49 protein-coding genes, 2 tRNA genes, 1 other RNA gene and 10 pseudogenes (2 of these 62 running past the window's edge) are annotated in these 56,415 nt (G+C 73.0%); 34 read left to right on the top strand and 28 right to left on the bottom strand.

The genetic code is table 11. From position 1 onward, the window contains the following. Nucleotides 1-584, bottom strand: the 5' portion of a protein-coding gene (locus DA06_RS08465; RefSeq protein ID WP_418607406.1) for a Glu/Leu/Phe/Val family dehydrogenase. 559 nt of this gene lie to the left of the window's left edge; 584 of the gene's 1,143 nt are visible here — the first part of the coding sequence; the start codon lies at nt 582-584; its stop codon lies beyond the left edge, outside the window. Between the two features lie 219 nt (nt 585-803). Here DA06_RS08465 and DA06_RS08460 point away from each other — a divergent pair, with 219 nt between their 5' ends. The 4 genes from DA06_RS08460 (at nt 804) to DA06_RS08445 (ending at nt 2,372) form a co-directional block, all read left to right on the top strand. Continuing rightward, a complete protein-coding gene (locus tag DA06_RS08460) occupies nt 804-1,022 on the top strand; it encodes a nitroreductase family protein (RefSeq protein ID WP_418607404.1) in 219 nt (72 codons plus the stop codon). Between the two features lie 281 nt (nt 1,023-1,303). After that, nucleotides 1,304-1,507: a hypothetical protein gene (locus tag DA06_RS08455; protein WP_418607402.1), complete on the top strand. Its 204-nt coding sequence runs from the start codon at nt 1,304-1,306 to the stop codon at nt 1,505-1,507. Between the two features lie 76 nt (nt 1,508-1,583). Next, entirely contained in the window at nt 1,584-1,796 is a 213-nt protein-coding gene (locus DA06_RS08450) for a PspC domain-containing protein (protein WP_248256079.1), read from the top strand. Nucleotides 1,797-1,937: 141 nt separating this feature from the next. After that, the gene (locus DA06_RS08445) at nt 1,938-2,372 is read left to right on the top strand and encodes a hypothetical protein (protein WP_418607401.1); all 435 of its coding nucleotides are present in this window, start codon (nt 1,938-1,940) and stop codon (nt 2,370-2,372) included. Nucleotides 2,373-2,549: 177 nt separating this feature from the next. Here the strand turns inward: DA06_RS08445 and rnpB are convergent. Further along, nucleotides 2,550-2,934, bottom strand: an RNA gene (gene rnpB / locus DA06_RS08440) — RNase P RNA component class A. 101 nt (nt 2,935-3,035) lie between these two features. Here rnpB and DA06_RS08435 point away from each other — a divergent pair. Next, nucleotides 3,036-3,818, top strand: a complete 783-nt coding sequence (locus DA06_RS08435) for a YaaA family protein (protein WP_043499066.1) — start codon at nt 3,036-3,038, stop codon at nt 3,816-3,818. Between the two features lie 12 nt (nt 3,819-3,830). Here the strand turns inward: DA06_RS08435 and DA06_RS08430 are convergent, their stop codons facing one another. The 8 genes and pseudogenes from DA06_RS08430 to DA06_RS08395 all read right to left on the bottom strand — a co-directional run bounded on the left by DA06_RS08430 (nt 3,831) and on the right by DA06_RS08395 (nt 10,125). After that, nucleotides 3,831-4,460: a GNAT family N-acetyltransferase gene (locus DA06_RS08430; RefSeq protein WP_418607399.1), complete on the bottom strand. Its 630-nt coding sequence runs from the start codon at nt 4,458-4,460 to the stop codon at nt 3,831-3,833. Next, nucleotides 4,457-5,212 carry a zinc ribbon domain-containing protein gene (locus DA06_RS08425; protein ID WP_043499058.1) on the bottom strand — a complete coding sequence of 252 codons (756 nt, stop codon included), beginning with the start codon at nt 5,210-5,212 and terminating at the stop codon, nt 4,457-4,459. Before DA06_RS08425 ends, DA06_RS08430 begins: the two co-directional genes overlap by 4 nt. After that, nucleotides 5,209-5,564, bottom strand: a pseudogene (locus DA06_RS08420) (Nif3-like dinuclear metal center hexameric protein); the annotation flags it as partial. The pseudogene DA06_RS08420 and the gene DA06_RS08425, both read right to left, overlap by 4 nt. A gap of 142 nt (nt 5,565-5,706) precedes the next feature. Beyond that, nucleotides 5,707-6,153, bottom strand: a complete 447-nt coding sequence (locus tag DA06_RS08415) for a VOC family protein (RefSeq protein ID WP_043499048.1) — start codon at nt 6,151-6,153, stop codon at nt 5,707-5,709. A 101-nt stretch (nt 6,154-6,254) separates the two neighbouring features. Further along, on the bottom strand, nt 6,255-7,715 hold the full coding sequence (gene gtfA / locus DA06_RS08410; RefSeq protein ID WP_052436527.1) for a sucrose phosphorylase: 1,461 nt from the start codon (nt 7,713-7,715) through the stop codon (nt 6,255-6,257). After that, nucleotides 7,712-8,089, bottom strand: a complete 378-nt coding sequence (locus DA06_RS08405; protein ID WP_043499046.1) for a VOC family protein — start codon at nt 8,087-8,089, stop codon at nt 7,712-7,714. The genes gtfA and DA06_RS08405 overlap by 4 nt, the downstream gene beginning before the upstream one ends. 66 nt (nt 8,090-8,155) lie before the next feature. Continuing rightward, a complete protein-coding gene (locus DA06_RS08400) occupies nt 8,156-8,695 on the bottom strand; it encodes a hypothetical protein (RefSeq protein ID WP_418607397.1) in 540 nt (179 codons plus the stop codon). Nucleotides 8,696-8,808: 113 nt separating this feature from the next. Next, nucleotides 8,809-10,125, bottom strand: coding sequence for an MFS transporter (locus tag DA06_RS08395; protein WP_418607396.1), 1,317 nt, complete (start codon nt 10,123-10,125; stop codon nt 8,809-8,811). 146 nt (nt 10,126-10,271) lie between these two features. Between DA06_RS08395 and DA06_RS08390 the strand changes: the two genes are divergently transcribed. The 5 genes and pseudogenes from DA06_RS08390 to cimA all read left to right on the top strand — a co-directional run bounded on the left by DA06_RS08390 (nt 10,272) and on the right by cimA (nt 15,729). Then, the gene (locus DA06_RS08390; protein WP_418607395.1) at nt 10,272-10,391 is read left to right on the top strand and encodes an NAD-dependent epimerase/dehydratase family protein; all 120 of its coding nucleotides are present in this window, start codon (nt 10,272-10,274) and stop codon (nt 10,389-10,391) included. 293 nt (nt 10,392-10,684) lie between these two features. Then, nucleotides 10,685-11,425, top strand: a complete 741-nt coding sequence (locus DA06_RS08385) for a TSUP family transporter (RefSeq protein ID WP_043499041.1) — start codon at nt 10,685-10,687, stop codon at nt 11,423-11,425. Nucleotides 11,426-11,519: 94 nt separating this feature from the next. Further along, on the top strand, nt 11,520-11,822 hold the full coding sequence (locus DA06_RS08380) for a hypothetical protein (RefSeq protein ID WP_418607394.1): 303 nt from the start codon (nt 11,520-11,522) through the stop codon (nt 11,820-11,822). Nucleotides 11,823-12,527: 705 nt separating this feature from the next. Continuing rightward, nucleotides 12,528-13,683, top strand: a pseudogene (locus DA06_RS08375) (branched-chain amino acid aminotransferase). A gap of 399 nt (nt 13,684-14,082) precedes the next feature. Then, nucleotides 14,083-15,729 (top strand): citramalate synthase, encoded by a 1,647-nt coding sequence (gene cimA / locus DA06_RS08370; protein WP_418607392.1) that lies wholly within the window; start codon nt 14,083-14,085, stop codon nt 15,727-15,729. Nucleotides 15,730-15,917: 188 nt separating this feature from the next. Here the strand turns inward: cimA and DA06_RS08365 are convergent, their stop codons facing one another. From DA06_RS08365 to DA06_RS08345, 5 genes are all read right to left on the bottom strand, one after another. Next, nucleotides 15,918-17,999: an elongation factor G gene (locus DA06_RS08365; protein ID WP_043499030.1), complete on the bottom strand. Its 2,082-nt coding sequence runs from the start codon at nt 17,997-17,999 to the stop codon at nt 15,918-15,920. 148 nt (nt 18,000-18,147) lie between these two features. Next, a complete protein-coding gene (locus tag DA06_RS08360; protein WP_043499028.1) occupies nt 18,148-19,032 on the bottom strand; it encodes a fructose bisphosphate aldolase in 885 nt (294 codons plus the stop codon). 81 nt (nt 19,033-19,113) lie between these two features. After that, a complete protein-coding gene (locus DA06_RS08355) occupies nt 19,114-20,613 on the bottom strand; it encodes a M1 family metallopeptidase (RefSeq protein WP_418607390.1) in 1,500 nt (499 codons plus the stop codon). A 16-nt stretch (nt 20,614-20,629) separates the two neighbouring features. Beyond that, nucleotides 20,630-21,679, bottom strand: coding sequence for an isochorismate synthase (locus tag DA06_RS08350; RefSeq protein WP_418607937.1), 1,050 nt, complete (start codon nt 21,677-21,679; stop codon nt 20,630-20,632). After that, entirely contained in the window at nt 21,676-22,092 is a 417-nt protein-coding gene (locus tag DA06_RS08345) for a hypothetical protein (protein WP_418607389.1), read from the bottom strand. Before DA06_RS08345 ends, DA06_RS08350 begins: the two co-directional genes overlap by 4 nt. A 115-nt stretch (nt 22,093-22,207) precedes the next feature. Here DA06_RS08345 and DA06_RS08340 point away from each other — a divergent pair, with 115 nt between their 5' ends. The 7 genes from DA06_RS08340 to nuoE all read left to right on the top strand — a co-directional run bounded on the left by DA06_RS08340 (nt 22,208) and on the right by nuoE (nt 28,363). After that, a complete protein-coding gene (locus tag DA06_RS08340; RefSeq protein ID WP_043499021.1) occupies nt 22,208-22,903 on the top strand; it encodes a demethylmenaquinone methyltransferase in 696 nt (231 codons plus the stop codon). 173 nt (nt 22,904-23,076) lie between these two features. After that, nucleotides 23,077-24,384 (top strand): geranylgeranyl reductase family protein, encoded by a 1,308-nt coding sequence (locus DA06_RS08335; RefSeq protein ID WP_043499020.1) that lies wholly within the window; start codon nt 23,077-23,079, stop codon nt 24,382-24,384. 109 nt (nt 24,385-24,493) lie between these two features. Further along, nucleotides 24,494-24,856: an NADH-quinone oxidoreductase subunit A gene (locus DA06_RS08330; protein ID WP_043499018.1), complete on the top strand. Its 363-nt coding sequence runs from the start codon at nt 24,494-24,496 to the stop codon at nt 24,854-24,856. A 10-nt stretch (nt 24,857-24,866) separates the two neighbouring features. Then, a complete protein-coding gene (locus DA06_RS08325) occupies nt 24,867-25,421 on the top strand; it encodes a NuoB/complex I 20 kDa subunit family protein (RefSeq protein ID WP_043499015.1) in 555 nt (184 codons plus the stop codon). Then, nucleotides 25,418-26,230 carry an NADH-quinone oxidoreductase subunit C gene (locus tag DA06_RS08320; protein WP_043499012.1) on the top strand — a complete coding sequence of 271 codons (813 nt, stop codon included), beginning with the start codon at nt 25,418-25,420 and terminating at the stop codon, nt 26,228-26,230. Before DA06_RS08325 ends, DA06_RS08320 begins: the two co-directional genes overlap by 4 nt. Before the next feature lie 97 nt (nt 26,231-26,327). Continuing rightward, on the top strand, nt 26,328-27,578 hold the full coding sequence (locus tag DA06_RS08315) for an NADH-quinone oxidoreductase subunit D (protein ID WP_418607936.1): 1,251 nt from the start codon (nt 26,328-26,330) through the stop codon (nt 27,576-27,578). Then, complete coding sequence (gene nuoE / locus DA06_RS08310) at nt 27,578-28,363, top strand: NADH-quinone oxidoreductase subunit NuoE (protein ID WP_418607385.1); 786 nt, start codon at nt 27,578-27,580, stop codon at nt 28,361-28,363. Before DA06_RS08315 ends, nuoE begins: the two co-directional genes overlap by 1 nt. On the opposite strand, the gene DA06_RS08305 is transcribed toward nuoE, so the two are convergent. After that, entirely contained in the window at nt 28,331-29,809 is a 1,479-nt protein-coding gene (locus DA06_RS08305; protein ID WP_052436525.1) for a zinc-dependent metalloprotease, read from the bottom strand. The two genes, nuoE and DA06_RS08305, sit on opposite strands and share 33 nt — an antisense overlap. A gap of 264 nt (nt 29,810-30,073) precedes the next feature. On the opposite strand from DA06_RS08305, the gene DA06_RS08300 reads away from it, so the two are divergent. Continuing rightward, a complete protein-coding gene (locus tag DA06_RS08300) occupies nt 30,074-31,285 on the top strand; it encodes a PDZ domain-containing protein (protein WP_418607383.1) in 1,212 nt (403 codons plus the stop codon). Nucleotides 31,286-31,374: 89 nt separating this feature from the next. Here DA06_RS08300 and DA06_RS08295 read toward each other — a convergent pair whose 3' ends face one another. Beyond that, nucleotides 31,375-31,959: a PPA1309 family protein gene (locus DA06_RS08295; protein ID WP_043499002.1), complete on the bottom strand. Its 585-nt coding sequence runs from the start codon at nt 31,957-31,959 to the stop codon at nt 31,375-31,377. On the opposite strand from DA06_RS08295, the pseudogene DA06_RS08290 reads away from it, so the two are divergent. From DA06_RS08290 to DA06_RS08275, 4 genes and pseudogenes are all read left to right on the top strand, one after another. After that, nucleotides 31,918-33,960, top strand: a pseudogene (locus DA06_RS08290) (UPF0182 family protein); the annotation flags it as partial. The gene DA06_RS08295 and the pseudogene DA06_RS08290 sit on opposite strands and share 42 nt — an antisense overlap. A 121-nt stretch (nt 33,961-34,081) precedes the next feature. After that, nucleotides 34,082-35,533 (top strand): annotated as a pseudogene (locus DA06_RS08285) (UPF0182 family protein); the annotation flags it as partial. Next, nucleotides 35,511-35,587: transfer RNA gene (locus DA06_RS08280), tRNA-Met, on the top strand. The pseudogene DA06_RS08285 and the gene DA06_RS08280, both read left to right, overlap by 23 nt. A gap of 401 nt (nt 35,588-35,988) precedes the next feature. After that, nucleotides 35,989-36,853 (top strand): annotated as a pseudogene (locus DA06_RS08275) (VOC family protein). 61 nt (nt 36,854-36,914) lie between these two features. Here the strand turns inward: DA06_RS08275 and DA06_RS08270 are convergent. After that, nucleotides 36,915-37,550: an OmpA family protein gene (locus tag DA06_RS08270; protein WP_052436524.1), complete on the bottom strand. Its 636-nt coding sequence runs from the start codon at nt 37,548-37,550 to the stop codon at nt 36,915-36,917. Between the two features lie 170 nt (nt 37,551-37,720). On the opposite strand from DA06_RS08270, the pseudogene DA06_RS08265 reads away from it, so the two are divergent. The 5 genes and pseudogenes from DA06_RS08265 to DA06_RS08245 all read left to right on the top strand — a co-directional run bounded on the left by DA06_RS08265 (nt 37,721) and on the right by DA06_RS08245 (nt 41,753). Further along, nucleotides 37,721-38,837 (top strand): annotated as a pseudogene (locus tag DA06_RS08265) (BMP family lipoprotein). 130 nt (nt 38,838-38,967) lie between these two features. Beyond that, nucleotides 38,968-40,179: pseudogene (locus DA06_RS08260) on the top strand (ABC transporter ATP-binding protein); the annotation flags it as partial. Nucleotides 40,180-40,259: 80 nt separating this feature from the next. Continuing rightward, nucleotides 40,260-40,577 carry a C40 family peptidase gene (locus DA06_RS08255; protein WP_052436522.1) on the top strand — a complete coding sequence of 106 codons (318 nt, stop codon included), beginning with the start codon at nt 40,260-40,262 and terminating at the stop codon, nt 40,575-40,577. Nucleotides 40,578-40,780: 203 nt separating this feature from the next. Next, on the top strand, nt 40,781-41,104 hold the full coding sequence (locus DA06_RS08250) for a type II toxin-antitoxin system VapB family antitoxin (RefSeq protein WP_043498993.1): 324 nt from the start codon (nt 40,781-40,783) through the stop codon (nt 41,102-41,104). 19 nt (nt 41,105-41,123) lie between these two features. Continuing rightward, nucleotides 41,124-41,753 (top strand): LytR C-terminal domain-containing protein, encoded by a 630-nt coding sequence (locus DA06_RS08245; RefSeq protein WP_418607381.1) that lies wholly within the window; start codon nt 41,124-41,126, stop codon nt 41,751-41,753. A 57-nt stretch (nt 41,754-41,810) separates the two neighbouring features. Here DA06_RS08245 and DA06_RS08240 read toward each other — a convergent pair. Further along, nucleotides 41,811-43,017, bottom strand: a pseudogene (locus tag DA06_RS08240) (uracil-xanthine permease family protein). Here DA06_RS08240 and DA06_RS08235 point away from each other — a divergent pair. Together DA06_RS08235 and DA06_RS08230 are read left to right on the top strand one after the other, a co-directional pair. After that, the gene (locus tag DA06_RS08235; RefSeq protein ID WP_418608495.1) at nt 42,917-43,225 is read left to right on the top strand and encodes a hypothetical protein; all 309 of its coding nucleotides are present in this window, start codon (nt 42,917-42,919) and stop codon (nt 43,223-43,225) included. The pseudogene DA06_RS08240 and the gene DA06_RS08235 sit on opposite strands and share 101 nt — an antisense overlap. A 75-nt stretch (nt 43,226-43,300) precedes the next feature. Continuing rightward, nucleotides 43,301-43,834 (top strand): DUF4190 domain-containing protein, encoded by a 534-nt coding sequence (locus DA06_RS08230; protein ID WP_418607379.1) that lies wholly within the window; start codon nt 43,301-43,303, stop codon nt 43,832-43,834. On the opposite strand, the gene DA06_RS08225 is transcribed toward DA06_RS08230, so the two are convergent. Genes DA06_RS08225 through selD form a run of 4 tightly spaced genes read right to left on the bottom strand, consistent with a single transcriptional unit; the run spans nt 43,768 to nt 49,112 of the window. Beyond that, the gene (locus DA06_RS08225) at nt 43,768-44,376 is read right to left on the bottom strand and encodes a nucleoside transporter C-terminal domain-containing protein (protein WP_418607935.1); all 609 of its coding nucleotides are present in this window, start codon (nt 44,374-44,376) and stop codon (nt 43,768-43,770) included. The two genes, DA06_RS08230 and DA06_RS08225, sit on opposite strands and share 67 nt — an antisense overlap. Next, nucleotides 44,340-44,771: a hypothetical protein gene (locus DA06_RS08220; RefSeq protein WP_418608494.1), complete on the bottom strand. Its 432-nt coding sequence runs from the start codon at nt 44,769-44,771 to the stop codon at nt 44,340-44,342. The genes DA06_RS08225 and DA06_RS08220 overlap by 37 nt, the downstream gene beginning before the upstream one ends. Then, entirely contained in the window at nt 44,761-48,060 is a 3,300-nt protein-coding gene (gene fdh / locus DA06_RS08215) for a formate dehydrogenase (RefSeq protein ID WP_418607377.1), read from the bottom strand. Before fdh ends, DA06_RS08220 begins: the two co-directional genes overlap by 11 nt. 59 nt (nt 48,061-48,119) lie before the next feature. After that, the gene (gene selD, locus DA06_RS08210; RefSeq protein WP_043498980.1) at nt 48,120-49,112 is read right to left on the bottom strand and encodes a selenide, water dikinase SelD; all 993 of its coding nucleotides are present in this window, start codon (nt 49,110-49,112) and stop codon (nt 48,120-48,122) included. An 80-nt stretch (nt 49,113-49,192) separates the two neighbouring features. Between selD and DA06_RS08205 the strand changes: the two genes are divergently transcribed. The 5 genes from DA06_RS08205 to DA06_RS08185 all read left to right on the top strand — a co-directional run bounded on the left by DA06_RS08205 (nt 49,193) and on the right by DA06_RS08185 (nt 51,576). After that, nucleotides 49,193-49,287 (top strand) — tRNA-Sec (locus DA06_RS08205). A 160-nt stretch (nt 49,288-49,447) separates the two neighbouring features. After that, nucleotides 49,448-49,933, top strand: coding sequence for a hypothetical protein (locus tag DA06_RS08200; RefSeq protein WP_418607375.1), 486 nt, complete (start codon nt 49,448-49,450; stop codon nt 49,931-49,933). Beyond that, nucleotides 49,930-50,244: a hypothetical protein gene (locus DA06_RS08195; protein WP_043498965.1), complete on the top strand. Its 315-nt coding sequence runs from the start codon at nt 49,930-49,932 to the stop codon at nt 50,242-50,244. The genes DA06_RS08200 and DA06_RS08195 overlap by 4 nt, the downstream gene beginning before the upstream one ends. A gap of 391 nt (nt 50,245-50,635) precedes the next feature. After that, nucleotides 50,636-51,172, top strand: a complete 537-nt coding sequence (locus tag DA06_RS08190) for an NUDIX hydrolase family protein (RefSeq protein WP_043498963.1) — start codon at nt 50,636-50,638, stop codon at nt 51,170-51,172. Further along, entirely contained in the window at nt 51,172-51,576 is a 405-nt protein-coding gene (locus tag DA06_RS08185) for a DUF3054 domain-containing protein (protein WP_052436520.1), read from the top strand. The genes DA06_RS08190 and DA06_RS08185 overlap by 1 nt, the downstream gene beginning before the upstream one ends. A gap of 69 nt (nt 51,577-51,645) precedes the next feature. Here DA06_RS08185 and DA06_RS08180 read toward each other — a convergent pair whose 3' ends face one another. The 5 genes and pseudogenes from DA06_RS08180 to DA06_RS08160 all read right to left on the bottom strand — a co-directional run. After that, nucleotides 51,646-52,107, bottom strand: a complete 462-nt coding sequence (locus DA06_RS08180) for a zinc-binding dehydrogenase (RefSeq protein ID WP_418607934.1) — start codon at nt 52,105-52,107, stop codon at nt 51,646-51,648. A gap of 210 nt (nt 52,108-52,317) precedes the next feature. Beyond that, nucleotides 52,318-52,666, bottom strand: a pseudogene (locus DA06_RS08175) (alcohol dehydrogenase catalytic domain-containing protein); the annotation flags it as partial. 279 nt (nt 52,667-52,945) lie between these two features. Beyond that, a pseudogene (gene rdgB, locus DA06_RS08170) lies at nt 52,946-53,585 on the bottom strand (RdgB/HAM1 family non-canonical purine NTP pyrophosphatase). Then, complete coding sequence (rph, locus tag DA06_RS08165; protein ID WP_043498974.1) at nt 53,582-54,361, bottom strand: ribonuclease PH; 780 nt, start codon at nt 54,359-54,361, stop codon at nt 53,582-53,584. The pseudogene rdgB and the gene rph overlap by 4 nt, the downstream one beginning before the upstream one ends. Before the next feature lie 60 nt (nt 54,362-54,421). Further along, nucleotides 54,422-56,415, bottom strand: partial view of a phosphoenolpyruvate carboxylase gene (locus DA06_RS08160; protein WP_043498962.1) — the 3' portion only. It continues 706 nt past the right edge of the window; only the last 1,994 of its 2,700 coding nucleotides appear in the window; the start codon falls outside the window, past its right edge; it ends in the stop codon at nt 54,422-54,424.

Below are 56,415 nucleotides of genomic sequence, written 5' to 3'. Positions count from 1 at the left end.
CCGACCGTGCGGCCGCGCAGCGAGACCGAGCCCCAGACGTGCTCGGCGCAGGCCCGCATGGCGGTGAAGACGCCGAACGCGGTGAGGACGGACGGGTCGCCCGCGCCGCCGTGCGGGCGGCTGCGCCCGACGACGAAGTTCGTCTCCCGGTGGACGAGGTCCATGTCGGCCACGTACGTCCCGACGTCGCAGGCCGTGACGTACCGGCCGCCGAGGGACTCGACGAACCGGCCGTAGGCGCGCAGCAGCGCCTCGGACTTCTCGCGGGTGGGGTCGCCGATGATGACGGCCTTGCCGCCGCCGAGGTCGAGGCCGGCGAGGGCGTTCTTGTACGTCATGCCCTTGGACAGGCGCAGGACGTCCGCGAGCGCGGCGTCCTCGGAGCCGTACGGGTAGTACCGCGTGCCGCCCAGCGCCGGGCCGAGGGCGGTGCTGTGGATCGCGATGATGGCGCGCAGGCCGCTGGCTGCGTCGTTGCAGAAGGTCACCTGCTCGTGGCCGTGCGCGGGGTCGAACGGGCCGGGAACCCGGAACGAGGCGAGCGGGGCGGTGCGGGGCGCTTCCGGGCGCGACAAGGTGGTCACGGCTCAGACTCCTTCGTCATCTTGTGGATGCGCGGCGCCTCGCCAGGGGTGTCGGCTCGGTCACCGTGACAACCAGGCTAGTCCCGACCTTCCGGACCGGCAGGCCGGACGACCCGCGGCCCTCGCACGCCCCGGGGACCGTGCCGCTGCCCTCTCCAGCCGCGCCGCGACGGGGGCCGCCACGACGCCCGGGGGCCAGGCCCTGTCATCATTCCCGGCATGGAGTTCCAGGACGTCGTGCGACGGCGGCGGATGGTGCGCCGCTACTCCCCCGAGCCGGTCGAGGCCGCGGCGGTCGACCGGCTGCTGCGCAACGCCGTCCGGGCGCCGAGCGCGGGGTTCTCCCAGGGCTGGGGCTTCCTCGTGCTCGACCGTCCCGGGGACGTCACCCGGTTCTGGTCCGCCGCCACCGGGGGAGCGCGCCGCCGAGCTGCGTGAGCAGGCCGGGGACGAGGTGCCCGGGCTGGACGCCGTCGCGGCGATCACCGGGCTCCCCGACGGCGCGACGCTGCTGGCGTGGGACGGCCCGGCCACGTCGGTGGTGGCGCACGAGGCCCACGCGCCCGGCCACGCCGCCGTCCTCGCCCGCGGGGTCATGATCGCGGGCGACATGCTCTCCGACCTGGAGGTCCCGCTCCTGGACCTCTCCGCGGCCGACCCGGTCGGGGGACTACGCGGCCGGCCTGGAGCGACTCGCGTCCGCGCTGCGGGAGAACGACGTGCGGGTGCTCGTGCCCGGCCACGGGCACCCGACCGACCGGGCCGGTGCCCTGGCGCGAGTGGACGCGGACCGGCGGTACCTCGACCTGATCGCCGCCGGTGGCCGCGTCGGCGAGGACCGGGACGCCCGGCTCGGCGACCCCTGGACGCGCGGCGAGCACGAGCGTCAGGTCGCCGCTCTCCGCTCGCGCGGATCAGGGTGAACTTCAGGGTCCGACCCCGATGCACGTGGCGGGCTGGTGCGGCACCGTTGAGGTACCGACACCGAAAGGATCTGTCATGACCGACATCCGCCAGTCCGTGGGCCGCACCGGCCTCGTCCGTCCGCGCGACACCCGCGTGATCGCGGGCGTGTGCGCGGGGCTCGGGCGGCGCTTCGGGCTCAGCCCGTGGGTGGCCCGGCTGCTGTTCGTGCTGCTGCTGATGGTGCTGCCGGGCAGCCAGTTCCTCGTCTACTTCATCCTGTGGATCCTCATGCCGAACGAGTACTGATCCATGATCCATGACGGCGGGGCCTGCTGCCGGGGGGGCGGCGGGAGGTCCGGCGCGGCGCGCCGTCGGGAGGATCACATCGGTGAGGAAGCTCTGCTCCGATAGCATTCAGGTGGAGTTCCGGGTGCGTGAGGAGGGGCGATGACCAGCGGAAAAGCCATGCGTTGGGGCGCGATCTCCGTGATCGCCGCAGCCGGCATCGCGGTGCTCGCGACCACCGCCGTGCCCCGCGCGCCGGAGCGTCCGGAGTCCCTCGAGGTGGTCCTCTCGGACGCGTCGACCCGCAAGGGCGCCGAGTGCGACCCCGCGGTGTACGCGGACACGTTCTTCGACGGCACCGAGATCGAGGTCTCCGACGGCGAGGGCAGGGTGCTCACCTCGGCCACGGTGACCGACCCCGTCACCTCCGGCGACCGCGGCTGCTCGTGGACGGTCACCTTCGACGACCTGCCGCAGGCCGAGGCCTACACCGTGACGCTGCGCAACCCCAGCTCGCCCAACCGTGAGCACGCCTACTCGTACACGGCGGCCGAGCTCGCCGAGGACTCGTCCCTCTGGGTCGCCGTCGTCCGCTGAGAGAGTCGGGCGCCGCAGGAGCCAGTCGCCCTTCACCCGCTGAGCCTCTCGCGCCCCGCGGGGGCCAGTCGCCCTTCACCCGCTGAGCCTGTCGCTGGCCGACGGAGGTACTTGCGCTCAGCGGGACGCCGGACCGCATCGCTCCGGGGACCGCCACGACCCGGTGGCCGGCGGGGGCGGATGAGTCGGCCGGTACGCCGGGTTCTGTCCCGCGGCGCCGTCGCCGGCGCCGCGGTGGCGGCCATCCATCTAGGACGTGCGTTGCCGCACGTCTCGAGCGACCTACCCGCAGACTCGGGCGGGCAGCCCTCGAGCGTCTGCTGTCTGGTCTTGCTCCGGGTGGGGTTTACCGAGCCACGACGGTCACCCGCCGTGCTGGTGGTCTCTTACACCACCGTTTCACCCTTACCTCCCTGGCGGACCAGGAAGGCGGTCTGCTCTCTGTGGCACTTTCCCGCGGGTCGCCCCGGGTGGGCGTTACCCACCACCCTGCCCTGCGGAGCCCGGACGTTCCTCGGCACACCGGCCGGGGCCGGCGTGACGCGACCGCCTGGCCGACTCATCCGCGGCTCCATGCTACCGGTCCCGGCGCTGCGCGCGGCGTCGGTCCCACCCGGCGGGCGGCCGGCGGCCTCCTGGCACCGACCGGACTACCATCCCGGGGTGCTCGTGCTCCTCCCGCCCTCCGAGGGCAAGGCCGCGCCCACCCGTGGCGCCCCGGTCGATCTCTCCGCCCTCTCCGCGTCCCAGCTCACGCAGGCACGGGAACGAGTGCTGGACGAGCTCGCCGCCGTCTCGGCCCGCCCGGACGGCCCCCAGGTGCTCGGCGTCGGCGCCGGGGTGGCCGACGAGGTGGGGCGCAACACCACCCTGCGCAGCGCGCACGCCGCACCTGCCGCACATCTCTACACCGGTGTTCTCTACGCCGCCGCCAGGCTGCCCGAGCTCACCGGCACCGCCCGGCGCCGCGCCGGGCAGAGCGTGCGCATCTTCTCCGGCCTCTGGGGCGTGCTCGCTCCGGGCGACCGGGTGCCCGCGTACCGGCTGTCCATGGGCGCGGCGCTGCCGGGCACCGGCAGGCTCGCACCCTTCTGGCGCGACCGTCTGGCCGAGGTGCTCGACGGGGAGGCGTCCGGCGACGTCGTCGTCGACTGCCGCTCGGCGGCGTACGCCGCGGCCTGGCGCCCGCCCCGCTCGGCCGAGCACGTGGTGGTGCAGGTCGTGCGTGAGCAGGACGGGCGACGCCAGGTCGTCTCCCACAACGCCAAGCACGCGCGGGGGCTGCTCACCCACCACCTGCTCACCCGGACGGGGAGACCTCCGCGGACCGCGGAGCAGCTTGCCGACGCCGCCGGCGAGCTCGCCGCGGACGGCGCCGTCCACGCCGTCGAGCTCCACGACGCCGCAGCGAGGCGGCGCGTCCTCACGCTCGTCGAGCGCGCCTGAGCGGCATCCGCGTCAGCCGGACGCGGCGGAGGCAGCTGCAGACCCGGTCCGGTCCTCCAGGATCCTTTCGAGGAGTACGTGGTCCTGCCAGCTGCCGGCGATGCACAGGTACCTGCGGGCCACGCCGATCGGCTCGAAGCCGTTGCGGCGCAGCACGGTCTGGGAGGCGGCGTTGTGGAGCAGGGTCCCCGCCTGCAGGCGATGCAGCCCGTCCTCCGCGCACGCCGCGGCGGCGTACGCCACCGCGGCGGTGGCGAGACCCCGGCCGGTGTACGTGCCGTCGATCCAGTACCCGAGGTTCCCGCTGAGGAACGGCCCTCGCACGATGCCGCCGACGGTCATGGTGCCCACCACGTCGTCGCCGTCGACGAGCACCCACGCGAGGGTCGCGCCCCGCTCGTGCTCGGCCAGGCGACGGGCGACGTTCTCCTCCTGACCGTGCCCGGTGAACCAGCTCTCCGGGCGCCGGGGCTCCCAGGGGGCGAGGTGGTCACGGTTGCGGACGTAGGCGCGGGCCAGGGCGGCACCGTCGCCCGCGTGGAGCGGCCGGATCCCGACCGTGCCGACGAGCGGCTCCGTACCGGCCCTGCCCGCTGGCGGGGTGTCGACCGGCCCCGCCCGGCCGGGGCCCGCGTCGTTCACGCGCGGCCGGAGGCTGCGTCGGAGTCGAGGCGCACGAGGACGTACCCGTGCTCCTCGGAGACGAGCACCTCCTCCGGGGCGGCGGCGTCGATGGCGGCGAGCTCGCTGAGCGAGAAGTCGATCTGCGCTCCCTCGGTGCGGTGGCCGCGAAGCGCCACCACCCCCAGCCCGCCGGTACGCGAACGGGCGTACTCGTACAGGTCGAGCAGCTCCCCGTCCATCCCCGAGGCAAGCTCGTCGCGGTCGGCGCGCGTGCGCGCGATCTCCGCGTCGAGGTCGGCGAACGCCGCATCGCGCTCGGCGGTGTGCCGCTCGACGTCGGCGGCGACGGCCCGCTCCTGCGCCTCGAGCTCCGCCACCCGGGCCTCCGCCGTCTCCATGCGCTCCATGACCTCGAGCTGGATCTCCTCGAGAACGGCCTGGCGCTCCGCCAGCTGCGCGAGCTCGCTCTGCAGGGCGACCAGCTCGCGCGAGAGGCCCTTGCCCGAGTCCAGGGTCGCCTGGTGGCGGGCGGCGCGGGACCGCACCTGCTCGACGTCGCCCTCGGCCTTGGTCAGCTCCCGCCGGGTGTCCGCGGCGACCGTCCGGGCCTCGACCTGGGCACGGTGAAGATCGTCGCCGCGGCCCTCGAGCTCCGCCAGCGTGGCGAGGACGGGCAGGGTGCGACGCTGGTGGGCGAGCTTCGCCAGGCGCGTGTCCAGCGCCTGGAGGTCGAGCAGGCGTCGCTGCTCCTGCGGCGGGGCTGTGGTCACGGGCGTCCTCCTACGGTCGTCGAACCTGGCCCGCCGTCGTTCTGCGGCGCCAGCTGCAGGTCCCACGGGTCGGTCACGAGCGTGGAGACGTGCACGTCCAACCTAGCGCCGCGCGCGGCGGCCGCGCTGCGAAGCACCTCCGCCGCGCGCGGCAGCCACGGCCACTCGCTCGCCCAGTGCGTCGTGTCCACGAGATAGGGACGGCCCCCCCGCGAGGTGCTCGGAGGCGGGGTGGTGGCGCAGGTCGGCAGTGACGTAGACGTCGGCGCCCAGGGCGCGGACCCTGCCCGAGCAACGAGTCGCCGGCCCCGCCGCACACCGCCACGGTGGACACCTCGGCGTCCAGGTCCCCGCAGCTCGGGCAGGCGGTAGCCGCGCAGCGGCATCTCGGAGCGCAGGTACCGGCGCTGGCCGGCGCGCGGACGGGGTCCCCGCCGCCGGCCAGCGCGTTCCGTACCGCGGCGATCAGGTCGCCGCGCGGTCGGGGCCCGATGTCAGGAGCTCTGGCCGCCCTGGTCGCCCTGCCCGCCGCCCTGGCCCGCGATGTTGACCATCCACGCCACACCGAAGCGGTCGGTGAGCTGGCCGAAGTGGTCGCCCCAGGGAGCCATGTCCAGCGGCATCGTGACGTTGCCGCCGTCGCTGAGCTTGTCCCAGTAGCCGCGAAGCTCGGTCTCGTCCTCGCCGCTGAGCGAGATGGTGATGTTGCTGGAGTCGACGGCCTCCATGGAGCTCGGGGTGTCCGCCGCCATGAGGGTCAGTCCGTTCGCGGCCTCGAGCTGGCCGTGCATGATCTTGTCGGCGTCGGCGGGATCGTCGCTCATCTGGAACTCGGCGAAGGTGCTCATGCTCAGGTCGCCGCCGAACACGCCGTGGTAGAACTCCAGCGCCTCGCGTGCGTTGTCCCGGAAGGAGATGTACGGGTTGAGTCGGGTGGTCACGGTGCCTCCTCGCACGGTGGTTGGTGTGTGGCAAGTCTGTCGGCCCGGCGGCGCCCGGCGCGAGGCTTTTGGGCGACAGCTTCGGCCGTCCGTTCCCGGCGCTACGCCTGGGCCGGAGTCGCCTCGATCCGGAAGGTCCCGGCGGCCACGTCAGCCTCGAGGCTGGCGCGGTGCCCGCCCGCCCGCCAGCTCAGGACGACGACGGAGCCGTCGCCGTCCGCGCGGAAGTCGCCGCCGAACGCCGGGTGGGCGTTGCGCAGCCGGACCAGCTCCAGCAGCCGCCGCACCACCGGCCGCTCGAGGTCGCGTTCGATCTCCTCGCGGGTGTAGTGGTGGCGGTTGATGTCCCGGCCCACGCCGGTACGGGCGAGCAGCTCCATGTCGTTGCGGCCGGCCAGCAGCCCGACGTAGTAGATCTGCGGCACGCCCGGCACGAAGAGCTGGACGGCCCGCGCGAGGAGGTAGGCGTCGTCGTCGCCGCCGAGCGCGTCGTAGTAGGTGCAGTTGACCTGGTAGATGTCGACGTTCGACGCCGCCCACCCGGTGGCCTGCCGCGACTGCCCGCCCGAGCGGGTGTGGATGCCCTCGACGAGGTCGTGGACCTGCTCCGGGGTCAGCAGCCCGGGACGGTTCTCCTCGATCTGGTCGGGCCCGACGTCGACGACGCCGATCCCGTCGTGCGTGTCCAGCACCGTGACGGCGTTGGCCGGCCGGACGGCCAGCCAACGGCGCAGCGCCGCGGCGTCCCCGGTGTACAGGGCGTGGAGCAGCAGCGGGGGGAGCGCGAAGTCGTAGACGCGGTCCACGCGCGCGGCGATGGCCACCTGCCGCTCGAAGTGCGAGTGGATCTCCACCAGCACCTCCGCGCCACGCTCCCTCGCCCGGGCGGTGAGGTCCTCGATGAAGCCGAACGTCTGCGGCGTCATGAACGAGGAGGTCCCGGCCGTCTTCACCGCGTACCCGACGGCGTCCAGGCGCACCATCGACACCCCGCCGTCGGTCAGCGCCGAGAGCACGCGGTCGAGGTACGCCTGCCCGGCGGGGTGGGCGAGGTTGAGGTCGATCTGCCGAGGCGTGAACGTGGTCCACACCAGGCGCCGACGCCCGCCGAGGCTCATCGGCGTGAACGGCAGCCCGGGCCGGGGGCGGTAGATGCCGGCGAGCTCGTCCTCGCCCGCGCCGTCCGGGTAGACGTCGGACATCGTCAGGAACATCCCGGCGTGCTCCGACGCCGTACCGCGGGCGACCACGTCGCGGAACTCGGCCGAGTCGGCGGAGACGTGGTTGACGATGAGGTCGGCCATGAGGGTGCGAGAGCCGGCGAGCTCGTGCACGTCCGCCCACGTCCCGAGCCGGGGGTCGACGGCGGTGTGGTCGACCGGGTCGAAGCCGGCGTCGGCGCCGTCGAACGGGGTGAAGAACGGCAGCAGGTGCACGCCGTCGAAGACCCCGGCGAGAGGGCCGTCGAGCAGGTCGAGCAGGCCGCGGACCGAGCCGCCGAACCGGTCGGCGTAGGCGATGAGCTGGACGCCGTGACGTCGTCCGCCGTGCTCCTGGCTCACCGCTGCCCGGGCCTGACCCAGCAGAGGCAGAACGGGTGGCCGGCCGGGTCGGCGTAGACCTGGAAGGCGTCCGGCTCGTCGTTCTCGTCGGCCGCCTTGAGCAGCTCGGCGCCGAGTGCCGTGACGTGCTGGTGGGCGGAGTCGATGTCGTCGACCCACAGGTCGAGATGGATCTGCTGCGGGTTCCCGTGCGGCCACTCGGGCCGGACGTGGTCCGGCGCCAGCTGGACCGCCATCCGTGGTTCGCCGTCGACGGAGACGGTGTGCCAGTCGTCGTCGGCGTCGACCGTGCCGCCGAGCACGCCGGCCCAGAAGCGGCTCTCGGCGTCCAGGTCGGCGGCGTCGAAGACGACGAGCTGCTGCTTGATCCTCATGCGTCACCTCTCGCACCCTTGCTCCGAGGCGGGCCGGAGAACCCGCCTGACGCTGCTGCGCCCACGCTACCGAGCGCCGCCGACCCCCGCCTCAGTAGCGGAGCAGCATCCCCCCCGACGGCGAACCCCCGTGACCACGACGACGACGGCGACACCCGCCAGAGTCAGCGCCCGTGAGCTCTCGAGGCCGTGCGCCTGGGCGAGCAGGTCGACCGACGTCAGCAGCGCGCTCAGACCGACCGCGACGAGGCCGACGACCCAGACGGCGGTGCTGACCTCGTGCAGGGCGGCGAGGGCGTTGCCGGTGGTGCCCCCCTCGCCGGCACGGAACGCGACTGCCGCGTCGCCGAGCAGGCCCAGCGAGGCGAGCGCGAGCCCGGTCACCAGCGTGCCCCGCGCCACCCGCGCGAGGAGCCCGGGGCGCACCGGCCAGAACCGGAGCACCACGACAAGGAGAGCGAGCAGCGGAAGGGCGAGGGCCAGCTGACCGGCCGCGTCGCTCACGTCCGGGGAGAGCGGCAGCAGCCGGACCGCCAGGAACAGGATCCCGACGAGCACGGCCGTACCCGCGACGCTGACCCTGGCGACATGATGCTCGAGAATCACACCGGCTCCCGCGCGAGGAGTGGGTCCGACGCCGGTGTCGGACCCTCGCGGCCATGATCGGCCTCGGCCGAGGCGGTGTCCAAGAGCCCGCCGGGAGTACGGCAGGGTGGTTGTCAGCGTGCGGCGTCGGGCGCGGGTGAGGCCGCCGGAACCGGGTCGTCCCCGCCGTCCGCGCCGCCGCCGGGGCTCGCGCTCACGATCGCCCGCCGCCCGGACGGGAGTGCCACCGCGACCGTCGCCACGAGGAACATCAGCGCGCCGGAGGCGACGAGCAGCGACTCCACCGAGAACCGGTCCGCCAGCGGTCCGAAGACCACCATGCCGATCGGCATCGCGACGGCCATGACGATGCTGACGAAACCGAACACCCGGCCCTGCCGCTCGGGCTCGACGGTCTCCTGCAGCACCGTCATCGCGGGCGTGGAGAAGGCCGGCACCGACAGCCCGACCAGGAACATGAACCCGAGGAACACCCAGAGGTTGCTCGACAGTCCCATCGCGATGGAGAGCGCGCCGAACACGAAGACCGACGCGACGATCATGTGCACACGGTTCTTCAGCCCGCCCCAGGCGGCGATCACGGCACCGCCGATCATCATGCCGACGCCGTAGGCCACCTCCAGCGCGGTCAGCTTCCACACCTCCTCGCCGAAGGTGCGCACCATCATCAGCGGCGTGAGCCCGGACGGCGCGACCACCAGCAGGAAGACGACGGCGAACAGGGCCAGCAGCCAGCGGACGAAGCGGTGGCTGCCGACGTACCGGACGCCGTCGACGAGGTCGTCGAGGTAGCCGGGGCGCTCGCCGTCGGGGCGCACCAGGCGCGGGACGGAGAGCACGGCGAGCAGGCCGATGCCGATCACCGCGGTGACGACGTCGACGAAGAAGACCGCCACGATCGAGAAGTTGGCGTAGACGACGGCCGCCGCAGCAGGTGCGAGCAGCACCATGGCGGACTGGATGGTCCCGTTGATGCCGTTGACCCGCATCAGCTTGGCCGTCGGGACGATCTGGGGGAGAAGGGAGGTGACGGCGGGCGTCTGCACCCCGGCGCCGGCCGAGCGGATCGCGAGCGTGGCGTACACCAGCCACAGGTCCGTCACCCCGGCGAGCATGAGCAGCGCGAGCGCGAGAGTCGAGGCCGCGATGACGGCGTCCGCGGTCATGACCAGCAGCTTGCGGTCGTGCCGGTCCGCCCACACGCCGCCGAAGATCGACACGACGGCCTGGGGCAGGAAGCCGAACAGCGCAGCCAGCGCCATGACGGAGCCCGACCGCGTCTCGAGCGTCAGGTGCCACATGACCGCGTACTGGACGAGCATCGAGCCGAACAGCGAGACGGTCTGCCCGCTGAGGAAGAGGGCGGTGTCGCGCCGCCAGGCGGGCCTGTCCTCGGTGGGGGGCGAGGAGGTGGCGGTGGGGGTGCTCACCCCGGCATTCTGGGCGAGACCGTCCGTCCTCTCCCAGCGAATTTCGGCTGGACCCGGTCATCTCCTCCGGGACGGCTGCCCCGGTGACGCGAGGGCTTCCCGGGAGCGGGCAGGATGCGCGGAAGGGACGGAAGCGGAGGTCGACGGTGCGAGTTCTCCTTGCGGGCGCCACGGGCGCGATCGGCACACACCTGACCCGGCAGCTGCTCGAGCGCGGTCACGACGTGGTCGGACTGACGCGCCGCGCGCACGCGGCCGGGCCGTGATCGCCGAGGGGTGGCGCGCGCGCAGGTAAGCGTCCCCTGCTCGACGAGGTAGGAGCGCCACTGCCCGACGAGGTCGAGATTCTGGTTCGGTAGAGGGTGATCTCGAACCAGAACCTCGACCTCGCCGATGTGGGGAGTTGGTCAGGTCGATGGGGCCCTGGCTGGGCAGGTGGACCGCGCCGGGTACGGGCGCTGGTCAGGTCACGGCCCGGTGCTGGGTAGCTTGACCCGGTGCCGCGTCCCGTCCGTGTCCGACCCCGTGCCGGTGGACGAGACGTCGTCGGGCGGACGGCATGACCGCCGCGCTCGTGCTCGCCGTTCTCGTCGGTGCGGTGATGCAGCGCGTCACCGGCATGGGCTTCGCGCTGGTCGCCGCGCCGTTCGTCATCCTCGCGCTCGGCCCGTCGGCCGGGGTGCTGGTGATCGCCGCGCTCGGCGTGCTCGCGGCGCTCGTCGTGCTGGGCCGGGTCCGAGCCGACGTGGACTGGCCCACCCTTGGCCGGCTCCTTCCGGGCGCGCTCCTCGGCATCGCGGCGGGGACTGCGGCAGCGGCGGTGCTGGACGCGGCGTGGGCTCAGGTGGCCGCGGGAGCGCTGATCATCGCCGGGCTGATCGGCTCCGCCGTCGTCGTCCGTGCCCGCACGCTGCCCAGGAGCCTTGTTGTGGTGAGCGCCACCGGCCTCGCCTCCGGCGCGATGGGGGTCGTCGCGGGCGTGAGCGGGCCGGCCATGGCGGTGCTCGCCGTCCTCACCCGCTGGGACACCGTCCGCTTCGCCGCCACGATGCAGCCCTACTTCGTCCTCACGGGGTTGTTCACCGTCGCGGCGCGGCTCCTCGTCGAGCCGGGCGTTGGCGGCAGGCTCGGCGTCGTCACGTGGGCGCTCATCGCCGCCGCTCTCGGCGCGGGGGTCGCGCTGGGCGAGCTCGTCGCCAAGCGGCTCTCCGCCGCCGCGGCGCACCGTCTCGTCGTCGTCCTGGCCGCCGCCGGCGCGCTCGCCACGATCGCCGACGGCGTCGCTCGGCTCCTCCGGTGAGCTCGCGGACCAAACTCGCCGCCGAAGTCGATGTCGCGGAGATCCGCGGACGAGGAGCGTGGCGGGACGCCGCCGTCCAGGGAGAATGGCGCCCATGACGGAGGAACGGCACGTCGACGTCCGGGCGGTGAGGGCGGACGACGACCCACGGGCCGGCGACCTGGCCAGGCTGAACCTGCTCGCCATGGCGCAGCGCGGCCGGGAACGGGCGCAGCGGCAGTCCATCTGGGTCCACGAGGCCGCACGGGCGGCGGCTGTCGAGCGGATCGCCGAGGTGCTTCCCGGCGAGCGTGGCGTCCGGCTCGGGAACGAGGTGGGCGACGCGGTGCTGGAGGCGGTGCTCAGGGCCGTGCGGGAGGGGCCGCCCGAGGAGACGGAGCCGCCCGAGGTGGTGTAGGTGCTTCTGTGCAGCCGCGCCGCGGACATGGAACGCCCGGGCGCGTACGCCCGGGCCGTTCGAGACTGCCTAGGGGGTCAGACCCTCGTCGCATGCCCGATCACTGGGCGGTGCCGGTGCTTCTGCGAGCATCAATCGGCCGGTTGGAGCTCGAGCGGTCTGACGGCCTGGCAGCGGTGCAGTTCTTCCACTGGCGACGCATCACCGGCTCTCGTCGACGGGCCTCGGAAGATGCGTTGCTGCATCCCCCGTGCTGGCCGACCCCGCCGACCGTGGTCACCAACCGCCGCCGCGTCGCTCCTGCTGGAACGTCGGGTCCGTCACGAGTGGTGCGATCGTCGTGCCGTCCAGCTACGACCTATCCTGCCACTCCGACGGCGAGATGGCACGGGGACGTTTGTCCCGTCCGGGCGTTGGGTGGCCCCGGACGGATCCCGCGGAGCCGTCGACGCCCGGCCCGCGGCCCCAGCGGCCGGCGCGCCGTCGCCGCGGACATCGCCGGGCGGGACGGTGCCGCGCGCTCCACCTCGGCCGTCGGCGACGCCCTCGCCGCCCGCGCGGGGGCGCGAGTACCGGCCTGACCGCCGGGCGCATCCGGCACGGCGTACGCCAGCCGTGACCCGAGCGCCAGCCCGCCGGCTCTGACGCCGGCGGGCCGTCGGCGTTACGGTCTCCCCAGCACCTCCCACTCTCGAGAAGGTCCCCATGAGCACCTCGTCCCAGGTCACCACGCTGACCGGGCTCTCCGCGGACGAACTGCCGGCCGCCGCTGAGCTCGCCCCCCGCTTCCCGCTCGCCCCCAGCTCCGCCCCGGCGTCCGACGCCGACGTCGACGCCGTCATGGACAGCCTGTCCTTCGGCGTCGCCTTCACCGACCACATGGTCCGTGCCCGCTGGACGCCGGCGCAGGGCTGGCACGACCGGCGCACCGAGGCGTTCGCCCCGCTGACGCTCTCGCCGGCGGCGGCGGTGCTGCACTACGGCCAGGAGATCTTCGAGGGCCTCAAGGCGTACCGGCACGCCGACGGCTCGGTCTGGACGTTCCGGCCCGGGTTCAACGCGGCGCGCTTCAACGCCTCCGCACGGCGCCTGGCCATGCCGGAGCTGCCCGAGGAGGACTTCGTCGCGTCCCTGGCCGCCCTCGCCGCCGCCGACGCCCGCTGGGTGCCCTCCGTGCCGGGCTCGAGCCTGTACCTGCGGCCGTTCATGATCGCCACGGAGCCTTTCCTCGGCGTGCGCTCCGCCCACGAGCTCGAGTACCTCCTCATCGCCTCGCCCGTCGGCCCGTACTTCACCAGCGGCTTCCAGCCCGTGTCGATCTGGGTGGCGCAGGACTACCACCGGGTGGGCCCGGGCGGCATGGGGGGCGGCGAAGACCGGCGGCAACTACGCCGCGTCGCTGCTGCCGCAGCAGGAGGCCTACGAGAAGGGCTTCGAGCAGGTCTGCTTCCTCGACGCCGCCACGGGCACGCATCTCGAGGAGCTCGGCGGGATGAACGTGTTCGTCGTCGACGCCGACGGAACGGTCCGCACCCCGTCGCTGACCGGCACGATCCTCGAGGGCGGCACCCGCGCGGCGATCCTCCAGCTGCTCCGCGACGCCGGGCGCACCGTCCGGGAGGAGACCATCGAGCTGGCCCCGCTGCTCGAGCAGATCCGCTCGGGCGACGTCGTCGAGACGTTCGCCTGCGGCACCGCCGCCGTGATCACGCCGATCGGGCGCCTCGCGGGAGAGGGGTTCGACATCACCGTCGCCGACGGTCGCCCCGGCACGGTGACCACCGAGCTGTACACGGCCCTCACCGACATCCAGTACGGGCGCCGCGAGGACCCGCACTCCTGGATGTACCGCCTGGTCTGACGGGCTCGCGTCGGCCCGGGGCTCCGTCCGGCGGGAGGGCGACGGCGGAGCCAGCCTCCGCCGTCGCCCTCGTGGTGACGGCGGGCGCGCGTTGCGGGACGGCCCGGACCGGTCCGCATGCTGGCCCCGTCGGGGACAGGCCGGCGTGGGGTGTGGCACACTTGGCCGGGTGACGCAGCCCCAGCTGATTATCGGCTAGCGCGTCGGGCACACCCGTCCGACGCGCAGACCTCCCGTACCCGGGAGGTCTTTTTGTTGCCGGGGCCACCCCTCCCGGCGACGACGCCGCCGGGCAGGCCCCGACGGCGACCGGTACCGGCACCACCCCACCGGCAGGCGGGGGCCGTCTCGCAGGACCACCGCCGGCCGCCCAGCGCGGCCCCGTGCAAGGAGCACCGCATGTCGACCACCGCAACCTCGGGCCTCGCCCGCCCGGCCGGCGGGCACCGGCCCGCCTCCGACGTCGTCCAGGTCTACGACACCACCCTGCGCGACGGCGCCCAGCAGGAGGGGATGAACCTCTCCGTCGCCGACAAGCTCGCCATCGCGGTGCTCCTGGACGAGCTGGGCGTGGGGTACATCGAGGGCGGCTGGCCGGGGGCGATCCCGAAGGACACCGAGTTCTTCGCCCGTGCGGCCAAGGAGCTCGACCTCAGGCACGCGCGTCTCGCGGCGTTCGGGTCCACGTGCAAGGCGGGCGCGCAGCCGCACGAGGACCCGCAGGTGCAGGCGCTGGTGGAGTCCGAGGCGCCGGTCGTCACCCTGGTCGCCAAGTCGGACATCCGGCACGTCGAGCGGGCGCTGCGCACGGACGGGCAGGAGAACCTGCGCATGATCGCCGCGACGGTGCGCTACCTCGTCGGCCTCGGGCGGGAGGTGGTGCTCGACGCGGAACACTTCTTCGACGGCTACCGCTACGACCGTGAGTACGCGCTGTCCTGCGTGCGGACGGCCTTCGAGGCGGGCGCGGCGACCGTGGTGCTGTGCGACACCAACGGCGGCATGCTGCCGGACTGGGTGGCGCAGGTGGTCACCGAGGTGCGCGCGGCCACCGACGGGCGGCTCGGGATCCACGCCCACAACGACTCCGGCTGCGCCGTCGCCAACTCTCTCGCCGCCGTCGCCGCCGGTGCCGGTCACGTCCAGGGCACGGTGAACGGCTACGGCGAGCGCACCGGCAACGCCGACCTGATCACCTGCGTGGCGAACCTCGAGCTCAAGGGTGGGGCCCGGACCCTCGCGGGCGACGGGCTGGCCGAGTCGAGCCGCATCGCGCACGCGATCTCCGAGATCACCAACATCAGCCCCTACGCGCGCCAGCCCTACGTGGGCGCCTCGGCGTTCGCCCACAAGGCGGGGCTGCACGCGTCCGCCATCCGCGTGGACCCGGACCTGTACCAGCACGTCGACCCCGTCGCGGTCGGCAACGACATGCGCATGCTCGTCTCCGAGATGGCCGGGCGCGCCTCCATCGAGCTCAAGGGCCGCGAGCTCGGCTTCGACCTGACCGGCCGGTCCGAGCTGCTGACCCGCGTCACCACGCGCGTGAAAGAGGCCGAGGCCGCCGGGTACACCTACGACGCCGCGGACGCCTCCTTCGAGCTGCTGCTGCGCGCCGAGCTGGACGGCGGACGTGCGCCGCGCTTCTTCGACGTCGAGAGCTGGCGCACCTTCGTCGAGCACCGGCCGGGCGACGAGGGGCTGGTGAACTCCGAGGCCACGGTGAAGCTGCGCACCGGCCGGGGCCGGATGATCAGCACCGGCGAGGGCAACGGACCGGTCAACGCCCTCGACCACGCCCTGCGCGCGGCGCTGGTGGCCACCTACCCGGAGATCGAGGACTTCGAGCTCATCGACTACAAGGTGCGCATCCTCGACAGCCAGCAGGGCACGGACGCCATCATCCGGGTGCTCATCGAGACCTCCGACGGACACGAGAGCTGGTCCACCGTCGGCGTGGGCACCAACATCATCGAGGCCAGCTGGGAGGCGCTCACGGACGCCATCGTCTGGGGGCTGCTGCACCGGGGCGTCGAGCCGCGCTGAGCCGACGGGCCGCGGCGCGCTCGGCCGGCCGGCCCCGACGCCACGTGGAGCGTGGGTCGCCGTGCTGGGAGCGGCCTCTCTGGCGACGCTTGCGGTGGCGTCGTCGATCCCGCACCGGCCGGTCGTCGGGGCGCGTCCCGGACCACGGTGACGACAGCGGCGCAGCGCGGCCGGCGGCGTGGTGAGCGCTAGCGTCCCGCGCCCACCGTGGAGCGCGTCGCCGCCACGAGGTGCTCGGGCACCGGGTCGTAGTGGTCGTGCGAGGCGCGCACGGTGCCGCGCCCGCCGGTGATCGCGCGCAGGTCCACCGTGTAGTGGCGCAGCTCGGCCGTCGGCACGTGCGCCTCGATGATCCCCGAGCCGTCGTCGGCGGTGCCCGTGTCGACCACCCGGCCGCGACGGGCGGAGAGGTCGCCCAGGACGTCGCCCTGCGCCTCGACCGGAACGGTCACCGTGACGGCCGAGACGGGCTCGAGCACCACGCTGCCGGCCTGCTGCAGGGCCGCCGCCACGGCCTGCGCGGCCGCCGTGCGGAACGCCATGTCCGAGGAGTCCACCGAGTGGTACTTGCCGTCGACGCACTCCACCCGCAGGTCGGTGATGCGGTGCCCGTTCGGGCCGCCGGCGAGCAGCGCGTCCTGGACACCCTTCTCGACCGCCGGCAGGTACTGCCGCGGGATGGCGCCGCCGACGATCGAGTCCACGAACGTCAGGCCCTCGCCGCGGGGCGCGGGGCGGACGGCGAGCCGGACGACGGCGAACTGGCCGTGCCCGCCCGACTGCTTCTTCACCTTGCCCTCCACCTCGGCCTCGGCCGCGATGGTCTCCCGGTAGGGCAGCCGGACCTCCTCGGTGGAGACCCGGACGCCGAACTTCCGCTCGAGCCGCTCCAGCGCCACGGCGAGGTGGGTGTCGCCGACGGCGGTGACGAGCGTCTGCCCGGACTCGTCGTCCTGGACGACGACGAGCGCCGGGTCCTCGGCGCACAGGCGCCGCAGCGCGTCGGTGAGCTTGTCGTCGTCGGACTGGGTCAGCGGCCTGACCGCCTGGGTGTATCCGCCCGGCGGGACGGCGAGGTCGGGCAGCCGCACCGGCCGGCCGGGAAGCGCCAGGAGCGTCCTGGTGGGGGAGTCGGTGAGCTTCGCGACGGCGGCGAGGTCCCCGGCCACGACCCGCTTGGTCTCGAGGTGCGTCCGGCCCCGCAGACCGAACAGCCCGTGCAGCCGTTCTTCCGCGCCGGTGGTGGTGTTGACCAGCCGGTCGTCCTCGCGGAGGGTCCCGGAGATCACCTTCAGGAGAGAGACCTGCCCGACGAACTGGTCCGCGAGCGTGCGGAAGACGTGGACCAGCGGCTCGCCGTCGGCGTCCGCGACCACGGCTGTGGGCTCGCCGTCCACGAGCACGGTCGCCGGGCGCAGGTCCGGGGAGGGGCCGATCTCGCAGATGAAGTCGCCGAGTCGGTCCACCGCCGCCCCGGTGGCGCCGGAGCCGACCAGCACGGGAAAGATGGCGCTCTCGGCGACGGCCAGGCGCAGGGTGCGCTCGAGGTCGGCGGGCGGGGGCTCCTGGCCGGCGAGGTAGTTCTCGAGCTGGTCGTCGTCGCCGCTGACGACCTCCTCGACCAGCTCGGTGTGCCGGCTGCGCTCGAGGTCCGCGAGCTCCGGCGGTACGGGGCCGGTGGACTCCTGCCCGTCGTCGTCGTAGAGGTGGGCGACGTCGAAGAGCACGTCGGCGACGCCGGAGAAGTGCGTCCTCTCGCCGATCGGCAGCTCGAGCGGGAACAGCCGGTCCCCGAGCCGGCCCCGCAGGTCCGCGAGCACGCTCTCGAAGTCGGCGCTCGGCTTGTCCTCCTTGGTGACGAAGATGAACCGCGGGATGCCCAGCTCGCGGCACCTGGCCCACACCCGTTCGTCGCCCGCCTGGACGCCCTCGACGGCGCTGACGACGACGACCGCGAGATCCGCCACGGACAGCGCGGCGTCGACGACCAGGTCGAACTCGTCGTGGCCCGGGGTGTCGATGAGGTTGAGCTTGCAGGTCTGGCCGCCGGCCGTGGTCCACGGCACGGAGGCGATCGCCAGGGTGAGGGTCTGCCGTCGACGGACCTCCTCGGGGTCCGTGTCGAGCACGGAGGTGCCGTCGTCGACGCGCCCGAGCCGCTGCGTGGCGCCGGACCGGTGCAGGAGCGCCTCGGCCAGGGAGGTCTTGCCGCCGGCGGCGTGGCCGACCAGGGCGACGTTGCGGATGGCTGAGGTGACGATGTCGTCCATGACCACTCTCCAGCGAGCGTGCCCCCGGGTCAGGGCTGTGCGCCCGATCGTAGTCGGCCGACGGCGCGCCGCGGAGGGCTACGGTCCCTCGTCCGCCCTCGTCCGCCCTCGTCCGCCGTCGTCCCCGAGGCGGGGCCGGCCGCCCCGGTCACGTCGCCGACGCCGCGGCGATGCTCGCGATCGACTCGTCCAGGACCCGGTCGAACTCCTCCTGGGTCTGCGAGACGGAGAGTCCCTCCGTCAGCGCCCGCGAGAAGCTGGCGATCGCGCCGTGGTTGCGCGCCAGCCGCACGTTCGCCTCCTCGCGGCTGTACCCGCCCGAGAGGAACAGCACGCGCAGCACGTTGGGGTGGGCGACGAACGGGGCGTACAGGTCGTCGGTCTCCGGCGGCGTCAGCTTCAGCATCACCTGGTGCTCGGGAGGCAGCCGGTCGAGGCGGGCGGTCAGCGCCTCGACGAGCTGGTCCTCCGCGTCGGCCTTGCGGGGGCTGTGGATGTCGATCTCCGGCTCGACGATGGGCACCAGCCCGGTGGCGAGGATCCGTTCGGCGACGTCGAGCTGCTGGGTGACCACGTCGGCGAGGCCGGGCCCGGGGAGGGTGACGGTCGAGCGCATCTTGGTGGCGAAGATGCCGTGCGCCAGCGCACGCTCGAGCAGCGCGTCGAGGTACGGGATGCGTTTCATCAGGCGGGCGCCGTCGGCCTCCTTCTGCAGGCCCTTGTCGACCTTGAGGAACGGGACGACGTGCTTGACGTTCCAGAGGTAGTCGGCGGAGGGCCGGCCGAGGACCTCCCGGTCCATCGTGTTCTCGAACAGGATCGTGCCGATGATCCTGTCCCCGCCGAAGACCGGCGAGGTGATGATCCTCGTGCGCATCTCGTGCACGAGGTCGAACATCTCCTCCTCGCCGCCGTAGGAGTTCTCCTCGATGCCGTACCGCCGGAGCGTCTTCGGCGTGCTGCCGCCGCTCTGGTCGAGCGCCGCGACGAAGCCGACGCCGTCCCGGACCTTGGTCAGCTGCTGCTCGTTCATGGCGCGCTCCCGTGGTACGACCCTGTGCCCCGTGGCTCCCATCGTGCCCCGGCACAGCGGCGTACGTGGCCGGTTGGGCGGCTACCAGCTCGTCGGCCTGCCCGCGGTGTGCAGCCAGACGGTGAAGAAGCTCTCCAGGTCCTGCCCGGAGACCTCCTCCGCGAGGGCCTCGAAGTCCGCCGTCGACGCGGTGCCGTCGTCGTGCCGCGCCACCCACTCGTCGGCCAGCTCGTAGAAGGCGCCGTCGCCGATCTTCAGGCGCAGGGCGTGGAGCGTGCCGGCACCGCGGTCGTAGACGGCCTCGGCGAACATGTCGACCGGGCCGGGATCGGCGATGACGACGTCCCAGAACGGGTCGGACGCGGGCCGGGCCATGAGGGCGTCGAACCGCTGCTCGGTGGTGGCGCCGTTCCTGTGCTCCGTCCAGAGCTGCTCGCTGTAGGCGGCCCAGCCCTCGTTCAGCCAGATGTCGGCCCAGCGCTCCGGGCTCACGGCGTTGCCGACCCACGAGTGCGCGAGCTCGTGGGCCGCGGTGCTCTCGGACGCGACCCTCGAGAACAGCGAGCGGGTCTGGGTCTCCAGCGCGTAGCCGACGGTGTCGTCGTCCACGATCGAGCCGTACGCGACGAAGGGGTAGGGGCCGTAGATGCCCTCGAAGAACGTCATCATGTCCGGGGTGAGACCGAGCGTCCCCTCGCTCGTCGTCCTGCCGGCCGCGGGCAGGTCCCGGTCGAGGGCGTCGATCACCGGGACGTCGCCGGCCGCGGACGCCCGCAGCTGGAAGTTCCCGATCGTCGCCGTCGCCAGGTACGGCGCCATGAGGTCCGGGGCGTCCCAGGACCAGGTGGTCCAGCCGTCCACGGTGGTCCGGTCGGCGAGCAGCCCGTTGGCGACGGCGACGAGTCCCTCGGGGACGGTGACGTCGAAGCTGAAGGTCGCCTTGTCCGTGGGGTGGTCGTTGACCGGGAACCAGGTGGCGGCGCCGTCGGCCTCGTTGGCGACCATCGCGCCGTCGCGGGTGGTGACCCAGCCGTACAACGCCCCGCTCACGTCGGTGGGGCGCCGGGTGGTGCCGCCGTAGGTGACGACGACCTCGGCCTCGTCGCCGTCCTCGAGCTTTGGCCGCGGGGTGACGACCAGCTCGTTCGTGCCCTCTTGGGTGAAGCGCGCAGGCTTGCCGTCCACCTCGACGCTCGTCGCGGTGAGCCCCCGCAGGTCGAGGTTGAAGCGGTCCAGGCCCTGCGTCGTGACGAGCTCGATCGTCGCCGTCCCCTCGAGGCGTCCCTCGAGCGGTGCGGGCGCGGCGGCGGGCGGGATGTACGTGAGGTCGAGGTCGTAGTGCTGGACGTCGTACCCGCCGTTCCCCGCCAGCGGGAAGTACGGGTCGCCGGTGCCGTCGCTGCCGGCGGAGTAGCGGGGCCGGCCCGGGTCGGCCGGTTCCGCCGTCGCCGGGGGGACCAGTGCCAGGACCACAGTCGCCGTGCAGACGGCCAGCCCGCCGACGGCGCCGGTCCTGGCCAGAGGTGCCCGTGGTCCGCCCGTGGCACCGTGGGCGGTGGTCCGTGTCCGGGTCGTGCGCATGTCGTGCTCCCTGGCGTCAGGGCGAACGCCCGGAGCGCGCCCGCCGCGGTGGCTCCATGGTGGACCTCGACGGCGTTCCTGGCGGCATGCTGGTCGGCCGGCACGGCACGTGCGGCGGGACGGGGTCAGCCGCCGAGGGCCTCCCGCATGGCCGGAGCTTCGCCTCCGACTCCGCCAGCTCCGCCTCCGGGTCGGACGCGGCCACCACGCCGCAGCCGGCGAACAGCCGCATCCGGTGCCGGTCCGTGGCGGAGAGCTCGCCGGAGCGCAATCCGATGCCCCACTCGCCGTCGCCGTCGGCACCGATCCAGCCGACCGGCCCGGCGTAGCGTCCGCGGTCCATCCGCTCGGCCTCGGCGAGGATCTGCGTGGCCAGCCCCGTGGGCGTTCCGCCGACCGCGGCCGTCGGGTGCAGGGCGGCCGCCAGCGCGAGGCTCGACGGCCCGCGGCCGTCGCGCGAGTGCGCCGGGAAGGTGCTCGGGTGGCCGAAGGTGCCGTCGACGACCCCGGTCACGTCCGTCGCCAGGTGCATGACGTTGGGCAGGTGGAGCACGAACGGCGCCTCGGGCACGTTGATCGACGCGCAGTACGGGCGCAGGCCGCGCACCAGCGAGGCGACGGCGAGCTCGTGCTCCTCGAGGTCCTTCGACGAGCGCGCGAGCTGGGCGGCCCGCCGCAGGTCGTCCGCGTCGTCGCCGGTGCGCCGTATGGTGCCGGCGAGAACCCGGCTCGCGGCGAGACCCTTCTCCCGGCGCACCAGGAGCTCCGGCGTCGCCCCGACGAGGCGGTCCACGCTGAACGTCCAGCACGCCGGGTATCTCGCCGCCAGGCGGCCGAGGAGGTGGCGGACGTCCAGCGGCCGTTGCGTCCGGACGTCGACGTCCCGGGCCATGACCACCTTGGACACCTCGCCCGCACGGATGCGGCGGACCACCTCCGCGACGGCGGCCACCCACTCCGCGGCCGTGAGCACGCCGTCGGAGAACGTCGCGGCCCCGGGGGAGAGGGCCGGGGACGGCGGCGGCGGCGCACCGGGCCTGACGCCCGACGACGACACGGTCGTCATCCAGGCCACGCCCTCGCGTCGGCCGACCACGACCTCCGGGACGACCAGCACGCCGCCCGCCCGCGAGGCCGGCGCGAAGGAGAACGAGCCGAAGGCCACCGGCCCGGTCCCGGGCACGCCCACCTCGTCGACGCGTCCAGGTCCGCCGCCGCCCGGGCCCAGGCGACGTCGGCGTCCCGGATACGGTCCGGCCCCGCCGTGCCGATACGGAGGGCCTCGCCCCAGCCCACGAGCCCCTCGCCCCGGCGGACCCAGGAGAAGGTGGCGGAGGCGTCGGCGCCCGGCAGGAGGGCGAGGAGATCGCCGGGGTCCGGCACGGCGACGGTCCGGGCGACGAGGCCGGCCCCCGACGACGGCGCGACGAGGCGGGTCGCGGCGCGCCCGGGGCGGCGTGGGGTCTCGGTCGGGGACATCGCGGTCACCTTATGCCCCGGGGACGTTCCCGACCCGTCGTGACCGGTTGGCCGGTCGCGACCCGCCACCGCCGCCTCCACGTGACCCGGGCGACAGACCTGGGATGATGGCCCCATGAGCCGAGCCACCCTCGAGAAGGACCCGCGGGAGGTCGCCGGGATGTTCGACGGCGTCGCCCGTCGCTACGACCTGACCAACGACGTCCTCTCCCTCGGCCAGGACCGCATCTGGCGGGTCGCGACCCGCAAGGCCGTGGGCGCCAGGGCCGGGGAGCGGGTCCTGGACCTCGCGGCGGGCACCGGCACGTCGTCGGAGGAGTACGCCGACGCGGGCGTCGACGTCGTCCCGTGCGACTTCTCCACCGGGATGGTGGAGGTGGGCAAGCGCCGCCGGCCCGACCTGCCGTTCATCGCCGGCGACGCGATGGCGCTGCCGTTCGCCGACGAGACGTTCGACGCCGTGACGATCTCCTTCGGGCTGCGCAACGTCGCGGACACGGAGCGCGCGCTGCGCGAGATGCTGAGGGTGACGCGGCCGGGCGGCCGGCTGGTGATCTGCGAGTTCTCCCGGCCCACCTGGGCGCCGTTCCGGACGCTCTACGAGGTCTACCTCGGGCAGGTCCTGCCGCGGGTGGCCTCCCTGGTGTCCTCGAACACCGACGCCTACACCTACCTCGCCGAGTCGATCGTGACCTGGCCCGACCAGCTCGGGCTCGCCCGCACGGTCCAGCGGTCCGGCTGGCGGCAGGTCGCCTACCGGAACCTCTCCGGCGGGATCGTCGCCCTGCACCGGGCGGTGCGGCCAGTGTGACCGCCCGCACGCCGCCGCGGTTCCCTTGCACACACCGGGGGTGCCGGACGAGGGACCTTCGTCCCCGCGACCGCCCGGCGAAGCCACTTAGGCTCACCTAACAAGACGACCGAGGCCCGGATTTATAGACTCCTGGCCGTCCGGGCCTTTCGGCCCCTCACCTTCCTGGAGCGATGACGTTGGGAACCGCTGTGCGTACCGAGGCCGAGGCCGACGTCATCGTCGTCGGTGCCGGGCCCGGCGGAGCGGCCGCGGCACACTACCTGGCCTCGACCGGGCTGAGCGTCCTGCTCCTGGAGAAGGGCGTCTTCCCCCGCGACAAGGTCTGCGGGGACGGGCTCACCCCCCGCGCCGTCGCGGAGCTCATCAGGATGGGCGTCCCGACCCCCGAGTCCGAGGGGTGGATCCGCAACTGGGGTCTGCGCACCCACGGCGCCGGCCACACGATCGAGCTGCCCTGGCCCGAGCTCGCCGAGATGCCGGCGTACGGCCTGGCGCGGTCCCGGATGAACCTCGACGAGACGCTCGCGCGCCACGCGCGGGCCTCGGGCGCCGACCTGCGCGAGGGCACGGCCGTCACCGGACCTCTCCGCCACGAGCGCTCGGGCCGCATCCTGGGCGTCACGGCGAAGCCGGTCGACGCGCGGGGCCGCCGCACGGGCGACGACGTCACCTTCCGCGCCCCCGTGGTGGTCGACGCCGGCGGCGTCTCCGCGCGCCTCGCCACCTCGATGGGCATCGAGAAGGACATGGGCCGCCCCATGGGCGTGGCCGTGCGCACCTACTTCCGCTCGCCCCGGCACGACGACCCGATGATGGAGTCGCACCTGGAGCTGTGGGACGGCAGGCCGGGCGAGTCGAACCTCATGCCGGGCTACGGCTGGATCTTCGCGCTGGGCGACGGCACGGTGAACGTCGGCCTCGGGTCGCTGTCGTCGACGGCGAAGCCCACCGGGCTCGACTACAAGGGGATGTTCCGCACCTGGATGGAGAACGCCCCCGAGGAGTGGGAGTTCACCCCCGAGAACCAGATCGGGGAGCTCCGCTCCGCCGCGCTGCCGATGGCGTTCAACCGCAAGCCGCACTACAGCCAGGGCCTGCTGCTCGTCGGTGACTCCGGCGGCATGGTCTCGCCGTTCAACGGCGAGGGCATCGCCTATGCGATGCAGTCCGGGCGCATCGCGGCGGACGTGGTCTCCCAGGCGCTCTCCCGCAGCTCGGGCTACGCGCTGGAGAAGACGCTGCGGACCTACCCCAAGATCCTCGCGGAGGAGCTCGGCGGCTACTACTCCCTGGGCCAGGTGTTCGCGCGGCTCATCGAGCGGCCCGAGATCATGCGGCTGTGCGTCAAGCACGGCCTGCCCAGGCCCACCCTCATGCGATTCACGATGAAGCTCCTCTCCGACGGGTTCGACCGCCGTGACGGGGACTGGATGGACCGGACCATCACCGCCCTGACGAAGCTGGCGCCGGCGTCATGACGGTCCGACGGGTGAGCGTTTTCAGTGTCGTGACGCGAAACACGTACGCTGGCGAGGAGACGGCCGTCACGCAGGCGGACGGTCGTCGTGGTGAACCGACGGAGGCACGATGACGAACCCCTACGTCCCGCTGCTCATCATGGCGGGCGTCGCCGCGGCGATGGCGATCGGCGGCCTGGCGGCCAGCGCCGTCATCGGCCCCAAGCGCTACAACCGCGTCAAGGTGGCCAACTACGAGTGCGGCATCGAGCCGACGCCGCGGGCGACCGGCTCCGCGCGCTTCCCGGTGAAGTACTACCTGGTCGCCATGACGTTCATCATCTTCGACATCGAGGTGGTCTTCCTCTACCCGTGGGCGGTGGCGTTCTCCGAGCTCGCCCTCTTCGGTCTGGTGGCCATGCTCGGCTTCATCTTCCTGATCACGGTGCCGTACCTGTACGAGTGGCGCCGCGGCGGGCTCGAGTGGGACTGAGGTAGCACGCATGGGTATCGAGGAGAAGGTTCCCGCCGGCTTCATGCTGGGCACGGTCGAGTCGATCGTGGGCCTGGCGCGCAAGTCGTCGGTCTGGCCGGTGACCATGGGTCTGGCCTGCTGCGCCATCGAGATGATGGCCACGGGCACCCCGCGATTCGACATCTCCCGCTTCGGCATGGAGGTCTTCCGCGCATCTCCGCGCCACGCCGACCTGATGATCGTCTCGGGCCGCGTGAGCCACAAGATGGCCCCGGTCATCCGCAACGTCTACGACCAGATGCCCGAGCCCAAGTGGGTCATCTCCATGGGCGTGTGCGCGTCCTCGGGCGGGATGTTCAACAACTACGCGATCGTGCAGGGCGTCGACCACATCGTCCCGGTCGACATCTACCTGCCCGGCTGCCCCCCGCGCCCGGAGATGCTCATCAACGCGATCCTCGAGCTGCACGAGCAGATCCGGAACGCCCCGCTGGGCGTCAACCGCGAGGAGGCGGCCCGCAAGGCCGAGGAGGCCGCCCTGGCCGCCACCCCGACGCACCAGATGAAGGGTCTGCTGGCGTGAGCGAGCGCGACGACGAGAAGCAGTCGGCGGCCGCGGCCGCCAAGCCCGGCGCCGGCAGCGCCGAGGTCGGGCAGCGGCCGACGGCGGCAGCCGCCGAGGGCGGTTCGCAGAACCTCCCGGCGGGGCCGGCACGCGGGGCGCGCACCCAGCTCGAGGTGATCGCCACCCGCAGGGGCCTGTTCGGCGTCGAGGGCACCGGCGACACGTCCGGCTTCGGCGGCCTGGTCTCCACCATCGCCCTGCCGCCCGCGTCCGAGCGGCCCTACGGCGGCTGGTTCGACGAGGTCGTCGACATCCTCGCCGAGATCCTCACCGAGCAGGGGCTGGACCCCGACGCGGTGCTCGAGAAGGTGGTGGTCGACCGGGGCGAGCTGACGATCTTCGTGGTCCGCGACCACGTCGACGCCGTCTGCCGGGCGCTGCGCGACGACCAGGACCTGCGCTTCGAGCTGTGCCTGGGCGTCTCCGGCGTCCACTACCCCCAGGACACCGGGCGCGAGCTCCACGCCGTGTACCACCTGTTCTCCGTCACGCACGTGCGGCAGCTGCGGCTGGAGGTCACCTGCCCGGAGTCGGACCCGCACATCCCGACCGTGGTCGACACCTACCCCGGCAACGACTGGCACGAGCGCGAGACCTGGGACATGTTCGGCATCGTCTTCGACGGCCACCCGGCCCTCGCCCGCACCCTCATGCCCGACGACTGGGTCGGCCACCCGCAGCGCAAGGACTACCCGCTCGGTGGCATCCCCGTGGAGTACAAGGGCGCCGTCATCCCGCCGCCCGACAACCGGAGGTCGTACCGCTGATGTCCGCGTCCACCACGCCCGCCCCGCCGCCGCCCGCCCGGCCGACGAGGCGCCAGGGGCGCCGGAGTTCGTCGCCGAGGGCGGCGACTGGGCGGAGATCGCCGCCGAGGCCGAGCGCCTGGGCGAGGAGCGCATCGTGGTCAACATGGGCCCGGTGCACCCGTCCACCCACGGCGTGCTCCGGCTCGTGCTCGAGATCGACGGCGAGTACGTGCGCGAGCTGCGTGTCGGTACCGGGTACCTGCACACCGGCATCGAGAAGAACATGGAGTACCGCACCTGGACCCAGGGCGTGACGTTCTGCACCCGCATGGACTACGTCGCCCCCTTCTACCAGGAGGTCGCCTACTGCCTGGGCGTCGAGAAGCTCCTCGGCGTCACCGACGAGGTGCCCGAGCGGGCCTCGCTGATCCGGGTGCTCCTCATGGAGCTCAACCGCATCGCCTCCCACCTCGTCGCCATCGGCACCGGCGGCAACGAGCTCGGCGCGACGACGATGATGACGGTCGCCTTCCGCGGCCGCGAGGACATCCTGCGCATCTTCGAGCGCATCACGGGCCTGCGGATGAACCACGCGTTCATCCGGCCCGGCGGCGTGGCGCAGGACCTGCCGCCCGGCACCACCGACTACGTGCGTGAGCTGCTGCCCAACATCCGGCTCTCGGTCAAGGAGCTGCAGGACCTCACGGTCGAGAACCCGATCTTCAAGGCCCGCCAGCAGAAGGTCGGCTACGTCTCGCTCTCGGCCGCGATGGCGCTCGGGCTCACCGGACCCTCGGTGCGGGCCGCCGGCCTGCCGCTGGACCTGCGCAAGCTCCAGCCGTACTGCGGCTACGAGACGTTCGACTTCGACGTGCCCACCCGGGACTACTCCGACTCCTACAACCGCACCATGGTCCGGTTCGAGGAGTGCTACGAGTCGATCAAGATCGTGCTCCAGGCGCTCGACCGCCTGGACGCGGCGCCGGGGCCGGTCATGGTTGCCGACAAGAAGATCGCCTGGCCCGCCCAACTCTCGATCGGCTCGGACGGCCAGGGCAACTCCCTGGAGCACATCAAGGAGATCATGTCGACCTCCATGGAGTCCCTCATCCACCACTTCAAGCTGGTGACCGAGGGCTTCCGCGTCCCTGCCGGGCAGGCGTTCGTCACGGTCGAGCACGCCAAGGGCGTCATGGGGGTCCACGTCGTCTCCGACGGCGGCACCCGCCCCTACCGGGCCCACTTCCGGGACCCGTCGTACTCCAACCTTCAGTCCACGGCGATCATGTGCGAGGGCGGGCAGCTGGCCGACGTCGTCGTGACGCTCGCCTCGCTCGACCCCGTCCTGGGAGGGGTGGACCGCTGATGTCCAGCGAGACCTTCGCACCCGAGGCCGACGCGCGCCTGCGCGCCGAGGCCGCCGAGATCATCTCGCGGTACCCGCAGCCGCGCTCCGCGCTGCTGCCGATGCTGCACCTGGTCCAGTCGGAGGACGGCTACGTCTCCCCGCGCGGGATCACGCTGTGCGCCGACATCCTGGGCCTCACGCGCGCGGAGGTCTCCGCGGTCGCGACGTTCTACACCCAGTACAAGCGCCACCCCAACGGCGAGTTCACGGTCGGCGTGTGCACCAACGCCCTGTGCGCCGTCATGGGCGGGGACATCATCTTCGAGCGGGTCTCCGAGCACCTCGGCGTCGGGCACGACGAGACGACGGCCGACGGGAAGATCACCCTCGAGCAGGTCGAGTGCAACGCGGCCTGCGACTACGCGCCCGTGGTGATGGTCAACTGGGAGTTCTTCGACAACCAGACCCCCACCTCCACGATCGAGCTGGTCGACAAGATCACGGCCGGCGAGCCGGTCCGGCCCACCCGCGGCGCGGACACCGTGGCGACCTTCAAGGAGATCTCGCACGTGCTCGCCGGCTTCGAGGACGGCCGCGCGGACGAGGGCGTCGGGGCGGGCGAGGCCACCCTGCTCGGGCTGCGGATCGCCCGCGAGAACGACTGGCGTGCGCCGCAGGTGCTCCCGGACGGGGCCGGGGGCGCGACGTGGCCGGCCCGCGGCGCGCAGGACCGGCAGTGGCGACTTCGGGTCGGCCCGCGGGACGCCCGCTCAGCGCGCCGGCTCGTCGTCCTCGCCGGCTGAGTCCTCGCCGCCTGAGTTCTGGGTGCCGGCGTCGTCGGAGGTGTCCGGTCCGCCGTCGTCCTCGGGAAGCGTGCCGTTCAGGAGGGCGGCGAGCGCGGCGTCGACGTCCTCCTCGGCGGCCCGTGCAGCACGTCGGGCGGCGACGAAGCCCTTCGGGTCGTCCAGCTCCTCCGGCGTCGGCATGAGGTCGGGGTGCGACCACAGCGCGTCACGCTCGGCTGTCCCGCGCTCCGCGCCGAGCGTCGCCCAGAGCGCGGCGGCCTCCCGCAGGCGGCGCGGCCGCAGCTCGAGGCCGACCAGCGTGGCGAACGTCTGCTCGGCCGGACCCCCGGTCGCGCGGCGGCGTCGCAGCATCTCGCGCAGCGGCACGGCGTGGGGGAGGTGAGGGGCGACCGCCTGAGCGGTGACCTCCTCCACCCATCCTTCGACGAGCGCGAGGGCGGTCTCCAGCCGGACGAGGGCGGCCTGCTGGGCGGGGGACTGCTCGATGGCGAACACCCCTCCTGAGAACGCCTCCCGCAGCTGCTCCGGGTTGGTGGGGTCGATCCCGCGGACCGCCTCCTCCATCGCCTCTGTGTCGATCGTGATCTCGCGGGCGTAGGACTCGACGATGCCGAGCAGGTGGGCGCGCAGCCACGGGACGTGGGCGAAGAGCCGCGCGTGCGCGACCTCCCGCACCGAGAGGAAGAGCCGGACCTCCTCGGCGGGAGCGTCCAGCCCCTCGGAGAAGTCGGCCACGTTGGCCGGGACGAGGGCCGTCGTCGGCTCCTCGACCAGCGGCAGACCGGTGTCCGCGGGGCCGAAGGCCTCCCGGGCGAGCGTCCCCACCGCCTGCCCGACCTGCATCCCGAAGACCGCGCTGCCGAGCTGGCGCAGCATGCCCTGGACCGGCCCCAGCTGTGCCGCCATCGCCCGGACCTCCGGCGGCAGATGCTCGGACTGCGCCTCGATCGTCTCCACGAGCGCCTGCGACACCGAGGTCGCGACCGGCTCGGAGAGCCGCTTCCAGGTGGGAAGCGTGCGCTCCACCCAGTCGGCTCGGCTCCACGCCTCCTGACGCCCTCCCGCCGGGCCCAGCTCGGTCGCGGTGTCCAGCCACAGATCGGCCACGGCGAGCGCCGACCGGACCCGCTCGGCCTCGGCGGCGGTCACGGACGGGTCACCGCCCGTGTGCGCGGTCTGCCGCGCGAGATCGTGAGCGAGGCGCCAGTTGACCGGCTCGCCACCACCGGAGGCGAGCAGCTGCTGCATCTGCCCGATCATCATCATCAGCTGGTTGCGGTCCGCGGGCAGTCCGGCCGCGCGCGACATCGCCTCAGGGTCGAGGCCGGAGGCGCGCATGGCGCGCATGGCCTCCTCGGCGGCCTCGGGCCCCATCATCGAGCGCAGCAGCTCCTCCCAGCTGTGGGGGTCGCCGCCCTCGGGTCGGGTGGGGTCCTGGCTCATGACAGCTCCTGACGGTGGTGGGTCTCCACGGTAACCGCGTGCGTCGAGCGTCTGCACCGGCGGGGCCGCGGGGCGCGCGGCGGTTCGCTCAGGGCGCAGCGGGCGGGCGCCTGGCGGGCTGGGGGGTCCGTCGGGGACTGGAGGACGGCGGGACGTGAGGAAGTGAGGACGTGGGACTGCGAAGTGGGCGGGGCGTGGTCCCGGCCGGCACGGCCCGGGGCGACCGCCCAGGGAACGTCCAGCATCGTGCGGCATGATGACCCGGTGAGCGAGCAGGACACCGGCCGGGCCGGGCACCATCGAGGCCCTGCGCCCGACCGGTCCGCCGGCGCACCCGCGCAGCCGGCCGCTGCCGGCACGGACGAGGACCTCCAGGTGTCCCGCCGCGCGGTGACGATGGTGCTCTCCGGTGCGCTGCTCTCGGCCCTGCTCCTCGTCATCATGCTCGTCCCGCTGCCCTACGCGGTCCAGCGCCCGGGCCCGACGGTGAACACCCTCGGCGAGGTCGACGACAAGCCGCTCATCGAGGTCGAGGGCGCGACGACGTACCCCACCTCGGGTGAGCTGCGGCTGACCACGGTCTCGGTGGTCGGAGGTCCGGGGTACCCGGTCACCGCCGCCGACGTCGTGGCCGGGTGGCTGGCCGAGGACGAGGTCGTGCTGCCGGTGGAGGCCGTCTTCCCGAACGGCACCACGCGCGAGCAGATCGACGAGCAGTCGACGGCGCAGATGACCTCCTCCCAGGACAACGCCACCGTCGCCGCCCTCGAGCAGGTGGGGTACGACATCCCGATGGTCCTGACCGTCAACGGCGTCGCGCCCGACTCGGGGGCCGACGGCGTCGTCAGGACCGGCGACGTCATCTCGTCGATCCAGCCGGAGGGTGAGGAGCGCACCCAGGTGGAGAGCTTCTCCGACCTCTCGGCCGTCCTCTCCCGCACCGCGCCCGGCACTGCGGTGACCCTCGGGGTGGTGCGTGACGGCAGTCCGACAGATCTCACCCTGACCACGACGGGGCACCCGGAGACCGCTGCGGGGCCGGCGCAGACGCCGTCCGGCTCACTGCTGGGCGTGCTTCTCGACCCCCAGGTCGAGCTGCCGGTCGACGTCGACTTCGACATCGACAACATCGGCGGCCCGAGCGCGGGGACGATGTTCGCACTGGGCATCATCGACACCCTGACACCGGGCGAGATGACCGGGGGCGAGAAGGTCGCCGGCACGGGGACGATGGATCTCGCGGGGAACGTCGGGGCCATCGGCGGCATCCGCCAGAAGCTCGTCGGTGCGAGCCGCGCCGGAGCGGACTGGTTCCTCGCGCCGGAGGGCAACTGCGACGAGGTCGTCGGGCACGTCCCGCAGGGGCTCGACGTCGTGCGGATCGGCACGCTGGGCGACGCCCGGCAGGCGGTCGAGGCCATCGCCGCGGGCGACGGCGGATCGCTCCCGGCGTGCGAGGCCCCCGCGGCCCGTTGACCTGAGGCGGGCCGTTGAGTCGCCCTGGGGCAGGCCGTCGGGCTGAGGCGGGCCGGGCCCCGCCCGCGGGGCGGGCGGGGTGCCAGGGCTCAGGCGAACGTGGCCCGCAACGCCTCGACCAGCCCGGGCACCGCGTCCGGCGAACCGGCGACCGCGTCGTCGAAGTCGTGGCTGCGGCTGCGAAGTGCGCACCAGGACTCACCGGTGCGCAGAACCCCCGCCGCCATCCGGACGTCCTGCCGGTCCGGGTGGGACATGAGGTACTCGACGGCGGCCTGGGAGTCCTCGGGCATGTCGCGTTCCGCCTCCGGCGGAACGACCATGCGTTCGACGACGATGGCGGCGCCGTCGACCTCCTCCGGCCACGCCAGCTGACCGAGCAGCTCCTCGATCGTCGAGGCCTCCGGCAGGCCGTCCTGCTCGATGCTCGTCAGGTGCTCCGGGTCCTCCTGGGCGGCGCTGACGGCCTCCGGCGGCAGCTCCTGCGCGAGGGAAGGAGCGGAGGCGATGGCACCGGCGGTGCGCACCAGCGCGAACACGAAGACCGGCGCGTCCCACCCGAGGGCGGCCGCGTGGCGCTCGATGTCGTCCACGGCCAGGCGGAGCGCGCGCTCGCGGGCGGTGGGAGACAGATGGGCGGTGGGAGTCACGGGACCGGGCTGCTCGTCGCTCATGCCGACATCATCCCGCGAGCCGGGACGAGAGCGAAAAGACCAGGGGACGCCGAGGGCGCCGGGACGAGGTGTTTGCCCCGGCATGCCTCAGATGTGGGAACCTTGGACCAGGCCGGGGCGTTGTGCGTGGTGGCACGTGGAACCTCCGGGCCGACCACGCCGGCCACGGCAAGGCCTCCGGCAAGCACGGCACGGCCGACCAGCAAGACAACTGCACGACCGACCCGAAGGTGCTCAGTGACGTTCGCATCCGCCCCCCGTCGTTCCGGTCCGGACTCGGCCCCTCGCCGTCGCGGCGCCTTCGTCCCGACTCTCGTCGTGCTGGCCGTGCTGGCCGCCGCGGTCATGGCACTGGCCCAGGTCTGGACCGAGGTCCAGTGGTACAGCCACCTCGGCTTCACGGACGTCCTCCTCCGCGAGTGGGTCACTCGGGCGATCCTCTTCGTCATCGGGTTCGCCGTGATGGGTGCGGCCGTGTGGCTCAACCTGCACCTCGCGTACTCCCGCCGTCAGATCTACCCGCCGACGACGCCGGAGGAGCGCAACCTCGACCGCTACCGTGAGAGCATCGAGCCCCTGCGCAGGCTGATCATGATCGGCGCACCGGTGGTGCTGGGTCTCTTCGCCGGCTCCTCGCTCAGCGGCATGTGGCGGCCGGTCCTCACGGTGCTCAACCAGGAGGGCTTCGGCCAGGACGACCCCCAGTTCGGCCTGGACATCTCCTTCTTCGTCTTCACCCTCCCCGTCGTGCGGGCGGTCGTCTCGTTCCTCATGACGGTCGTGTTCCTCTCCGCCGTCGCCGCCCTCATCACCCACTACCTCTACGGCGGCATCTCCCTCGCGCCTCGGCAGCAGAAGGTCTCGCCGGCGGCGCGCGTGCACCTTTCCGTGCTGGCAGCGATCTTCGTGGCGCTCATCGCGGTGAGCTACTGGCTCGACCGGTACTCGATGCTGGTGAGCGAGAACGACCGCTTCGCCGGCGCCTCCTACACGGACATCAACGCCAACCTGCCCGCCAAGGCGATCCTCGCCGGGATCGCGCTGGTCGTCGTCGTCCTCTTCGTGGTCTCGGCCTTCCGCGGCTCCTGGACCCTCCCGGTCGCCGGCATCGCCGTCATGATCGTCTCCGCGCTGGTGGTGGGCACCGCCTACCCGGCGGTCATCCAGCGATTCCAGGTCGAGCCGAACGCCCAGAGCGTCGAGCAGCCGTACATCCAGCGCAACATCGACGCCACCCTCGCCGCGTACGGCCTCGACGACATCGAGGTGGAGACGTACTCGGCCACCACCGAGGCCGAGGCCGGCCAGCTGCGCGCGGACAGCCAGTCCACCGCGTCCATCCGCCTGCTGGACCCGAACATCGTCTCCCCGACGTTCAACCAGCTGCAGCAGAACCGCCAGTACTACGGCTTCCCCCCGACCCTCTCCGTCGACCGCTACGACATCGACGGCGAGAAGCGGGACACGGTCATCGCCGTGCGGGAGCTCAACCAGGACGGCCTCGGCGCCGACCAGCGCACCTGGATCAACGACCACACGGTCTACACCCACGGCTTCGGCGTCGTGGCCGCCTACGGCAACACGACGGCGTCCGACGGACGGCCCGCGTTCTTCGAGCAGGGCATCCCGAGCGTCGGTGAGCTCGGCGACTACGAACCGCGCGTCTACTTCGGTCAGGACAGCCCGGAGTACTCGATCGTCGGCGCTCCCGAGGGCACCGACCCGTGGGAGCTCGACTATCCCGACGACGACGCGGAGAACAGCGCCGTCAACACCACCTACGCCGGCGACGGCGGGCCGTCGGTCGGCAACTTCTTCCAGAAGCTGCTCTACGCCCTGAAGTTCGGCGACATGCAGATCCTCTTCTCGGACCGCGTGACCACGGAGTCGCAGATTCTGTTCGACCGGGACCCGCACGAGCGCGTGGCCAAGGTCGCGCCCTACCTCACCCTCGACAACCGGGCCTACCCGGCCGTGGTGGACATGGACGACGACGAGTCCACCCCGAAGGAGCTGGTGTGGATCGTCGACGGCTACACGACGACCAACGACTACCCCCTACTCGGCGCGGGAGTCCCTCGAGGAGGCGACCACGGACTCTGTCGTCGACGCGAACGGCCAGCCCGTCACGGTCGGCGCGGCGCCCGAGCAGGTCAACTACATCCGCAACTCGGTCAAGGCCGTGGTGAACGCCTACGACGGCGACGTCACGCTCTTCGAGTGGGACGAGCGGGACCCGGTCCTGCAGACCTGGGAGAACATCTTCCCCGACCACATCACCGAGATGTCCGAGATCAGCGGCGACCTCATGAGCCACCTGCGCTACCCGGAGGACCTCTTCAAGGTCCAGCGCACCCTCCTCACCGAGTACCACGTGACCGACGCGGCCTCGTTCTACTCCGGCTCCAACTTCTGGAACATCCCCACCGACCCCACGGTCGCCACCGGCGTGCAGCAGCCGCCGTTCTACCTGACCATGCAGATGCCCGGGCAGGAGGACGCCAGGTTCTCCCTGACCTCGAGCTTCATCCCCGGCGGTAACTCGGACCGCAACATCCTGACGGGGTTCCTCGCCGTCGACTCCGAGACGGGCGACACAGCGGGGGAGGTGCGCGAGGACTACGGCAAGATCCGGCTGCTCGAGCTGCCGTCCGACGTCACGGTCCCGGGTCCGGGCCAGGTGCAGAACAACTTCAACTCCAACCCGGCCGTCTCCTCCGAGCTGAACCTGCTGCGGCAGGGCAACTCGAACGTCCAGCTCGGCAACCTGCTGACCCTGCCGGTCGGCGGCGGCCTCCTGTACGTCCAGCCGGTGTACGTGCAGTCGGCCGCCGGCACGTCCTACCCGCTGCTCCAGCGCGTGCTCGTCTCCTTCGGTGACGAGATCGGCTTCGCGTCCACCCTGGACGAGGCGCTCGACGCAGTCTTCGGCGGTGACTCCGGCGCTCAGGCCGGTGACGCGGACGTCCAGCCGGGGGAGGAGCCCACGGACGGCGCCGAGCAGCCGGAGGGCACCACCGAGGTGCCGGCCGCGGCGCAGCAGCGACTGACGGACGCCCTTGCGGAGGCGCAGCAGGCGCTCGCCGACAGCAGCACGGCGATGGCCGACGGCGACTGGGCCGCGTACGGCGAGGCCCAGGATCGTCTCAGCTCGGCCATCGCGGACGCATGGCCGCCGAGGCGGAGATCGCACAGTCCGGCGGCGAGGTGCCGGACGGCGCCGCCACCGAGGCGCCGGCCGACGGTGCCACCGAGCAGTCCACCGAGGGCTGAGCAGGGCCAGGGGAGGGGCCGTCCGCCGCGCGGACGGCCCCTTCGTCGTCCTCACCAGCCGGGGAGGCCACCGGCGCTTCGCCGTGGCGACGGCGGAGCCCGCGCACGTGTCGCCGGACGTCTCGGGGCCGCCATGCCGGCGGCGCCCGGTGGCGGCCCGTGGCCGCGGGCGGCGCACGTGGGCGGGCCGGCCGACGCACCGTCCCGCGTGTGTGACCGAGGGCACGCCCACCCGATTTGCCCCCATGGTTCGCCGCGACGTAACCTAAACAGGTCGACGCGGGGTGGAGCAGTTCGGTAGCTCGCCGGGCTCATAACCCGGAGGTCGCAGGTTCAAATCCTGCCCCCGCTACCACGAAGCAGTTGACTAGAAGGCCCGTACGCGCAGCGTACGGGCCTTCTTCTTGCTCTGCCCCCGGCACGGACGTGGCCGTCCGCCGCCTCTCGTCTCTCCGGAACGAGCTCCGTCTCCGGAAACTACGAGGCCTGGACGACGTCCCGCGACTCCCTCGACCCCCCGCCGGTTCGGCCTCCTCGGTGCCAGGCCGTGCGCGCTGCTCACCGCGGTGCACAACGTCGGACGAGGTGTGCCTCACCCGGGAATGTCTCCGCCCCGCATTGAGTTGAAGCGTCAACTACTTGTACGGTGGTATGCAGCCGACAGAGCCAGGGAGACACATGAACGCCAGCGACACCGCGCAGTCCACCTCCGTCAGCGGCCGTCCGGCGGAGGACCTCCTCCCCGCGGCGACCGCCATGGGGACCGTGACGCTCCTCGTCGGGGACCTCGACCTCATGACGCGCTACTACCGCGACTTCGTCATGCTCGCCGTCGTGCGCGCCGAGGGCGACGAGGTCGCGCTCGGGCGCAACGGTCTCGAGATCGTCGTGCTCCGCCACGACCCGAGCCTCCCGGCCGGCTCCCCGCGCAGCGCCGGCCTCTTCCACACCGCCATCCTGTTCGAGGACCGGGCGTCCCTGGCGACGGTGCTCGCCTCGCTCGCGGTGCACGCCCCCCGGCTCCTACGTCGGCTCGGGGGACCACGACGTCTCCGAGGCCTTCTACTTCACCGACCCCGAGGGCAACGGGATCGAGCTGTACCACGACCGCCCGCGCAGCACCTGGGAGTGGGCCGGCGGGCGCGTGAAGATGGGGACAACGTGGCTGGACCCCAACCGGTTCCTCGCCGAGAACCTCACCGACTCCGCGAAGGAGCTCATCGCCACCGGTGACCGGTCGGAGGCCGCCGCCCTGGATGTCGCGGGCGCACTCCTCGGTCACGTCCACCTTCAGGTGGGCGACGTCGCGACCGCGCGTGACTTCTACGTCGGCAAGCTGGGATTCGAGGAGACCGCGTCGCTGGGCGACCAGGCTCTCTTCGTCTCCGCCGGGGGCTACCACCACCACATGGCCATGAACACCTGGAACAGCGCCGGTGCCGGCCCCCGCGTGCCCGCGCTCGGCCTGGGCACCGTGGACATCGTCCTTCCGACGGTGGAGCAGGTGGCCGCGGTCAACGCCCGCCTCGCCGGTCGAGGTGTGGCGACCCGTCACGACGGCGCTGTGCTGCGCGTGGACGACCCGTGGAAGAACCTGATCGAGATCCGCGCCGCCGCCTAGTGAGGACGGGACCGGCCGGCGTGGGCGGTCAGCTCCCGGGCACCGCTGCGGAGCGGCAGGCTCAGCCGTCGTAGACGATCTCGACCCTGCGGTTTGCCGCCCGGGTGGACGGGTCGTCCGCGTTCTCCTGGACGGCCGGCTGCGTGTCGGCGAACCCGGCGACCTCGAGCACCAGGTCAGGACGCGTCCGGCGCAGGACGTCCGCGACCGCGGTGGCGCGGTCCGTCGAGAGCTTCTGGTTGTCCACGGCGCCACGGACGGAGTCGGTGTGCCCTCCGACGGTGACCGCCGCGCCGTCCGGGATGTCGGACAGCAGCTCGGCGATCCGTTCGGCGGCGTTCGCCGGGATCTCCGCGCTGTCCGGGGTGAACAGGATGTCGGTCGCGAGGCTGATCGTGGTCTCGCTGCCCTCCCTCTCGACCGTCTCGAGGGCGCGAACGGAGCCGTCGAGGTCCCACACCCGGACCGAGCCGTTCGGGTCCCACGCGCGCACGGAGTCGGCGAGCTGCTCCGCCGTCGGCTCGGGCAGGTTCTCCGGTCCCTCGGGGGCGGCCCCGGCGGCGGGCGCCAGGACGACGGCGGCGGCAGCGGCGTCGTCCTGAGCGGGGCCCGGCCGGCCGCACCGGGGCGGTTCCGGCCGGAATCCAGGACGAACGACCCGCGGGCCGTGGACGGCCGGCCACGAGCAGGGAAACATTTCGGTAACTCTTTCCGCGGACATCTCACGATGTGACTCGTGGGATTGCCGCTGCGGGCTAGTGTCGCCTCTGTCAGCCGCCGATCCAGGACCGGGCGGACGGGGGCCCTGCCGACGCAGGGCGTGCACCCGCCACACGGGCCTCGGCCACACACATGCAGGAGAAACGCGTGAAGAAGAGCATCTACGCGACGGCGATGGCGGCCACGGCCGCCCTGGCGCTCGCGGCCTGTGGTGCCGCCCCCGACGACGAGACGCCCGCGGGTGGCTCCACCGGCGGCGGCGCGACCGAGGCGGCCGGGGGAGACAACTCCGACTTCCTCGCGTGCGTCGTCTCGGACCAGGGCGGCTGGGACGACCAGTCCTTCAACCAGTCCGCGTACGAGGGCCTCCAGGCCGCGGTGCAGGAGCTCGGCATCCAGGAGGCCGACGCCGAGTCCCAGGCCGACTCGGACTACGGCCCCAACGTCGACTCGATGGTCCAGCAGGGCTGCAACCTGACCATCGGTGTCGGCTTCCTCCTCGAGGACCCCATCCAGTCCGCCGCCGAGGCGAACACCGACACGAACTTCGCCCTCATCGACTCCACGTTCTCGGACGCCGACTTCAACCCGGTCGAGCTCGAGAACGCCAAGCCGATCCTCTTCAACACCGCCGAGGCCGCCTACCTCGCCGGCTACGTCGCCGCCGCGGTGACGGAGACGGGCACCGTTGCCACCTTCGGCGGCATGCAGATCCCCCTCCGTGGCGATCTTCATGGACGGCTTCGCCGACGGCGTCGCGAAGTACAACGAGGACAACGGCGGGGACGTCCAGCTTCTCGGCTGGGACAAGGAGGCCCAGAACGGCTCCTTCACCGGCGACTTCGAGAACCAGGCCAACGGCCAGACCCTCACCGAGCAGTTCATCGCCCAGGGAGCCGACATCGTCATGCCGGTCGCCGGCCCGGTCGGTCTCGGTGCCGCCGCCGCCGCGCAGGCCGCGGGCGACGTCAAGATCATCGGCGTCGACTCCGACTGGTACGAGTCCACCGAGTACGGCGAGATCGTGCTGACCTCGGTCATGAAGGAGATCGGGCAGGCGGTCGAGGACACGATCACCGAGTCCGTCGAGGGCAACTTCTCCAACGAGCCGTACGTCGGCACGCTGGAGAACGAGGGCGTGGGCCTGGCTCCGTTCCACGACTTCGACGCCGAGGTGCCGCAGGAGGTCAAGGACGCGGTCGCGCAGCTGCAGGAGCAGATCGTCTCGGGCGAGATCACCGTGGAGACGACGAACGCCCCGTGACCGTCTGAGCACGGAACACCCTGACGGCCCGGCCCTCGTGGCCGGGCCGTCACGCGCGGGCCCCGGTACCGTGGCGACCCGCGGTACCCCAGAGAAGACGGCGCCTGCCGAACGGGACGGAGCCCCGGAAGTGAAGCTAGAACTGCGCGGGATCACCAAGGCCTTCGGGCCTCTGGTCGCGAACGACCACATCGACCTGGTGGTCGAGCCGGGCGAGATCCACGCCCTTCTCGGCGAGAACGGCGCCGGCAAGAGCACCCTGATGAACGTGCTCTACGGCCTCTACCGCCCCGACGACGGCCAGATCCTGCTCGACGACAGGCCCGTCACCTTCTCCGGCCCGGGCGACGCGGTGGCTGCCGGCATCGGCATGGTGCACCAGCACTTCATGCTCGTCCCCGTCTTCACCGTGGCCGAGTCGCTCGCGCTGGGCTACGAGCCCGTGGGCGCCGCCGGCCTGATCAACGTCGGCGAGGCCCGCCGCCGGGTCAGGGAGATCTCGGACCGCTTCGGGTTCGACGTCGACCCCGACGCCTACGTCGAGAACCTTCCCGTGGGTGCCCAGCAGCGGGTCGAGATCATCAAGGCGCTGTCGCGCGAGGCGAAGGTGCTCATCCTCGACGAGCCGACCGCGGTGCTCACCCCGCAGGAGACCGACGAGCTGATCGAGATCATGCGCCAGCTCAAGGCCAGCGGGACGTCGATCGTCTTCATCACCCACAAGCTCCGCGAGGTGCGCGCCGTCGCGGACCGCATCACCGTCATCCGCCGCGGCAAGGTGGTCGGCGAGGCCAGCCCCACCTCCACCGAGACCGAGCTGGCCTCCCTCATGGTCGGGCGCTCGGTGAGCCTCGGCGTCGACAAGGAGCCCGCCCAGGAGGGCCAGGAGTCCTTCGTCGTCTCCGACCTCACGGTCCTCGACCCCGCCGGCAAGACCATGGTCGACCGCATCAGCTTCTCGGTGCGCCGCGGCGAGATCCTAGCCGTCGCCGGTGTCCAGGGAAACGGCCAGACCGAGCTGACCGAGACCATCCTCGGGCTCACCGAGCCGGTGTCCGGGTCCGTCACGCTCGACGGCGAGGAGCTCACCGGACGGTCGGTCAAGGACCGGCTGCGTGCGGGCATCGGGTTCGTCCCCGAGGACCGGTCCACGGACGGCATCATCTCGTCCTTCTCGGTGGCCGAGAACCTCGTGCTCGACCTGTACGACACCGAGCCCTACGCCTCGGGCCTGGCGATGAGCCCGGCCGTGGTCCGCGAGAACGCGACCCGGCGGGCCGACGAGTTCGACATCCGGCTCACCTCCACGGCGGACCCGATCTCCACGCTCTCCGGCGGCAACCATGGCCGCGAGCGCGGCCCCGGCGGCCGAGGCCGCGGCCCCCGCGGCGCCGGCCCCCCGCCGCGTCGGCGTCGGCCATCGTGAACATCGCCCGGCAGTACATCGGCACCCCCTACGTCTCGGGCGGGTCGACCCCGGGCGGGTTCGACTGCTCGGGGTTCACCCAGTACGTCTTCGCCCAGGTCGGGATCTCCCTGCCGCGCACCTCCTCGGAGCAGCGCTACGCCGGGACCGTGGTCTCCGCGGCCGAGGCCCGCCCGGGGGACCTGGTGTGGGGCCCGGGGCACGTGGGCATCTACACCGGCAACGGCCAGCACATCGCGGCCCGCGCCCCGGGCACCGCGCTGTACGAGTCCCCGATCTACATCTCCAACCCGGTCTTCATCCGCGTCGGCTGACCGACCCCGCACCCTGCCGGGTGCCGCCGCGTGGCCGAGGGCCACGCCCACCAACGCGCCGGCCCGCCCCCACCCCGGGGGCGGGCCGCCGCCGTCCGAGGAGATGTCGCATCACCCACGTCCGACGCATTCCGCTCACGTCCCGCCCGGCACGCCCCGACCCCTCGGCCGAGGATCCGGCCGGGCCGTCTAGGATTCCTCGGGTGATGTTCAAGGCCGTCGGGGACGGGCGCCCCTACCCGGACCACGGCTTGACGACCCCGCGGGCCTGGGCGGCCATCCCGCCGCGGCAGGTCCGCCTGGACCAGCTCGTCACCACCAAGAGCACGCTCGACCTCCGCTCGCTGCTCTCCTCGGACTCCACCTTCTACGGCGACCTCTTCGCCCACGTCGTGTCGTGGCGTGGCAGCCTCTACCTCGAGGACGGCCTGCACCGGGCCCTGCGCGCCGCGCTGCAGCAGCGGCTCGTGCTGCACGCCAGGGTTCTCGAGCTGGACGCCGAGGGTCGCATCCGTGAGCAGGTCTGACTCCGTTACCGTTCCTCCTGTGACGGAGCGAATCACCATGGACGAGGCCGCCCTGCGGCGCGCGGCCCGGCGCCGCCGGCTCCAGCAGCGGCAGACCGTCATCTTCGGCGGTCTCATCACGATCCTGCTCGTGGCCGCGCTGATCGCCGGCGCCATCTGGTCCGGCCTGCTGCCCGCACCGTTCACACGGGACTTCTCCCGCGAGGAGAGCCCCGAGGACCAGGTCGTCCAGCCGTGCCTCCCCGAGGGTGCCACCGCCGTGCCGCTCGGCTCGATCACCGCGAACGTCTACAACGGCACCGACACCGCCGGCCTCGCCGCGACCACGGGCGAGGTGCTCGGCGGCGCAGGCGTGCTGGTCAACCAGCAGGCCAACTGGCCGCAGGGCGAGTACGCAGGCGTGGTGCAGATCGTCACCGGGCCGCTCGGCGTCACCGCCGGCTACTCGCTCGCCCGCCTCTTCCCTGAGGCCGTGGTCACGCTGGACGACCGCTCCGACGAGTCGGTCGACGTGGTTCTCGGTTCCGGCTACACCAAGATGCTCAGCGCCGACGAGATCGCGGGGCTCGACCCGGAGGGCGCGCTGACGTCTCCCGAGGGCTGCACGCCCGTGACGGCTCCCACCTCGGAGGCCCCTGCGGAGGGCTGAGCCGAGGACGACGGCGGACGCAGGCCGTGGCGGCTCCGCCGTCGTCCCTCGCCGCGGTCAGCTCTCGCGCCGCAGCTCACCGGGGTTGAGTTCCGCCCCGGCCGGGGCGGACGCGGGGCTCGCCGCCTCCTGGCTGGTGCCCCGTGCCCGGGAGATCTGCCGCATGACGTGGTAGATGATGATCGCGGCGGCGGAGCCCATCGCGATGCCCTCGAACTTCATCTCGCCCGCCACCCAGGTGTAGTTCGCGATGCCCAGGATGAGGGCGACAGCCGCGGTGTTGAGGTTCACCGGGTCGGAGAAGTCGACGCGGTTCTGCACCCAGATCCGCACGCCCAGCATGCCGATCATCCCGTACAGCACCGTCGCGGCCCCGCCCAGCACGCCGGCCGGGATGGTCGCGATCAGCTCGCCGAACTTCGGCGACATGCTCAGCAGGAACGCCACCACCGCGGCCACGAGGTAGGCGGCGGTGGAGTAGACGCGCGTCGCCGCCATGACGCCGATGTTCTCGGCGTACGTGGTCGTGCCGGACCCGCCGCCCGCTCCCGCGAGCGCGGTGGAGATGCCGTCGGCGAAGAGCGCCCTGCCGGTGACGTCGTCGAGGTTCTCCCCCGTCATCGCGGCCACCGACTTCACGTGCCCGACGTTCTCGGCGACCAGCACGAGCACCACCGGGAGGAACAGACCGAGCAGCGCGGGGTCGAAGCTCGGAGCGGTGAAGTCCGGCAGGCCGACCCACGCGGCCGCCTCCACCTTCCCGGTCTCCACCTCGCCGCGGACCCAGGCGGTGGCGTAGCCGACGAGCACACCGAGGAGGATCGACAGCCGGCCCAGCAGTCCGCGGAACAGCACGGTGGAGAGCAGGATGGCCACCACGGTGACCAGCGCCGTCACCGGCGCTGCGTGGACGTTGTTCCACGCCGACGGCGCCAGGTTGAAACCGATGAGGGCCACGATGGCGCCCGTGACGACCGGGGGGCATGACGATGTCGATCCATCGCGCGCCGGCGAAGTGGACGACCAGACCGATGATCGCGAGCAGGACGCCGACCGCGACGACGCCGCCGAGCGCCGAGGACCTGCCCTGCGCCGCCGTCGCCGCGGTGATGGGGGCGATGAGGGCGAAGCTGGAGCCCAGGTAGCTGGGGACCCTCCCGCCCGTGACCAGCAGGAACAGCACCGTGCCGACGGCGGAGAAGAACAGCGTCGTGGCCGGCGGGAACCCGGTGAGCAGCGGCACGAGGAAGGTCGCGCCGAACATGGCGACGACGTGCTGGGCCCCGATGCCGATGGTCGCGGGCCAGCTCAGCCGCTCGTGCGGCGCCACCACCTCACCGGGCCGGAGGTGCCTCCCGTCCCCGTGGACCGTCCACCTGCCGAAGCCTCTGCGTGCGTTCATCGCGCCCTCCCGGTTGTCCGTTGCGCCTGCTCCCGCATCGTCGAGGGGCTGGTTCGGGAGCACAGGCTAGCGCCGATGTCTCTGGCCCGTTCCCCGCTGTGCCATTCTGAACTCCGCGTGGATCCGGTGGTCGGGAGGGGCAGGGATGAGCTCGGACGAGAGCCGGCAGGGTGGCGCCGCGGGCGCCCGCCGGCCGGAGAACCCGTTCGCCTCGCCCTCGCCGCGCCCGGTCCCGCGGCCTCGGGACTATCCCACCGACTACGCGGCCGCGCCGCTGCCCGGCACGGGACCGTCGCCCTACGCCACCTCGGGCAGCCCCTCCGCCCCGTCCTCGGACGACGGCGCAGCCTCCGGCTCCTCGGTCGGCGGCCCACCGGTCACCTTCCCGGGCAGCGAGCACGTGGACCGCGGCGCCGTCCTGGCCGGACCCGGCTACACCTCCGCCGTCGTGCGCAACGACCCCCTCGCCGTCGCCGCCCTGGTGCTCGGCGTGCTCGCGGTGATCCCGGGGGTCGGTCTCGCCGCCGTCCTGTGCGGGCACCTCGCCCTGCGCCGTCTCCCCGACGGCTACGCCGGTGGCCGCGGGCTGGCGGTGGCCGGACTCGTGCTGGGCTACGCCGTCACTGCCCTGTGGGCTCTGCTCGTGCTCGCCGTCTGGGGCGTCCGAGACCTCTTCTGACGCCGGGCGGCGGCGCCGCTCGACCGCCACCGCTCACGTCTCAGCCGATGAGGATCCCGGCGATGGCGGCACTCATGAGGTTGCCGAGGGTGCCCGCGAGCACCGCCAGCATGCCGAGACGCGCGATGTCGGAGCGCCGGCCGGGGGGCGATGCCGCCCAGGCCGCCGAGAAGGATCGCGAGCGAGCCGAGGTTCGCGAACCCCGTCAGCGCGAAGGTGACGACCGCCTGGGTCTTCGCGGAGAACTCCTCGGCGCGGGGCGCGAAGTCCGAGAACGCGACGAACTCGTTGAGGATGACCTTCTGCCCCAGGAAGCTGCCGGCGTCGACAGCCTCGGCCCAGGGCACCCCGACGACGAACATGATCGGGGCGAAGACGTACCCGAGCAGCTGCTGGATGGTCAGCTCCACGCCGAACAGGCCGCCGACCGCGCCGAGGACCAGGTTCGCGAGCGCGATGAGGGCGATGAACGCCAGCAGCATGGCCCCGACGTTGAGAGCCAGGCTCAGACCGTCCGACGCGCCCTTCGCCGCCGCGTCGATGAGGTTCGTGGGGCGGTCGTCCTCGGAGCCGGGCTCGTCGGCGTCCGTCCTCCCGCCGGAGGCGTCCCTGCCGGTCGTGCCGGCGGGGGCGGCGGGCGGCCCGCGCCCGGCATCCCCAGCGACACGGGAGCCGCGGGACGGCCGGCGGGCTGCTCGACGAACGCCACGTGCCGCCACGTGTTGGCGCCCAGCGCCCCGGTGTTGTCGTAGGAGGACCCGAGCAGGTCGAAGCCGTCGTCGGGCAGGAGGTTCCACTCCTTGCACGCCACCTCGCACGCCTTGCACCCGATGCACACGCTGGTGTCGGTGAAGAACCCCTTGCGCGGCGGCGGTTCCTCGTAGCCGGCGTCCTCGGCCGGGTCGACGGGTCCGAACAGGCTGTTCCTACCGGCCATGGTCACCCTCCTGCGCAACTCCCCGGTCCGGCCGGCCGTCGCCGGGCGGCCGGGCGGTGACGATGTCCCCGCCACCGCCGTCGACGATCCCGGCCCGACGGCGGTAGCCGGCCACGTAGTCCAGCAGCGCCGCCCCGGTGGGCCGTCTGCCCGGCCGCACGTCGCAGGTGCCCGCCTTGGTCTCCTGGATGAGCACGTTCGGCTCCAGCGCGATGCCGAACAGGTCGTTGGCGGAGTCGCCCTTCACCAGGCCGCCCGAGCCCCAGTGGTAGGGCAGCCACACCTGGTGGACCGTGCGGCCCTCGATCCGCAGCGGCCGGAGCCGCTCCGTGACCATCACCCGCCCCTCGACGGCGGAGCGCGCGGTGACCACGTGGCACCAGCCCATGTGCGTCAGCCCGCGCTCGGCCGCAAGCTGCGGGGAGACCTCGACGAACATCTCCGGCTGCAGCTCGGAGAGGTACTCGAGGAACCGGCTCATGCCGCCGGCCGTGTGGTGCTCCGTGAGGCGCGAGGTCGTGTAGACGAACGGGAAGGTCTCCGAGCGCTCCTGCGGCGGGCTGGGGTGGACCGGGTTGTCGGCCCGGCGGTACTCCACCCGGATGGGGTTGGCCTGCTGCCCGTACAGCGGGTTGCGGAACGGGGACTCGACCGGTTCGTAGTGCGTGGGCAGCGGCCCGTCGAGCAGCCCCGTCGGCACGAAGAGCGCGCCCTTGCCGTCGCCCTGCATGATGAAGGCGTCGTCGCCAGATAGGCCCTCCACGCCGTCGGCACCCTCGGGCGGCCGGTAGGACGGCGGCTTGGTGCGCTCGAAGTCCGGCTCGTCGTGGCCGGTCCACCTCCCGGCCTCCTCGTCCCACCACACGTACGCCTTGCGATCGCTCCAGGGCCGCCCCTGCGGGTCCGCGGAGGCCCGGTTGTACAGCGTGCGCCGGTTCGCGGGCCAGGCCCAGCCCCACTCCGGCGCCACCCAGGACTGCTCGGTGCGGGGCCGGCGGCGGGCCGCCTGGTTCACGCCGTCGGCGAAGACGCCGGTGTAGATCCAGCAGCCGCCCACGGTGGAGCCGTCGGCCCGCATCTCCGTGAAGGAGGTCAGCTCACGCCCGGTGGCGATCTCGTAGCCGTTGATCTCGCGCAGCACGGCCTCGGCGCTCGGCTCCGCCGTCGGGCCGTGGACCGGATAGTCCCAGGCGAGGTCGAGGACCGGCCGGTCCCGCTCCACCGTGGAGCCGGAAAGCCGCTCCCGCACCAGGCGGCCCAGGTGGAAGAAGAACCAGAGCTCGGAGCGGCGGTCGCCGGTCGGGTCGAGCGCCTTCTCGCGCCACTGCAGCAGCCGCTGCGTCTGGGTGAAGGTGCCCTCCTTCTCCACGTGCGAGGCCGCCGGCATGAGGAAGACCTCGGTGCGGCACTCCTCCGGCACGATCTCTCCGGTGGCCACCTCCGGGGAGTCCTTCCAGAACGTGGCGCTCTCGATCTCGTAGAGGTCGCGCACCACGAGCCAGTCGAGGTTGGCCATGCCCAGGCGCTGGGCCCGCCCGTGGGCGGAGCCGACGGCGGGGTTCTGCCCGAGCAGGAAGTAGCCCTTGACCTTGCCGTCGATCATGTCCAGCACCGTGCGGTACGTGCCGTGGTCGCCCGTCATCCGGGGCATGTAGTCGTAGGCGAAGTCGTTCTCGGCGGTGGCCGCCTCGCCCCAGTACGCCTTGAGCAGGCTGATCCCGTACGCGTCGGCGTTTCGCCAGAAGCCCTTGGAGCCGGGATGCCGCACGCTGGCGATCCAGCTCTGGAGGTCCGGGTGCTGCTCCGCGTGCGGCATCGGCAGGTAGCCGGGGAGCAGGTTGAACAGGGTCGGGATGTCGGTCGAGCCCTGGATGCTCGCGTGACCGCGCAGGGCCATGATCCCGCCCCCGGGCCGGCCCATGTTGCCCAGCAGCAGCTGCAGGATCGCCCCGGTGCGGATGTACTGGGCGCCCACGCTGTGCTGCGTCCACCCGACGCTGTAGACGAGCGCGGTCGTCCGCTCCCGCCCGGAGTTCGCCACCCAGGCCTCCGCCACCTTCAGGAAGTCCTCGCGCGGCACGCCGCAGGCCTCCTCGACCATCTCCGGGGTGTAGCGCGCGAAGTGCCGCCGGAGCACCTGGTACACGGTGCGCGGGTCCTGCAGCGTCTCGTCGCGGGGCGGGTGGCCGGGGACCTGGATGCCGTGGGTCTCGTGCTCCATCGGGCGCGCGCTCTCGCGCCGCTCCTGCGCCTCGCCCTCCCCGTGCCCGGAGTCCGCCGTGGCGTACTGCCAGCTGCTCGTGTCGTAGCTGCGCCGCTCGGGGTCGAAGCCCGAGAAGAGACCGTCGAGGTCCTCGGTGTCGGCGAAGCTGTCGTCGAGGATCGTGGCCGCGTTGGTGTAGGCCAGCACGTACTCGCGGAAGTCCAGCTCGTTGCTCAGCACGTAGTTGACGATCGCGCCGAGGAAGACGATGTCCGTCCCGGCGCGCAGGGGCACGAACTGGTCGGCGAGGGCGCTGGTGCGGGTGAACCGGGGGTCGACGTGGATCACCGTCGCGCCGCGCCGCTTGGCCTCCATCACCCACTGGAAGCCCACCGGGTGGGCCTCGGCCATGTTCGACCCCTGGATGACGATGCAGTCCGCGTTGGCCAGGTCCTGCTGGAAACCTGTGGCGCCGCCGCGCCCGAAGCTGGTCCCCAGACCGGGAACCGTGGAGGAGTGTCAAATACGCGCCTGGTTCTCGATCTGCAGCGCGCCGAGGGCGGTGAAGAGCTTCTTGATGAGGTAGTTCTCCTCGTTGTCCAGCGTCGCCCCGCCCAGGCTGGCGATGCCGAGCGTGCGGCGGACGGTCCGGCCCTCCTCGTCGCGGTCCTGCCACGTCTCCTCACGGGCGCGGACCACCCGGTCGGCGATCATCTCCATCGCGACGTCGAGCGGCAGGTCCTCCCACTCGGTGCCGTACGGCCGGCGGTAGCGCACGGTGCTGAGGCGGGCCGGGTTCGTGACCAGGCTCTTGCTGGCCGACCCCTTCGGGCAGAGCCGTCCGCGCGAGATCGGGCTGTCCGGGTCGCCCTCGATCTGGACGACGCGCTCGTCCTTGACGTACACCTTCTGCCCGCAGCCCACGGCGCAGTAGGGGCAGACGCTGCGGGCCACGCGGTCCGCCGTCGTGGTGCGGGCGGTGAGCTGATCGGTGCGCGCGGAGCGGACCGCCGTGCCGCGCCCGAGCGGGTCGGTGCCGGTGAGCTGGCGCACCACCGGCCAGTCGAGGAAGACCTTGCGTGCCACCTGCCTCTCCCTCCCGACGACGACGTCCGTTGATCCTCGATGGTGCCCTGTCCGGGCGTTCAGCGCACCCGAACCGCGTGCTCCCCGGCGGGCAGGAGCTCGCCGACGACGGGATAGCCGGGAAGCTCGCCGGCCACCAGCAGCCCGCCGGACGTCTGGGCGTCGGCGAGCAGGATCAGCTCCTCCTCCCCGACGGCGGAGTCGAGGTGGGGAGCCACCCAGTCGAGGTTGCGCCGGCTCCCGCCGGGCACGAACCCGTCCGCGAGCGCGTCGCGGGCGCCGTCGAGGTAGGGCACCGCCGCCGCGTCCACGACCGCGCTGACGCCGCTGGCCCGGACGATCTTGTACAGGTGGCCGAGCAGGCCGAAGCCGGTGACGTCGGTGGCGGCACGGGCGCCGGCGGCGAGCGCGGCCGCGGCGGCGTCCCGGTTGAGCGTGGTCATCTGCGCGACCGCCTCCTCGAACCACTCGCCGGTGGCCTTGTGCCGGTTGTTGAGCACACCGAGGCCGAGGGGCTTCGTCAGGGTCAGCGGCAGTCCCGGCTCGGCGGCGTCGTTGCGCAGGAGCCGGTCCGCGTCCGCGAGCCCCGTGACGGCCTGCCCGTACTTCGGCTCCGGGTCGTCCACGCTGTGCCCGCCGCCGAGGAACGTCCCGGCCGCCGCGCACACGTCCGCGCCGCCGCGCAGCACCTCGGCGGCGAGCTCGAGCGGGATCCGCCCGCGCGGCCAGGCCAGCAGGTTCACCGCCACCACGGGGGTGCCGCCCATCGCGTAGACGTCCGAGAGCGCGTTCGTGGCGGCGATGCGGCCCCACTCGTACGGGTCGTCGACCACGGGGGTGAAGAAGTCCGCCGTCGCGATGAGGGCCCGGCCGCCCTCGATCCGCACGGCGGCGGCGTCGTCGCCGTTCTCCAGGCCGACCAGCAGGTCCTCCCCCGCCGGCACGCTCAGCGTGCCGAGCACCCGTTCCAGCTCACCGGGCGGCACCTTGCACGCGCACCCGCCCCCGGCGGCGTACTGGGTGAGTCGGAGCGGCTGCGTCGTCGCGGTCACAGGGGCGAGCCTAGGCCGGGGCCTCCGCCACGGTCCACCCTTTGGCCCGCCGCCAGGCGGGGCCCGCTAGGGTGAGCGGCGGAGGCGTACCTCGTCTGGTGACGGGCGCGGTCCTCAAAACCGTTGTGGCCGGGCACCCCGGCCAGGCGGGTTCGATTCCCGTCCGCCTCCGCCACGTCAGGAGGGCCGATCGTGCCGGACAGTCGCAGCGCCGCGGCCGCCGCGCAGGCAGCCGCAGCCCCCGGCGCCGCAGGCACCCAGGGGCGCCGCGCGGCGGCGGCGACGCGTGCGGTCGACGCTGCGACGGCAACCCCGGCGAGCAGCGCCAGCTGCGGATGGACCGGCACGAAGAACCGGCTGAACGCGTTGACGCTGTCGAGGGTGCCCAGAGAGCCGACCGCGTAGACGACCGGCGGTACCGCCAGCAGCAGACCCCGCCCGCGCACCAGGAACGCACCGACGAGCGCCAGCGCGAGGACGACGACCGACTGCCCGAGGAACCGCTGCAGGACCTCGAACGTCTCTCCGGTGCCGGACTTGTACAGCACCGAGTTGGGCAGGAGGTGGCCGTAGACGCCGAGCCGGACCGCTTCGAGGACCGCCTGGGACAGCAGGGGCGGTCCCGCGACCAGGGCGAGGCGGCGCGCCGAGACACCGCGGTTGCCCCGCCGGACGAGCCCCGGCACCTCTCCCAGCCCGCCGACGGCGAGCGCCACAACCAGCCCTTCGGGCCGCAACCAGGGCAGCAGCGCGAGCAGGGCGCCGGCGAGAAGGGGGGCGGCCGCCGTCGGGGCGTGCGAGCTGGCAGACGGCGGCCGTGAGCGCGAAGGCGGTCATCGTGGTCTCGAGTCCGCCGACGGCCCACAGGGCGAACGGCGCGCTGACGGCGGTGAGCACCGCGCCGGCCACCGCCGCCGGCTCCCCCACGACCGCCCGTCCCGCCCGGTGCACGACCACGACGCACGCCAGCCCCGACAGCACGCCGGCGGCCCGGGCGACGGACACCGCGGACCAGCCGACCAGGTCGGCCGCCGCCTCGAGACCGACGAGCAACGGGTTGCTGAAGCCCTCGACCCGCGGGCCGCCGGGGTTCCAGACCGCGCCCGCGCCGTGTGCGAGGTTCTCGGCGTAGCGCACGGAGATCCAGGCGTCGTCCGTGACGAAGTCACGCAGCACCCAGCACAGCGCGAGAAAGAGGGCACAGGCCACCGCGGGGGGTGTCAGCGGGAGGCTCCGTCCCCGCCCGCGGCGCCGTCCCGGCGCGCGGCTCGCGCGCCGTCCGTCCTCCGGGGAGCTGGGGTGCACGGGCGGCTCCTCCTCGTGGTCCCCGGCGCCTGCGCCGGCGGACGAGGTCGGGTCTCCAGGTGTCCGGCGGTCCGCGGGTGCCCGGGTCCACCGCTCCCCCGACCATGGTCGGACGGAACGGACCTGCGCGCCCGTCGTGAACGGGTCCGGCCGGAGGGCACGGCCCTCGACACGGCCAGCCTTGTCGCGCGGGCGGCCCGGCGCGATAGAAACAGAGGGTGAGTGACATAGCGAGCGGCGACCTCGGTCCCTGGCTCTCCCCGGAGGACCTTGACCTGGTGCGCCGGAAGGTGCCCATGCTCTACATCGACGCCCTGCCCGCGCGGCTGGACGGTCACGGCGAGGTGGAGTCGGTCGGTCTGCTGCTGCGGGCGACCGCGGGCGGCACCATCTCACGGGCGCTCGTCTCCGGGCGGGTGCTCTTCCACGAGACGATCCGCGAGGCGCTCGCGCGGCACCTGGACAAGGACCTCGGCCCCATGGCCCTGCCGCGGCTGCCCCAGTCGCTGGTCCCCTTCGCCGTCGGCGAGTACTTCCCGACGCCGGGCAGCCCCTTCCACGACCCGCGTCAGCACGCGGTGTCGCTCGCGTACGTCATCCCGGTGGTCGGCGACTGCCAGCCGGCCAACGACACGCTCGAGCTGACCTGGCTCACGCCCGCGGAGGCCGTGACGCCGGAGATCCTCAACGACATGGTCGAGGGACACGCCATCCTGCTCAAGCAGGCCCTGGCCCACCTGGGGAGGTTGCGCTGATGGAGACCGAGCCCGAACCGATCGTGCCCGGGTCACGGAACCCGCTGCTGTGGTTCGCGGTCGACCTCGCCTGCGTGCTGGTGTTCACCGTGATCGGCATGGCGTCGCACGGCACGCCCGCCGGGGAGTTCCTGCAGACGGTGTGGCCGTTCGTGCTCGGTCTCGCGATCGCGTGGGCGCTGCCGGGCGTACGCTCCCTGCCGCTGCTCATCTGGCCCAGCGGAGTCATCGTCTGGGCCGGGACCACCGTCGTCGGGCTGGCGCTGCGCGCCATCACCGGCGGCGGAGTCTCGGGCGCCTTCCCGCTCGTGACGGCCGTCGTGCTCGCCCTGCTCATCGTGGGCTGGCGGGTGGTTCCGGAGATCAAGGAGCGCCGCCACGAGCGCCAGGCGCGCTACCTCTGAGGTCCACGCACGCGACGGCCCGGCGGGTGAGAACCCGCCGGGCCGTCCGCGTCCCGGATCAGGAGCCGGTCAGGACCGCACGTCCATGACCACGCGGCCCTCGATCTTGCCCTCCTCCATCTCGGTGAAGATGTCGTTGATCTCGCCGAGACCACGCACCGTGAAGGTCGGGGCGATCTTGCCGCGGGCGAAGAAGTCGAGCGCCTCCGACATGTCCTTCCGGGTGCCGACGATCGATCCGCGGACCGTCAGGCCGAAGAGCACCGTGGTGAAGATGTCGAGCGGGAACTGCTCCGGCGGCAGGCCCACCAGGGACACGGTGCCGCCCCGGCGCAGCGAGCCGACGGCCTGCGGGAACGCGTGCGCGTTGACCGCCGTGACGAGGGCGCCGTGCACGCCGCCGGTCTGCTCCTTGATCGCCGCCGCGGGGTCGGCGCTCGTGCGGGCGTTGACGGTCACCTCGGCGCCGTGCCGGCGGGCCAGGTCGAGCTTGGCGTCGTCGACGTCGACGGCCGCAACACGGAGGCCCATCGCGACCGCGTACTGGACAGCGATGTGCCCGAGACCGCCGATGCCGGAGATCAGCACCCACTCGCCGGGCCTGGTGTCGGTGACCTTCAGCCCCTTGTACACCGTGACGCCCGCGCACAGGATCGGCGCGGCGGCCGCCAGGTCCACGCCGTCGGGGATGACGGCGCAGTAGCGCGAGTCGACCAGCATGTACTGGCCGAACGAGCCGTCCACCGAGTAGCCGCTGTTCTGCTGCGCCTCGCACAGCGTCTCCCAGCCGGTCTGGCAGTACTCGCACTCGCCGCACGCGGTGGCGAGCCAGGCGTTCCCGACCCGGTCACCGACCTTCACCCGCGTCACGTCGGCGCCGACGGCGACGACGGTCCCGGCCCCCCTCGTGGCCGGGGACGAACGGGGCGGTGGGCTTGACGGGCCAGTCGCCGTGGGCGGCGTGCAGGTCGGTGTGGCACACGCCGGTGTACTCGACCCGGACGAGCGCCTGGAACGGTCCGGGTCGCGGGACCGGCCGGCTCTCGACGGACAGCGGGGCGCCGAGCTCCGTGACGACGGCGGCCTGCATGGTGGTGGGGATGGTGACTGCCGTGGTCGACGGCATGGTGTCGGTCATGGTGTCGTGCACCTCTTCGTCTGGTCTGCGGCGACGGATCCCATCGCCTGCGGCGAGGACGCCCGCTCCGGCGTCCACGACCAGTCCACCAAACGCGGCTGCCTGCCACGCGGGACGCTCGTCCCGAGAGGCGTCGTGCGGGGCGTGACGCACACCACACCGACCGACAGGGCGGCGCGGGACCCGGCCGCCCGCCGAGCGGCCCGGACGGCCGACGGTCCGCCCGCCCGTTCAGCCCAGTGCCACCACGATGTGCGGCGCGAGCGCGCGGAACGCCTTGCCCCGGTGGCTGACGGCGTTCTTCTCCTCGGCCGTGAGCTCGGCCGCGGAGCGGTTCTCCCCCCACCGGCTGCAGGATCGGGTCGTACCCGAACCCGCCGCTGCCGCGCGGTGCGGTCAGCAGGACACCGGGCATGGTCGCCTCCTCGACCACCTCCGTCCCCGACGGCGTGACGAGCGCGGCCGCGCACGCGAAGTGCGCCGAGCGGTGCTGCGCGGGCACCTCCGCCAGCTGGGCAAGGAGGAGCTCGAGGTTGGCGCGGTCGTCACCGTGCCGGCCGGACCACCGTGCCGAGAAGACCCCCGGGGCGCCCCCGAGGACGTCCACGCACAGACCGGAGTCGTCGGCGACGGCGGGCAGGCCGGTCGCCGCGGCGAGCGCCCGGGCCTTGATCAGGGCGTTCTCCGCGAAGGTGACGCCGTCCTCCACCGGAGGCTCCGCGCCGACGTCGCCGGCCCCGACGACGTCGGTGGCCCGGAGCGCGGGCAGCAGGGGGTGGAGGATGTCCCGCAGCTCGCGCACCTTGTGGGCGTTGTGCGTCGCGAGGACGAGGCGGGGGCCGCCGCCGGCGGTCTGCGCGCTCCGGCTCACGGAAGGCGCTCCAGCGGCCGGGCGAGCGCCTCGGCCTGGATGTCGCGCAGGCGCGCCGTGCCGGCGACGGCGAGGTCGAGCAGGGCGTCGAGCTCGCCGCGTCCGAAGGGCGCCCCCTCGGCGGTGCCCTGGACCTCGACGAAGTCTCCCGAGCCGGTGACCACGACGTTCATGTCGGTCTCGGCGCGCACGTCCTCGGTGTACGGCAGGTCGAGGACGGGACGGCCGTCGATGATGCCGACCGAGACGGCGGCCACCGAGTCCGTCAGCACCGGCTTGCTCCGCCTCGGCTGCACGTGCCCGGCCGCCGTGCCCCAGGCGACGGCGTCGGCAAGGGCGACGTAGGCGCCGGTGATCGCGGCGGTGCGGGTGCCGCCGTCCGCCTGGAGGACGTCGCAGTCCAGGACGATGGTGTTCTCGCCGAGCGCGGCGACGTCGATGACGGCGCGCAGCGACCGGCCGATCAGGCGGGAGATCTCGTGCGTGCGGCCGCCGACGCGGCCCTTGACCGACTCGCGCTGGCTGCGCGTGCTCGTCGCTCGCGGGAGCATCGCGTACTCCGCGGTGACCCAGCCCTCGCCGGAGCCCTGGCGCCAGCGCGGCACGCCCTCGGTGAACGAGGCCGCGCACAGCACCCGGGTGCGGCCGAACTCCACGAGCACGCTGCCCTCGGCGGCGTCGAGCCAGCCGCGCGTGATCCGGACGTCGCGAAGTTCGTCGGGGCGCCGGCCGTCGGCGCGCAGCGAGGCGGTGGTCGGAGGGGTCTGAGAACTCATGCCCTCGAGGCTACCCGGCACGTCGGACACTCCCTGCCCGCCGTCGGACCGCGAGGCGGGTCAGCCGGTGTTCTGCAGCCCGGCCGCCACGCCCTTGAGCGTGAGCAGCAGCAGGCGCTGCTGGTCCTCCACCTCCCGCGCGTCGAGCTCGCGGGAGCTGTCGCGCAGCGTCCGCAGCGCGCGGAGCTGCAGCAGCGAGAGGGCGTCGACGTAGGGGTTGCGCAGCTGCACGGCGCGCCCGAGCACCCGGTGCCCCTCGAGCAGCCGCTCGTGCCCGGTGATGTCCAGGACCCAGCGGGTGGTGAGATCGAGCTCCGTGACGACCTTCTCGGCCAGGTCGGTCCGGTCCCCCAGCTCGAGGTAGCGGACGGCGATGCGCCGGTCGGTCTTGGCCAGCGACATCTCGACGTTGTCGATCATCGTCGCGAAGAGCGGCCACTCGGCGTAGGCCCGGCGGAGCAGGTCCAGGTCACCGACGGCCTCGAGGGCCGAGCCGAGCCCGAACCAGCCGGTCAGGTTGATCCGGGCCTGGGTCCACGCGAAGTTCCACGGGATCGCCCGCAGGTCCTCCAGCGACTCCACGCTCAGGCCGCGGCGGGACGGCCTGGAGCCGATCGCCAGGAGGCCGATCTCCTCCTGCGGCGTCACCTCCGCGAACCACGGCGCGAACCCGTCGGCCCGGATGAGCTCGAAGAAGCGCTCCCGGGAGACGGCGTCGAGACGGGACGCCAGGTCCTTGTACCGCTCGGCGGCCTGGGAGTTGCGCCGCTCGGTCGAGGGCGCCGACGCCATGAGCGTCGCGGCCGCGACCTGCTCGATGTGGCGCACGGCGATGTCCGGGTTGCCGTACCGGGCGGAGATGACCTCGCCCTGCTCGGTGACCTTGAAGCGCAGGTCCACCGAGTGGGGCGGCTGCGCCATGATGGCGCGGTTGGCGGGGCCGCCGCCGCGTCCGAGCGCGCCGCCGCGCCCGTGGAACTGGGTCAGGGCGATGTCGTTCTCCCGCGCCCAGGCGGCGATCCTGGCCTGCGCCTCGTACAGGGCGAGCGTCGCCGAGACCGGGCCGACGTCCTTGGCGGAGTCGGAGTACCCGAGCATGACCTCCACCCGGCGGCCGGTCTGCTCCAGGCGCCGCCGGACCGGTTCGAGGGCGAGCATCTCGTCGAGGATGGCCGGCGCGGCCTGGAGGTCGTCGAAGGTCTCGAACAGGGGGATGACGTCGAGCACGGGAGCGGCGTCCGCGGAGCCCAGCGCGCGTTCGGCCAGGGTGTAGACGTCGGCGAGGTTCTGGGCGGACTGCGTGAAGGAGACGATGTAGCGCCGGCAGGCGTCGACCCCGTGCCGCTCCTGGACCGCCGCGACGGCCCGGAAGGTCTCCAGGACCTCCTCGGGCGGCACGGCCGGAGACGGGACGGAGTCGGGGTCGTCCAGCCACGCGAGAGTCTGCCCGTGCACCTTGGAGTGCTGGCGCACCTCCATCTCGGACAGGTGGAACCCGAACGTCTCGACCAGCCAGATCAGGTCCTGCAGCGAGCCGTGGGCGGCGCGCGCGGCACCGGCCTGCACCAGCGACTCCTGGACGACGGCGAGATCGGCCCGGAGGGCCGCGGCGTCGGGGTAGGAGAGGTCGGCGTCGCGACGGCGCGTGGCGGCGATCCGCTCGGTGACGAAGAGGAGCACGCGTCGGTGGCTCTCCCCCGGGGAGTGCGCCGCGACCTGGTCCGCCAGCTCACGGTCGAGCTGGCGCTGACGCGCCCACAGCGACTGCAGGGCCGGGCTCGGCTCCGCGAAACGGTCGTCCAGCGTGAGGCCCAGCCCCGCGCGGCGGGCCGCGGCCTCGAGCGCGGTGAGGATCCGCTCGGCCGACTGGGCGGCCGCCTGACGCGTCACCGACGCGGTCACGTTCGGGTTGCCGTCCCGGTCGCCGCCGATCCAGGTTCCCAGCCGCACGAACGCCGGGGCCTTCACGGCGCGCAGGCCGCGCTCATCGCCCTGCAGCCAGTCGTCGAGCCGGCGGTAGGAGGCCACGAAGACGTCCACGAGCGAGGCGTCGA

This window comes from Georgenia sp. SUBG003 (genome assembly GCF_000715355.2).
Lineage (GTDB): Bacteria > Actinomycetota > Actinomycetes > Actinomycetales > Actinomycetaceae > Georgenia.
Note: the sequence above shows the minus strand (reverse complement) of the source record. Positions and strands in the feature narration are given on the sequence as shown.

Coding starts and splice junctions, on each gene's coding strand:
- DA06_RS08460 (WP_418607404.1), top strand. CDS start 804: ATGGAGTTCCAGGACGTCGTGCGACGGCGGCGGATGGTGCGCCGCTAC.
- DA06_RS08450 (WP_248256079.1), top strand. CDS start 1,584: ATGACCGACATCCGCCAGTCCGTGGGCCGCACCGGCCTCGTCCGTCCG.
- DA06_RS08445 (WP_418607401.1), top strand. CDS start 1,938: ATGACCAGCGGAAAAGCCATGCGTTGGGGCGCGATCTCCGTGATCGCC.
- DA06_RS08405 (WP_043499046.1), bottom strand. CDS start 8,089: ATGAGGATCAAGCAGCAGCTCGTCGTCTTCGACGCCGCCGACCTGGAC.
- DA06_RS08385 (WP_043499041.1), top strand. CDS start 10,685: ATGACCGCCGCGCTCGTGCTCGCCGTTCTCGTCGGTGCGGTGATGCAG.
- DA06_RS08380 (WP_418607394.1), top strand. CDS start 11,520: ATGACGGAGGAACGGCACGTCGACGTCCGGGCGGTGAGGGCGGACGAC.
- cimA (WP_418607392.1), top strand. CDS start 14,083: ATGTCGACCACCGCAACCTCGGGCCTCGCCCGCCCGGCCGGCGGGCAC.
- DA06_RS08365 (WP_043499030.1), bottom strand. CDS start 17,999: ATGGACGACATCGTCACCTCAGCCATCCGCAACGTCGCCCTGGTCGGC.
- DA06_RS08360 (WP_043499028.1), bottom strand. CDS start 19,032: ATGAACGAGCAGCAGCTGACCAAGGTCCGGGACGGCGTCGGCTTCGTC.
- DA06_RS08355 (WP_418607390.1), bottom strand. CDS start 20,613: ATGCGCACGACCCGGACACGGACCACCGCCCACGGTGCCACGGGCGGA.
- DA06_RS08350 (WP_418607937.1), bottom strand. CDS start 21,679: ATGACGACCGTGTCGTCGTCGGGCGTCAGGCCCGGTGCGCCGCCGCCG.
- DA06_RS08345 (WP_418607389.1), bottom strand. CDS start 22,092: ATGTCCCCGACCGAGACCCCACGCCGCCCCGGGCGCGCCGCGACCCGC.
- DA06_RS08340 (WP_043499021.1), top strand. CDS start 22,208: ATGAGCCGAGCCACCCTCGAGAAGGACCCGCGGGAGGTCGCCGGGATG.
- DA06_RS08335 (WP_043499020.1), top strand. CDS start 23,077: ATGACGTTGGGAACCGCTGTGCGTACCGAGGCCGAGGCCGACGTCATC.
- DA06_RS08330 (WP_043499018.1), top strand. CDS start 24,494: ATGACGAACCCCTACGTCCCGCTGCTCATCATGGCGGGCGTCGCCGCG.
- DA06_RS08325 (WP_043499015.1), top strand. CDS start 24,867: ATGGGTATCGAGGAGAAGGTTCCCGCCGGCTTCATGCTGGGCACGGTC.
- nuoE (WP_418607385.1), top strand. CDS start 27,578: ATGTCCAGCGAGACCTTCGCACCCGAGGCCGACGCGCGCCTGCGCGCC.
- DA06_RS08305 (WP_052436525.1), bottom strand. CDS start 29,809: ATGAGCCAGGACCCCACCCGACCCGAGGGCGGCGACCCCCACAGCTGG.
- DA06_RS08295 (WP_043499002.1), bottom strand. CDS start 31,959: ATGAGCGACGAGCAGCCCGGTCCCGTGACTCCCACCGCCCATCTGTCT.
- DA06_RS08270 (WP_052436524.1), bottom strand. CDS start 37,550: ATGTTTCCCTGCTCGTGGCCGGCCGTCCACGGCCCGCGGGTCGTTCGT.
- DA06_RS08230 (WP_418607379.1), top strand. CDS start 43,301: ATGAGCTCGGACGAGAGCCGGCAGGGTGGCGCCGCGGGCGCCCGCCGG.
- DA06_RS08220 (WP_418608494.1), bottom strand. CDS start 44,771: ATGGCCGGTAGGAACAGCCTGTTCGGACCCGTCGACCCGGCCGAGGAC.
- DA06_RS08200 (WP_418607375.1), top strand. CDS start 49,448: ATGGACCGGCACGAAGAACCGGCTGAACGCGTTGACGCTGTCGAGGGT.
- DA06_RS08185 (WP_052436520.1), top strand. CDS start 51,172: ATGGAGACCGAGCCCGAACCGATCGTGCCCGGGTCACGGAACCCGCTG.
- DA06_RS08180 (WP_418607934.1), bottom strand. CDS start 52,107: ATGGGCCTCCGTGTTGCGGCCGTCGACGTCGACGACGCCAAGCTCGAC.
- rph (WP_043498974.1), bottom strand. CDS start 54,361: ATGAGTTCTCAGACCCCTCCGACCACCGCCTCGCTGCGCGCCGACGGC.